Source organism: Sulfitobacter sp. S223, assembly GCF_025143825.1.
Classification (GTDB): Bacteria; Pseudomonadota; Alphaproteobacteria; order Rhodobacterales; family Rhodobacteraceae; genus Sulfitobacter.
The window spans coordinates 57,672-115,342 of sequence record NZ_CP083561.1 but is presented as its reverse complement, the minus strand read 5'-3'; the positions used below and the strand labels follow the sequence as shown (position 1 = coordinate 115,342).

Genomic DNA, 57,671 nt, shown 5'->3' with positions numbered 1-57,671 from the left:
TGAGCGCGGACAAACCATGTTTGCCATCGGCGGCGTCGCACAGCCGGTACGCGCAACCGGGGCGCCTGCCCAGCTGACATGGCCCGGCCCGCAACAAGATCTCGGAGTTGAGGTAAGCTTTAACGAAAGTGCCCAAAGCGCGCGTATCGTGCATGGGGGTCCTTGGGGCATGATGCGCCTTATGGATGGGCTGCGGCTGCGGCAACGCGACGGAGGCCAACGCGTTTTGTTGGATTTACGCACGAATTCAGGGCGGGTTTTCCTCGAAATGCGCTTTGAAACAACGCTCAATCCGGTTTCGGTACGTCCCGTGATGAAAGGCCTGAGCTGCCCGCCTTCGCTATAAAGGTTTTCCACCCGCTAAGAGATTTTCGCTGTATGGTAGTAACATATTATATTTAAATTTTTCCGACTCGCGCTCTGAACCGAGGAGCAGATTAATGCCATTGGACCGCATCGCTTATTTGACGACCCCTCTTTCTGACCAAGAAACCCTTTTGTTTTCCAGCCTTTCAGGGGCAGACCACATCAGCAAGTGTTTCGAGTTTACCGTTCTGGCCCATAGTTTTGATCCCAATATTGCAGGGACTGACCTATTGGGCCAAATGGCCAGTGTCGCTGCTGCGACCAACCCCGAAGAACCCGACGAACTGCGCTATTTTCACGGCATGGTCGATCAGTTCCGCTTTGAGGGCAATGACGACGCAGATATGTTCGTCTACCGGCTGGTCTTGCGCCCGAAACTCTGGCTGTTGTCCAAGACCACAGACAACCGGATTTTTCAGGAACAGTCGGTCGAAGACATCATCTCGTTTATTCTGTCAGAACACGGCATCGATGATTTCCGTCTGGAGCTGTCCGGTAGCGCGACCGATCTGCGCGACTACTGTGTCCAATTCGGTGAAACCGATCTTGATTTCATTCAACGCCTGATGGAACACGAAGGCGCGTTCTACTTCTTCGAGTTTGAGAAGGGCAAACATACGCTGGTGATCAGCGACGATTCCGACAACCTTGCCGCGGCACCAGATTTGGCTGAACTCCGGTTCGAACCGAACATTCTATCAAGCACCGACGGCGGAGGCGTTATCACCCGCCTAAGCCGAACAGACACCATCATGTCTGGCGAACATACCCTGACCGATTACAATTTCGAATCCCCCTCGGCCGACCTGATGACAAAGTCGAACCAGGCCAGAGACCATGAAAATGATATGATGGAGCGGTACAGCTACCCCGGTCATTTCATGGATGTTTCAAGCGGCGATGCTGTGGCAGAGCTTAGGCGCACGGAAGATCAGGCGCTTGCCAACATCGTCTTTGCGCATTCTACCGCCAGCATTCCGCGCTCAGGCAATATCTTTGATCTTTGGGACTATCCGCGCGACGCTGAAAACCAAAGCTATCTTATCCTTTCCGCAGAGTATGACATCTGGGACGGGCAATACAGCGCTAACGATAACCGCAAACAGCCGGAAGGTTTTTTTGCGACATACCGGATGGTGCCAAATATTGGCAAGTTCCGCCCGGCACGGACAACGCCCAAACCTGTGATGAAGGGTCCCCAGACAGCCCGTGTCGTTGGCCCCGCCGGAGAAGAAATCTACACAGACGAATACGCAAGGGTGAAGGTCCATTTCTTTTGGGACCGTGCGGATGAAGGTCAGGGTGACACAACATGCTGGATTCGCGTCAGCGCGGCGTGGGCGGGTGCAGGTTACGGATTTATCCAGATACCGCGTATCGGCCATGAGGTGATCGTCGACTTTCTGGATGGTGATCCGGACCGCCCGATCATAACCGGCCGTGTTTACAACGCCGAACAAATGCCCCCGTATGATTTGCCTGCCAATGCCACGCAGTCAGGCTGGAAATCCGAAAGCTCGCTGGGTGGGGGTGGTTGGAACGAACTAAGGTTCGAGGATCTCAAAGGATCTGAAGAGGTCTATTTCCAAGCTGAAAAAGACCACAACGAATTGGTAAAGAATAACGAGAGCCGCCATATCGGCAATGATTTTGCTGAAACTGTTGTGAACAATGCCACGCAAGACATAGGCGTCAATCGGGACGAAACGGTGGGCAACAACAAAACGACATCGGTAGGTGTCGACCGTTCTGTAGACATCGGCAACAATGATACGGAAACAGTGGGCGTGAACCGCAGCCTGACTGTCGGTGTCGATGAAACCATTGGTATCGGCGCAAATTCAACCGAGAAGATAGGCGTAAATCATACGCAATCGGTAGGTGTAAACCAGACAATTACAGTGGGTGCCGCCCGTGTTGACGCTGTCGGTGCGGTGGAAACCCGCACAGTTGGCGCGGCACAGATCAACACGATCGCCGCCACCCGACAAATGACAGTTGGTGCAGCACAAAGCCATGACATAGGTGCGACGGACAGCTGGAAGATCGGTGCAGCCCAATCAGTCAGCATCGGCGCGGATCAGGGCATCGAAATAGCAGCAAACCACAGCCTGAGTGTCGGGGCAGACAGCGCCACGGCGATAGGGGCAAACATGTCTACTGCCGTTACTGAAAGCAAGGCTGTCGATGTTGGCAAAGATCTTGTCATAAATGCAGGCGATAGCATCACCCTCACCTGCGGTGATGCCAGCTTTCAACTGAAAAAGGACGGGACGATTTTGCTGAAGGGCAAGGACATCACCATCAAAGGGTCCGGCAAGATCAACATCGATGCTGGCGGAGACGTCACCATCAAGGGCAGCAAGATCAACCAGAACTGATCTTCGCCAAAAGCGCCAGCTGTGGCGCAACGGGACCGGGCGGTGTGTTATCCCACCACATGACAGGCGGGATCAGCGGTTCCGCCCCCGCAGTCGGGAGGCAAACGCGCTGCAAGAGACCGGCAAGTGTATCAGCGTCGGCGTGTTCCTCGGTTGATTTCAAAATCGCGCTCCACGCTGCATCGGCCCACACATCAGCGCCAGACCGGTCGGCATGCCCCAAGGGGCAACACACCACCAGCGGGTATCGCCGATCCACTGCATCGACGCTCGGCTCGATCACCAAAAGCCATGGCGCATCGCTTAGCATCACAGCCGCGCGGACGCCCCCTTCGGGCCAGCCGCCGGCACTGTGCGCAAGCGGCGCAATCTCACGGGTCAGCCAATGATCCAGCGCAGCGCGCGCACCCGCCGGAATTCCGCGTGACACAAAATCACCAGCCGCAGGAAGCTTGCCGAAAAATCCTGTGTCCATCTGCGTTCAAAATCCGCGCGGACAAGAAAATCCCGAAAACATCTTCAGGTCGAACGGATTTTCAACAGAGTTGGCCCGCAGGTTGAAATTGGCGGAATAGCCAGAGGCAGCAAGCCGCAGGTTAAATGCTTCGGGCAGCGCCGTTGCTGACAGTTGACCCTTTCGGATGAGGCGTAAAATGGCCCAGCTTCCCGTCTCGGATGTCACCAATTCGGACGATCCGTTCACGGGTGCAAAACTAAGCGTGATCATATTGGTGCCATCAGGTCCGGGCCATGTCATTGGCGCCGGGCGCGCTGCCGCATTAAAGTAACTAAGGGTCTGGCCGTCTACGTTCAGTGTCACACGGCTGGCGTTTGGCGACAGATCGGTTGGCTCCAGTGAAAAAGCCAGCACCGGCCCGGCACCGCCGGGGAATAGCGCGTCTCGCATGGCACGCGCATTTTCAAACGGCTTGAGCAGCTCAGCCTCCAGACCGAAATCAGCCCGCCATTTCCATGGCCGCACCGAATTATCTATGTAGGGCTGAAGATGATCATTTATGAACGTATCGATCAGGCCGCCGCCACCAAAAATTCGGGCGAAATCCAGCGTATTGACGTCAATTGCGCTAGATTGATCGAACGGATAGCGGCCGGCAGTCGCCGAGGTACAAAAAGGCAGCACATCTGCCCGCCATCGCGCATTTAATTGTGCGATCACCGCTTCGCGTGTCACGGCGATGGTATCACCGGCAATACCCGCAATCCAGCTATCGATCGGATCCGGCAGGATCGCCGCTTCGTTGGCAATTGCCCCGGTAAGTTGCGGCAACCCACCACGCGCCAACAGTGCCGATTGTGGATCGGGGCTGGCCGCCACTGTCTGCAATTCGTTGGACAAGGCCGTGAGCGCGGCAATCGCGTCACCCAAAAGCGGCGGCTGACCGTCCACTTCCTCGACCGTTGCGCGGATCGGGGCAAAGTGATCTGAAATTGCCGTGCCGGGCGGCAAAGCGGGCGCGGCATCAGAGCCACCCGAGGAGCGCGCAATTTTGCTACCGGTTTTCACCAGTTTTCCCAGCTTACCCAATTTGCTTGCTACCTTGAGGGCCCCCTTTTTAGCAGCAGCGTTTCCCTCACCTTGTTCAATGGGTCGTGCCAGATGTGTCTCGTACACCACAGACTCTAACAGGCGCTTCAGCGCGGAATCGGCCGACGCCAAATCCTTTAAGTTCTGGCGTGCCTGCACCAAATCATCAATCGGTGTAAGCCGCACATCCCGCAAGAAACCATCCCACTGCGAGATGAAATCATCGTAATAGAGTTTGAGAATATCTGCTTCTAGCGTTTCTTCAGAGGCATCCGCGCTTTCCGAACAACCGCCGGCAAAAACGGCACGGTCCAGCGTTGCCTGGGCTGCAATTTCGGGAACCAGAGGCAACACGGCGTCATGAAATCCATCATAGGTGAAGGCACCCGGCAAACCAATGCGCAAGGTTTGCTCCGACAGGCGGGTCAGAACACGCGCACCATTGGGCCCTGTCTTTTCCGCAGGAATCCAGTCCTTCAAACCGGTTAAGCTCGGGTCAGAGCGCAGGTTGCGATACGCCCGCGCTGCAAGGGGAATGGTACAAATGCTCTCAAGTGCCACCGAAACCAATGCAGGATCAGGGGCGATCTTATCCTCTTCGCTGGCCATACGTACCAGTGCCGCCAATTGATGGTCGACAGCCTCGTCTGTCGGGAACGGGTCGATCGCGGCAAATTCGGGCAATGTCAGTTGCCACCACTGGCCCAGATATACCGCGTCGTAGGGGGCCTGTCCGGTCAGCATTTGATAGGATTTCAAGGCCCCAAGCAGGAATTCAGGATCGCGCGAATGGCGCCACATTGTTGCTTCGACAAGGGCCACCATGCGTGGTTCCAAAATGTTGCGTAGGCTGTGATCATACGAAATTTCATGAACCTGAGCCAACTCCGCCTCCGCCGTCGGACCGATCACGGTCAAAGCGCCGGAGGGAACATGGGTTTGCGCATTCGCCGTTTCATTCACCGCATCAAGTGCAAGGTTCAGATCAAGCGGATCGGTCGGCGCTTGGCGCGCCGCGACGTTGGCAAGGCGCGCTGACAAATTGGTAAGCTGGCGTTCCTGTTCACCCAACGCCCCGTTGTAACGCAGGAACGAAAACAGAAAAACAGTTGTCAATATGACCGTGACCAGCGTCGCACCGGCCAACGTACCGCGCCATATCCAACGACGGCGTTCTTCCGCGCGCGGATCAAAGCGGCCCAGACCGGCCTCCGGGAAGATCAAATCTGTCAGCATCCCACGCAGAAAAAAGCTGCGGGTGTTTCCATATTCCCGGCGCTGCGGCATGGGTGCAGCAAGGCCCAAGGAACCAGCAATGCCCGCGACCATCCGGTCAATGGGCGACCCTTCCTGTGTAGCAGAAGTGAAATACAGGCCCCGCATCCACGGGCTTTCCTCATACTTGCTTTCACCAAAAATTGCTTCGATCAGGGTTTTCAATGACCCTGTCAGCTGTTCAAGCTGGCTTGGAAAGCGGAATATCTCTGCCCTTGTTTCAAGAGGCAGATCATCCCCGATACGTGCGACAAGCCGTTCCTCTAGCGCCTCCTGCAAAACGCGCATTTCGCGCTCAACGGTCAGCGCATCAACACGGTCGCCGGTGCCCAATGTAGCGCCCCAGACCTGTTCGCGTTCCTTTGCATTGAGTTCACCAAAAAAGCTTTCAAACCCCGGCACAAGATCGGCCTTGGTGATCATCAGATAGACAGGCAGTTTCAGCCCCGTCTCTTCGCGCAATTCTGCCAGCCGCTTGCGTATCTCTCGACCATGTTCACGGATCGCAGTGTCATCACCGGCAAGCTCTTGTACCGAAAGGGTCAGGATCACTCCGTTCAGCGCACGCCGGCCACGGTGTTTCACAAGCAGATCAACAAAGCCTTTCCATTCCGCCGCATCAACATCCGGGTCACTTTGTTGCTGCACGTAGCGGCCTGCAGTGTCGATAAGGACCGCGTCTTCGGTAAAGAACCAGTCACAATTCCGCGTCCCGCCAATGCCTTTGAGATCGTCGCTTAGATCAATCGGGAAATGCAAACCGGATTGCCGTAGCGCCGTTGTTTTGCCAGTCCCGGGAGGGCCGATAATCACGTACCACGGCATGTCACGCAGGAATTTGCGCCCGCCGAGCTTTGATCGCTTCATTTGCTCCAGAATGCCTTGGAATTTGGCCTGCACCTCTGCAAGGTTCTCTTCGCCCGGTCCGGAAACCACCTCTGGCGCGGGTGCGGCCAGCTCTGCGACGAAGGCACGATTGGCGCGGGCCGCACGCATCTGGCGCAGCAACATAGAGATCAGCCACAGGATAATAATGACACCGATGACAACGATACGCGTCAGATCACCGCTAAGTGGTGCGGCGTCTCCCACGCGGATCAAAGCGCCGTAAAACCAGATCAGGATGCAAAGGATTGTTATCCCGATCAGAGTCCACAGGAACCGCGAAAAAAGAAATCCGAAAATTTTCTTCAATACACCCATGGTTCAGACTTTCTTTTGAAGAATGATTTCGACACGCCGGTTCCGCGCGCGTCCCTCACGGGTGGCGTTGTCGGCGATCGGATCGGTTGCCGCCTTACCATCGGATGTGACCAGTTCCGCGGGCACACCAGCGGCAACCAACATATCCGCGATGGTTCTTGCGCGCGCTTCCGACAGGCCCTGATTTGACCGGAAAGGGTTGGACTTGCGCACCTGAATACTATCAGTGTGGCCAACCACCCGAATGGAGCCTACGAATTCCACGTTCTCGGCAATCACACCCGCAATGCTTTTGATCAGCGGGGCATATTCCGGATTAAGGTCTGCTTTGGCGGACCGGAAAACCTCTGGTGCGGTTGCTTGGACGACCACGACAGCGATTGAGACATCCTCCCGTCCGGTTAGCGCATTCGCGGTCTGTTCCGGCGCGGCAGCGCCAAACAGCGGAAGCAGTTCGAACACCAGCGGATCCGCAGTTAACTGCGGCCCGCCAACCGTATCAATGACCGGCCGAAAAATGTCGGCCCGCTCTGGCGGCGGCAGAACCCCCGCCAAGGTAAACAATTGCTCCCCCCTATTCGAAAGCTGAACGCCAAGCCCCACATAAACAGCCGTTATCACGGCGAGTGCCATCAGACCGATCGACCACAAAGGAACGATGAAACGCTTGTCTTCATCCTCGGCCTGGACACCTTTCCAATGAGGCGCTAGCGGCGCATCCGCCGAGTCACGATCGCGTAACAGACGGCTCATCTGGCCGCGCGTGCGGGCGATTTCTGCTTCGCCCTGCCCGCCTTCGCGCCGGTATTTTCCCCGAAACCCCAATGATAGACACAGAAATACCAGTTCCATTAACTCAGGATCGCGTTCTGGAAACCGGATGAGATCCTCGGCCAGATCAAAGAACCGCTCGCCCGCATCAACATTCCCGTAAAGCGACACCACAAGCGGCATGCGAGGCCACCCGCTGTTGCCCCCCCAAGGTGTATTCAGCGCGATGTCATCCAAAAGCGCAGCAACGAACCATGCCCCCTGATCTGCCCGTGTCAGTGGCACACCCGCTGAAACCGCGCTGTCGCGCGACTGTGTCAGTGTATCAAGAAGACGGGATCGCAGCACATCGGGATTTTCCGGAACTGTCGCCCGCTCCAGCTCTGGTGCCAGCCCCAAAAGGGTGGCGTAAGCGTTTACCAGCGGATTATCATTTGATCGCGCGGTGCGCACAGGCCCGCCGCGCGGTGGAGCCGCTGTCGGATGGGCCCCTGCCCCATTACGGCGCACGGGCCGAATGCGGGTCCGGCCGGCGTCGTTTTCAAGGCCAAAGGGATCATCACCATTCATAGCATCACCGACTGACCGCGTAGCAGTCGATTTCAGGTGCCCGTTCGAATTTTCCGGCAACACCTACGACAAAACCGGGAGCATCCTGCAGCGCGGCCCAATGCTCGGACTGGCGATCAAGTTCAAGGCACAACCGATCGCCATCATAGGGGATTTCGCGTGGTTGGCTGTTCAACGGTTTTAGCGGTATTCCGGTAAGCCGCGATTTCCACAGCGTGTCGAATTGATCGGCAGCGCCGACGGTTGCCTGATCCACAAAGAATTTTCGCAGCATTTTTTCCGACATGTCGCCACCAATTCGCAGCACAATGCGGCTGTTCTTGACGATCTCCGGGTTGTCTATCCGGACGGTCCAAACGTTTTCAGAATGGTTTGAGACACGCAAAGACCGCGACTTCGGCTCCACATGCCGAAGAGACAGCACCAGCGAGCGCAAAGTGTCCGCCAACGCTTGAAAACTGGTCTGCGGATCAATGTGAGAATAGGCAGGCAGGTCCCCCAACCGCCGCGCAGACGCGCCGTAGGTTGCCATCCGTCCGGCAAGGCCCGCAAGCTCTTGATAAAGCTCAGCGGGATGAGTGTTGTTCTGATCGGCCAGATGCGCCAATCGGGGTCGGGTGCTATTGGCCAATTCAAGGATCAGCAGGTTCTCCATCGACGCACCTGTACCGCCCAGCACCATGGCACCATGGGCGTCGGCGATCCGGTCCATCCCGTTCACCAGCTCTTTGAGAAGCTGACCGTACCAATCAACTGCCTCCAAACGCAGTGCCGGTGCAAGAAACCCCGGATCAAGCGAGATAACGCCATCTGCAGTCAAACCTTGCAACCGCGCGATCGGCATCGTGACATAGCCTGCGGTCTCATCACCGGGCAGCAAAATCTTGGGCGCCAGACGGGCGACTTCGATCTGGGTGGCTTCGGCACCGCCGCGGATAATATCGCGCGCCTCGATGATAGCACCGCGATACCGCGTGCCCGAAGGTTCCTCGTGGGCTGGATCAATCAGCGCCGAACCTGCCGACTCCGACGGAATGGCAAGATGGACAAGGCCCGCTTCGGTTTTCGCGGTCACCGAAACGGGCGCTAGTTGGGTCGTGCTTTCAGGTACGCTGATAAATGTCCCGTCAGGCAAAAATCCCTTTGCTGTTTCCACAGCAATCTGGCCGGTATCCAGCGCCACAGGGTCCAGCTTGAGATTCATAAAGCCAAAGCTGGACTGGGGCTGTGCCGCGAGCGTCTGCCGCAGCAGCCAGTCAGTGTGTCGGTCTTGTTGCTGAAAATGCTGGGTACGCAAAAACAGCCCTTCGAACCAGACGACCTTGTTCCTATCCGTCATATCCATCCTTTACAGATCAGGCTGTTGAAAGCGCCAAACCATTTGAGCCAACATTGATGATAAGCCCCGAGTTGGCTGCGGGTGCGCCTATCTTTGACCGCACCGTGCGACCGTTCGGATCGCGGAAACCGCCAACCACGCCAATTACGCTGACGCCGGGCTGGATGGTGATTGCCTTGGTTGCAACTTCCCCCGGGGCCAGCACGATCTGGTCGGACCGGATCAGATCAGCCCCAATCGCGCTTGCCGGATCCTGAAGTGCAAAGTAGTCGGCTTTGTCAAAAGCAGCCGCACTGGATAATTGCAGCACCGTTAAGGTGACCGGACGATCACCGCCGCCGGGCCCCGGGTTCATACCCGCACGGCTTTGCGCGCTTACGGCCAGAACCGCAGGTGCCGCCTCCCCCATGCAGCCCGCCAACAGCGCGCCCCCTGCCAATGTCGTCGTGGTTAGAAAACTGCGTCGTGAAAAATAAGTCATGTCATTCCTTCCTTCTGTTTTCATAAGCGTCTCTGAAATCGGCCCCGACATCTCCTAGAAACTGCTTTTCAGCAGTCGCCGCGATATCGCGGTAGCGGTCTTCGTAGATTTGCCAAAGCTTGGCACTACGCCCACCTGCGACGAGGGATTCAAGCAATCCCACGTCGTCCATCTCCTTCGCGATTTCTTCAGGGTCGAACTTGTCTATCATCCGCCGCAAAGCGATTTGCAGCGCGCTCCATGTCCGGACTTGATGATCTGTGAGATCGCGAAACGCGCCCTGTACCGCATCGGTTGGCGCGAGGTAGCCGCGCCCGCGTGGACGGACCAGCGCGCTCAATGCATCCTCAGGCGTCGCAAGAAACTTCAACGGGTTTACGTTTTCGCTTGCGACAATGGTCTGTGCCACGCGCACCTTCTGCTTCTCCTGCGCTCGGGTGCGCAGCAACAGCATCAACCCCTTTACCATCTCGTGCATGCACGCGCCCAGATGTTCCATCTCTGCTAGCGGATCATCCGTTGGCATCTGCGCCGGATCGATCCCCATCCCCCGCAACAATGCATCCCGTAGATCTTCATCGGGGCGCGCCGCTGCGGGTTGGTCGCGGCGTGGTTCCGGATTCGGGTCAGAGGCTGGCCGTTCCGGCTCCCGCGTTTGCGGTCTGTCACCTTCCGGAAATGCCGGCGTGGCATCGCGTGGCTCACCGTGAAACTGGTCAGCACTGGCGGGCGACTGATCCCAATCTCCGAAAATATCCGGTTTGTGATCTGGCTTGCCAGAAGCTGCTGCGGTCTGACCCTCAGGCGCGATTGAATGCTCGTCAGGGTCATCCTCAAAAAACCCACCAGACGGTTTTGGCCCGTCATTTTGCGGCGCCTCTTCGACACTTTTCCGCAGGTCCAAGCCGAACGGATCGCCTTGGTTCAACGGTCGGGGTGAGCGTGGGACTTCTTTGTGGCGGGCTTGTTCGGTGTTGTCTTGCCGCAGGCCGAAAGGGTCAGGCAAGGCGGAAGGACGTTCGGGCGGCGCTACTGGTGCGGGCGGATCATCCTCGGGAAGAAAATAGCTCGATTTCTTCGGAGGCGTTTCCACAGGTTCTTGCACCCCTGTTGCCTTCTCGATCCGAAAGGTGAAATCCCCCAGATGCAGGCGCATACCCGGTTCAATCACTTCGACATTGCCCAACCCTACAGGATTTGCGGCGTTATCAATAAACAGCCCACCCGAGGACGCATCAGTGACCACAACTTTGCCATTCTCTTCGCTGATCACACAATGTCTGCGCGATATGAACATCTTGGGATCGTCGATCTGCCAATCGGCATCAGCGCTGCGCCCGATGGTCATTTGACCGCCAGAATAGACGCGCTCCATCTCCGACTGTTTTACAGGAGCCGTTTCAATGACAAGACGCAGTTTCATCCTGCCATCCTTTCCGGTCCGGTTATGTTTGAGAAAGAAAGGTCATCTGCACCCGATCTCTTTTTCGGAGCAAGCCACGACGTACGCCCCAATCGGCAGTTGCCCAATTTGGCGACAGGCACCTCATCGGGTGCCAGTATCATCCGCAAGCTGAAATTGATGTCCTTACCGGCAGCAAATACCAGCGCTTGTTTGAGCCTGCTCCATGCGTCCGGATCATCAAGAAAGGCGTTGAACTGTTGCACCGTCAACGGGCCTAGCTGCAGCTCTGCATGGCTTTGCCTGTCGAATATGCGCGCGCCAACAACACAGCCTGTTCCCAGACCCGCATGCTGTTGCCCCAAGCTGCTTTGCAAGTGATCGGGGATATCGATCCAGCGGCCTTGAAATTCGGCCAACCGCACGGAAACCCCCAACACCGTCTCCAGAAAAGCACAAAGCCGCTCGGGGCTGCGTGCCTCCATTACCAGTGATGTCGCATGGCGCAATTTCGCACCGTCCAGCCGGATATCGCCAGTGGTGGTTCCGGGCAGACCTTGACCTGCCAGCGCCCGCATCATCGCGGTGACGCGCCCACCGTTGCCATGCGCAATGTTGATCTGGGGTTGTGCATCAGCCCACGCGCGCCAGTAAAGCGCGATAAGCCGGTGCTGCAGCATATTGATGAAATCGAGAAATGACGTATCGGCAGTAGCACCGCTGCTGTCGCCGGCGAACCAACGGTTCGAAAGACGTGCCATAATCCAGCGCGTCATGTGCAAGGGCATCGGCCCTTCCGGGCCGATGAGGCCAAGCACATTCACACTGATCTGTGGTTTGCCGGTTTTCGGATCGGTGGATACATTCGCCACATCACTTGCGGCAAAAGACATGCGTGCAGACTGGCCCAAGCGCGCCGGTTCATTGCCCGCACTTCCGGCGCGGCCAAACCGCAGGTCGTCTGTCTCCAACTGGCGCAGCAGTTCAAAGAAATCCATTCTTGCCGCGTTTGTCAGATCAGGGCGCGTGTGCCCGTGGTCATCGGCCATGTTACCTCCGTCTGTTGTTGGGTCAGGCGCGTCTTTGTGCGCACGAAGGAATTGATCGCAGTGTGGCGCGCAAAAAGCTGCGCAAGTAAGACAGAAAGCAGCAGACTGCTGCCGCCCGTCAAAAGCGCATCATTGATATCAAGCGTGATTTCAGTCCCATGCCCGAAGCACAAAGGCCCCGCGACCGCCAGCCGCTCAACCAATGGGCGCGACTGTAGCCCAACGATTGCGGCGCCATGACGCCGCAGCGCAGGATCGCCCCGATCTGCATAAAGCTTGATCAAAGCGCGCAGCGGCTCCGCACCGGCGTCACCTTCGGCAAGCGAAATATGATTGAGGCTTAGCTGGGAAATCCAGCGCCACGTGAGGTCATCAATCTGCCGCTCGTCTGAGGCACCGGACGGCAAAGCGGCGCGCAAAGACGACCGCGGTCTGCGCATCGGAGACAGCAAGGCGACCGATTGAACCGGATCGCCGGAATCCAGCGTGAGCTTGGGCGTGTCATCCAGAATGGGGAGGTCGCGATTGGTGCACAATGCGCGCACATCCAGCCGCCGTAACGGGCGCGCAGGGCGGGCATGGCTTGGCCGCCCGACAGAAATATAGAAATCATCGCCGGTATAACTGGAACGGGTCTGGCCCCTTCGGACTTCCTCGGTATCAGGGCGGCGCGCACGTCGATCCGCCGAATAGACATGACCGCTGTCAGCTTCGGCCTCCACCGAAAATAACGGCGTTACCTGAGCCTGCGGACCATCCGTCTCTGCATCCTCGACCCGCAGCAACCGATATATCTCAAAGTCACGCGGCCGCGTGCGATCGGCCTGAACGATGTGATGTGCCGCATTACGGCGCAGCTCCACCAGATTACACTCGTGCTCAAAAAGATTGACCACCGGCGTTGTGAAGAGACTGAAATCCTTTGCGCTTATCCCAGCCAGATCAGTCCGCTCCTCGCTGAGCAGCACGACAATCTCAAGCTTGTTGCCACCCGTAGCACGCACCATCGGAGCGAGCCCTGAAAGCCGCATGTAGTAAAACCGCGGCGGCATTAAGAAATATTCGCGCAGCAGGCGGTAGCCTTCGAATGATGACCGCACCCGAGGAAGCAGAGCATCATCATCACTGACGCCGATCATACCGGGGCGGTCTATCCCCTCAAAAGGCGTGCTCTTGTGCGCCGGCCGTGCCACCGCGCCTGCGCCAAAGCCGAACACAGCGTCAAATATCACGCCTCCGCGTGATCCCGCCCCGAAATAGAGATCAAGTGCATCCAGCGACAATTCGTCAAGCTGCCCCGCCCCGTCACGCGCAATGGTAATCCGGATGCCCGCAGCGGCCCCGCGCGCCACAGTATTCCCGATCCCCGCCTGAGCCAGCGCACCTTTGTCCTGCAAATACTCAACGTCAGAGATCGTAATGGGCCAAAGGTGAACAGCTTGTGCCGTTGTATAGGTGCAGCGCGTCTGCTGCCCCTCGCGCAAGCCCGAAATCAGACGGGTGCCACGTTTCATCACATGCCCGTCCAGCATCCGCTGAACCTGTGGGCCAGCCCGCATAGCCGCCATTGTCATTGCAGGCGCCGGTCCACCCAGATCAGGGTAAAGAGTATCAATAAGCGCGCGCACATAGCGGCTCGACTCTCCGTCTACTTTCAGCCTTGTACGGGCTGCCAGATACGCAACGCCCTCAAGCAGCCTTTCTACATAAGGATCGGGACAGGGAATGGAATCAAGCGCAAGATTACGGGCAACATTTGGATGCAGCGCCGCGAATTCCTCGGCCATTGTGCGGATGTGACCCAGCTCTTCTTCATAATATTCCAGAAACGCCTGATCCATCACCGCGCCTCCAATGTGGTCAAGGCACGCCCATTGTCGAGATCGACACTGGTGGAAAGGCGCAAGCGTTCAGGGACAGGCGACAACAGCAATATGCCGTCAATGTCGATGCGCATACCGATCTTGTCTCCGGTACGGACACGCACCTTTACACTGTCCTTTTTCAACCGCGGCTCAAACGTATTGAGCACGGCCTTTATCTCACGGGCCAGATCATCCTTGTCGAAGTCCGAACCGGAACGCCCCGAGAATGACGGCACCCCGTAGTTGAGAACACTGGCACGCACATGCGGGAATTCTGCCAGCTGGCTGGCAGGGCTGTCATGCGCAAGTGTTTCGCGATCGGTCAGCAAGAACTGGGCCTCCAGTCGTTCAATGTTGAAAAGCATTTCGATGTCGCGGCGCACGGCCTCACGCAACACATCAGAGGTGACAACTACGCCGCCCTCTTCGAGCCTGCGCTTGCGCGTCAACAACAGAACCAGCCGATGCGCCAGCTGCTTGGTATCCTCATCCAGATCGGTGCGACGCTCTATGCCGCGGGCACCACCACTGACCAGCGCTGCCACCTGCTCCGCATCTCCAAGAGCCTTGGTCAGGTCGCGCTGCAACGCATCACGTTCAGCGGAAATGCCCGGCAATTCATCCACCAGCCTGTCCCAAAGGGACGGCTGAACCGCTTCTTGCCGGGCTACTGCAGTGCTTTCATCGCGATCCGCCATCAGACGCTGCCAGACCTCCGGTCAGACGCCTGCCGCGATGTCATAAGTCACCTCATGCTCACCACCGGCAGAGTGGTCATCTTCCTGAACCGTGTACTTGTAGGTGACGTTTTCGAAGACGAGACCAAGTTCTTCCTCAATCATCTGGCCATCCTCTTCGTCACCAACGCCCACCATCTCGTATTTCGAGATGGTCACATTTTCCATGGTGATGATCAGATAATCGAGATGCGCCTCACCGGAGTCCTTTCGCACAGACAGGACCATATCCGGAAAGGATTTACCCTGCATACAGGCCAGCGCGAGATAAACCGAAGCTGCATCAACAAACTTCTTGAGGTTCAGCGCAGATACCTGCGCACGGGCCCGCGCACGGCCCTTGCCAACCTGTGCCGCAGACCCCTGTTCGATGTTCCACATGATGTCATGGATATCAATTTCTTCCTCATGATCCACGCGTTGTGATTCACCTGCGATATCGCCGATCTTTAAATACGCTGTAAGTGGCATTTCAATTCTCCAATGTGTTCAAATTTAAAATCAGGATTTGACGGAAGGCAGTTCAGAAACCAGACGCAGCGAAGCGTTGATGCCTTCCAGTTGGTAATGAGGCCGCAGAAAAAAGCGCGCATTGTAATAGCCGGGACGGCCCTCAACGCTGTCCACTTGCACTTCGGCCGCTGCAAGAGGACGTTTTGCTTTGGCCTTATCGTCAGCCATCGCTGGGTTGGCCAAAACATAGCGGTTAATCCACTCGCTCAGCCAAATTTGCATATCGGCGCGTTCCTTGAACGTACCGACCTTGTCCCGCGCAATTGCCTTGAGATAATGCGCAAAGCGACTGACGGGGAACAGATAGGGCAGATTTGCCGATAGCCGCTCGTTTGCCTGCGCGTCAGGGTCCACCAAACGACCCGCACGGGTTTCGTCATCCTGCAAGCTATGTGCGCCAATAAATGCGGCGACATCGGTGTTCTTCCGGTGCAGGATCGGCATCATGCCAAGCTTCGCCAGCTCGGCCTCTCGGCGGTCGTCGATAGCGATTTCGGTGGGGCATTTCATCGCCGTCGATCCATCGTCCGTCGGGAAAGTATGCACGGGCAAGTTCATCACAGTGCCACCGGATTCAACACCGCGGATCTGCGTGCCCCAGCCCGAGATTTTGTGGCTGCGGTTGATGTTCACGCCCATCGCATAGGCCGCATTCATCCACACATAGTGGTCATGCTGCCCGTCGATTTCCTCTTCGAAGTCAAACCCTTTGACCGGAACGGTTTCAGCCCCGTAAGGCAAACGGCCAAGTACGCGCGGCATCGCAAGTCCGATGTAACGCGCATCCTCGCTTTCGCGAAGACTTTGCCAGCTTGCATAATCAGGGCTTGAGACGATCTGTTCCAAATCCTGCGGGTTCGGCAGCTCCTGCCAGCTTTCCATACGAAAAAGCTGCGGAGCAGCCGCCGCGACAAACGGCGCATGCGCAGAGGCGCAGATCCCCGACAGGTTACGCAAAAGGCTTACGTCCTTGGGCTTGTGGCTGAATTCGTAGTCCCCGACGATAGCCCCGAACGGCTCTCCACCGAACATGGAATACTCATCGCTGTATATCTTTTTGAAGATCGGCGATTGGTCCCACATCTGGCCTTCGTAATCTTCCAGATGATCGCCCAGATCGTCCTTTGCGATGTTCAGCACGCGGATTTTTAGCTTTTGATCCGTCTCGGTGTTGTTCACCAGATAGTGCAGGCCGCGCCAGCTACCCTCCATCTTGCGGACTTCCGGAGAATGCAGGATTTCATTCATTTGGGTCGACAACATCCCGTCGATGCCCGCGATCAACGATTTGATCGACTTGACCGCGTTTCCTGAAATCGCGGCGGTCCCTGCACGTTCTTTCGCGGCAAGAGCCAGATTTGACACCAGCGCCTGAAGCTTTTCGCCCTCGCTGTCTTTGACACGGAAATCCTTCTCCAGAAGATCGCTGAATTCGCCCAGATCAAGCGCTTCGGCTTCGGCGGCACCTGCGTCTGCTTGTTTCTCTTCGGCCATGCTCAGCTCTCCTTGTCAGATGTTGCAGCCATCGCCTGCTCGGCGGCTTGCGCCAGCAGCGGCTCATTCGTCAAAAGCTGGGCAATGCGTTTTTCAGCATCCACCTTGCCATCCATATAGCTCAGCAGCTCTTCGAGCTGTTTGCGCATTTTCAGAAGCTCGTTCAGTTGCGGCACCTGTTCGGCCACCTTATCCGGGGCGAAATCGCTCATGCTTTTGAACGACAGATCAACGAATAACTCTTCGTCGACATCGGCCCCCTCTTCACCCGGCAGGGTATTTTTGACCCGCGCTTTTACACGTGGGCTGAGGGCTTCCATGAATTTGTTGAAACGACCCGCGTCCGTCTCGACAAAGGTCCGGTCGTTGATGGGCTTTTTAGCTTCGCGCGTTTCCGAAGCACCGGCCAGATCTGCCATCACACCCATCACAAAGGGCAGCTCTATCGTCGTTGGACTGCCGTAGTGTTCCACGTCATAGGCAATCTGCACCCTTGGCGCGCGATTGCGTTCGATTACCTTCTGCTTACTGTCAGCCACTAATAATTCCTCCAATGCAAAAATAAAAAATGTTCAATTGGTCTGCTAAATTCGCCACCGATATGGTGCAGCGTCACTTTTTCTTCGTGTCTTCCACTCCCGCCACGCTTCGAAACTCCTTCAGCCCCGAGGGCGCGATTTCCTCCATAATTTCGAGGAAATCCATCGCCACCATGCGCCGCATCCGCCGTGCAAGATGCGGCATAGGGCTACCCGGTTCGGTCCGTTCATAAAACGCAATGATCCGGTCGAGACTTTGTTCAACATCAGCACGCGACGCGATCACGCCTGGCGTGGAGGCCGCCGAACCGCCTCCTTTAGCTGCGCTTGCTTCTTTCACTACGGAAGCCGCCGGATTATCCTCTGTCACGGGGGCATCCTCCTGCGTAGCGCGCACGGCTTCTTCCAGTGTTTTCCGACACAGCGCCAAAAACTCCTCCATCTCGGGCATCGCAAGACCGCTCTGGTCGGTAACCTGCATCGCTTCGGCAATGGCTTTGCTCAATGCAGTCAGCCCTGCCTCACAGGCAATGATGTCAGCAATCAGGCTGGCCATCTCGTCTGCTTGCTCTGCGGCCAACATGCGGGTGGCTGCTTTTACCCGATTTGTCAGCTGACTATGCGCGGCGGACAGCGCATCCTTCTCTGACTGGCTCAATCCAGATGCGGCCTTTGCCAGCATTTCAAAATCACTGAGCGCCGCATTGGCCAGATCATCACCGGAAATTGGTCCGATCCCACGGGGGTTAAGCAGCACACCAAACCGCATATCGCCCAGCAATCCGCTGTCGTCATTTTCCAACTGCCGCAACGCATTCAATCTGGGCAGGGCCGCTGCCTTCTGGTCATCACGGTCTCGTAAAGCCGGGTGCAGGTTGTCCCAGTATTGGGTCACCGTCTGCGCCAGAAAATCCAGCGCCGAAGCAAATGCCCCAAACCCTTCTACGTTGAAATGCGCCCTTGTGAGCAGCACCAGCAGACGTAAATCACGTCCTTCGTCGGCCAAATCCTGACCATCATGAATAATTTTGTCCCAATCAACATTCGGAGCTGAATCGTTTAAAGTACCATCTTCGTTGACCCGTGCGATCTTTGCTGCAGGATCTGTCAGCCGCTCCAAATCGTGAAACCGCAGATCGTGACGCAATTCTATACCGGAGGAAAACTCCCCCTTGATCGGCACAAGGAGGCGGTCAAAATCCATCCCTCTCGGCCTTCTAATATCTAAAATACAACTCAGAGTGTTGCACGGGATTTTGATTCTGGCAACAATTCGGAACGTATGGAATTCCTCCATACCCAGACCAAGCCAAGTCACCTAGACTATGTCGGATTTTGCGACAGCTTTGGGAAAGCGCCCTAACCGGTTCCTTAAGACGCCTTATAACAAGGCCGATTAGCCCCTGATCAAATTGATCCATCAAAGTTTCAGCGCCTGTAAACCACGTGTCAAATTTTGCCACGCCAACCCGTCAGGCAATGAGCAACGATACAAAAAGACCTCAAAAAGTATTGGGAAAACTACAGCGAAGCTCCTATCCTCAACCTCAACGGGAGTCGCTGTTTAACGAACGCGAAGGGCGTGGAAGGAAGGTTCTTGTGAAGGTAGATCAGTCACTTGGCGGTGTGATCATCGGGATGCTAATGGGATTCAAGGAAGGCAAACCGCAGGTCGTCTTTCCCGAAAACCCTGCTGCGCATGCAATAGATGCGCGCGCCCTTGCCCGGCTTGGACCTGATGATGTTGGCTCACAGGTTGCACTATTGTTCGAGGACGGCAGGCGCGACCGCCCCCTGATCATCGGCCGTATTCTGCACCCCGAGCCCACATCAAAATCCGTCGTTCGGGACGGCGAACTGGTGTCCATCGTGGCCAACGAACGCATTGAACTGCGCGTCGGAAAGGCTGCGATCATCATGGAAAAGGACGGTCATATCACCATTCGAGGCAGCGAACTTGTCACCCACGCGAGCGGATCAAACCGGATACGCGGCGCCTCCATTGACCTGAACTAGCGCAATGTTGGACAAGCAGGCAGTCATACCCGATATCCTGCGTCAGCACGTTGAAGGTGCGTCCTTTTTCTGGATGCAGCGCGGACGGCTGTTCCATGATCCCGAAATGGGAACAGCGCAGTTGGGTCGTAATGATCTGCGCCTGTCAGCGCATTTGGCGGCGGCTATGGCGTCCGGCCCCGACACCCTTGCCGAGGCTGAACGCCGCTTTGAGGATTTTCCGGAGGACGGAGAAATCTTTGCGTGGCTCGCGCCTGCTCTGCTCGCGGAAGACCCGAGTATCCCCCACATTCTTGAAAGGGTCGCAGTGGCAGATCCTAAGGCCTGGCGTGGCGCCTCTGGTGCCGTCGCTTGGGTTAGCATCGACGCGTTAAAGCCCTTTGTCAGCGCGTGGTCCAAATCGCACAAACCGCTTCAAAGGTATTTGGCACTTTCCGCTTTCACCCATTACCGCGTCGATCCGGGCGACGAGCTTACCCGCTATCTGCGCGACACGGACCATCACGTGCGTGCCCGCGCGCTGCGGTTGGCGGGTGAACTGGGCAATCTAGACCGGCTCCCAAAGATTTTGGCTGCGATGACAACAGCCAATGATCCAACGGAGCAATTTTGGGCGGCACGCAGCGCAATGCTGCTGGGGGATCGGTCCGCAAGCAGCCGCTCAATGCGGAAAATCGCCGAAGGCAACACGCTCCATGCGGACGCAGCTTTGGAGCTGGTTGTGTTGTCAGAGACAGGCGATGAGTTGCGGCGGTGGTTAGGGACGTTGATCCAGACGCCAGATCGGCGCGCAGCCGCGATCGAAATTTCGGGACTGGTTGATGACCCCGCAGTTATACATTGGCTGCTCTCGAAATGCACTGATCCTAGCGATGCAACGGCGGTTACTCGGGCCCTTCGGATTGCCCTACCCTTTGATCTGGAGGACGCCAACGTGCTGATTTCCGATCCCGATCTGTTACCTTCCGGTTTTGCAGGCCTTGATGGCGGCCCTTGGGCTGTGGCCGACCGTGTGCGCACCGTTTTGGACGCCGAAAAACAACCAGAGCCATTTACAAACTTGCCAAGCCTACGCCAGAAGGCACTTGCCGCAGCGTTGAATACCCCCGGTCATATCTTGAGTGAATGGCGTGCTTTCGCCCCGTACCCTGCTTGGTCCTAAGGGCACGTCTTTAGACGTATCGTATCTGCCGGATTGTTTTTGAGACCATATGTTCTGCGCCCAGATCGGCATTAAGTTTGGCACCGTTTCAGGGTTTCGCGGCGGCACCCCATGAACATATCACGCTGGCCTTCCTGCACTAGCGCACCCATCAAAAATTCATTTGGAACAGGGCGCGTCCCGCTGTCCAAAGATTGCAAGATGCTGTGGCTAAGTGAGTTTGACTGGCGTAGCCTCTCCAAGAATCCGGTGTATCCTGCGGTTCCCAATGGAGAAGTTGCGATGACAAACAAGCGATTGGTCGGAAAACGCGTATTGGTCACGGCTGCGGGTCAGGGTATTGGACGGGCCAGCGCGCTGGCCATGGCAGCCGAGGGCGCACAGGTGTTTGCCACCGATGTAAATGTCGATGCTTTGGCCACCCTTGAAGGCGTCGAAGCATTTGTTCTGGATGCCCGCGACAACCACAGCGTTGAAGAAGGGGTCGCACGCGCAAAGCCCGAGGTTCTGTTCAACTGCGCAGGCTTTGTACATCACGGTACTATCCTTGATGCGACAGACGACGAACTAGATTTTGCATTTGATCTCAATCTGCGATCCATGGTGCGCACGATCCGCGCAGCCTTGCCCAGAATGCTGAAACGAGGAAAAGGGTCCATCATCAACATGTCATCCGCGTGTTCCTCGGTGATCGGCGCGCCCGACCGTTTTATCTACGGCACGACCAAGGCCGCCGTCATCGGCCTGACAAAATCCGTCGCGGTAGACTATGTTGCGCAGGGCATCAGATGTAACTGTATTTGCCCCGGCACCGTCGAAAGCCCCAGCTGGCATGACCGCGTTGACGTGCTTGGAAAAATTCTGGGCAGCAAGGAAGAGGCCATGCAACAGTTTGTATCCCGCCAACCCATGGGGCGCGTAGCAACCGCAGAGGAAATCGCAGCACTGGTGGTATATCTGGCCAGCGACGATTCCGCCTTTACCACGGGACACCCCCATATCATCGACGGAGGATGGTCAGGACAGTGACCTCAACCACCCTCCCCTCCAACATTCAAAAGACAAAGGATAATACATGAAACTGGTAAGATACGGCGCGACCGGGACCGAAAAACCCGGCCTGATGGATGGCGACACTTTGCGCGATCTGTCTGCCCATGTGGCCGACATTACAGGTGACATGCTGGATGACGCCAGCCTTGCGAAATTGCGGGCGATTGACCCCGCCACCCTACCCGAAGTCACAGGCGCGCCCCGCATTGGCCCATGCGTCGGGAACATCGGAAAATTCCTGTGCATCGGTCTTAACTATTCGGACCATGCCGCAGAAACAGGCGCCGCAATCCCCGAACATCCGATCCTGTTCTTCAAAGCCAACTCCGCGATTGTCGGGCCCAACGATGATGTTGTGATGCCGCGCGGCTCAACCCACACCGACTGGGAGGTTGAGCTGGGCGTGGTGATCGGCAAAAAGGCAAAATATGTCTCGAAGGAAGACGCGCTGGATTATGTCGCAGGATACTGCGTCATCAATGACGTCTCTGAACGCCACTTCCAGACCCAGTTGACCGGACAATGGACCAAGGGAAAAAGCTGTGACACCTTCGGCCCAACCGGCCCATGGCTCGTCACACGCGACGAAGTACCCGACCCGCAGGCACTTTCCATGTCACTAGACGTGAATGGCAAGCGGATGCAGAACGGCAATACCGCGACGATGATCTTTTCTGTGGCCGAGATCATCGAACATCTGAGCGGGCTGATGACCCTTCATCCCGGTGATGTGATCACCACAGGCACGCCCCCCGGCGTCGGTATGGGCATGAAGCCAACGCCGGTTTACCTGAAAAAGGGCGATGTGATGGAACTGACCATCGAAGGCTTGGGCGTACAGCGTCAGAAGGTGGATGAAGATGCCTGAAGTTTTGCTGATAGGGGGCGCATCAGACGCGATGCTAACCCGGATGGAAGCGGCATGCACCCTTCACCAATGGGCGGATCATGACATGGCTTGGCTGCAAAGTAACGGTGCAGCGATCACCCATGTTGTCACAAACGGGGGGGCCGGTGTTCAACCCGCCATCATGGACGCCCTGCCCAACCTCAAGATGATCTCCTGCTACGGCGTGGGGTATGATTCCATCGACGCGGCAGAAGCCGTGCGGCGCGGCATCATGGTGACTCACACACCGGATGTTCTGAATGCCGAGGTCGCGACAACCGCAGTGTTGCTGATGCTGGCCTGCTACCGTGAAATGCGGCGTGACGATGCCTATGTCCGTTCCGGAGCGTGGGAAACCCACGGCGCTGCGCCACTGACACGGTCGGCGGAAAACCAGACTATTGGCATCCTTGGTCTGGGACGGATCGGTCAGGCCATTGCAGATAAGCTCGCGCCCTGGAACCCCACGATCGTCTACCATAGCCGGAGCAAGAAGGATGTGGCGTACACTTACTACGCTGATCTGACCGACATGGCCGCTGCCTGCGATGTCCTGATCTGCATCACGCCAGGCGGACCAAGCACCAATAAACTGGTCAACGCGGATGTCTTGGCAGCACTTGGTCCCGACGGCACGCTGATCAACGTCTCACGCGGTTCGGTGGTGGACGAAGCAGCCCTCATAGACGCGCTGCAATCGGGCGCACTGGGCTGGGCCGGTCTGGATGTATTCGAGCATGAACCACATGTGCCCAAAGCGTTGCGAGATCTGCCGAACACGGTTCTGCTGCCCCATGCCGGCAGTGCCACCGTCGAAACACGCGCAGCCATGGGCGCGCTGACCGTCGATAATCTGCTGCAACATATTGAAAAAGGCACCGTCATCAGCGCAATACCTGAATGCGCCGATCTCTAGGTGGTAAAGGGCGGGCGCATTTTGCCCGCCCGGTTAGAACTTGGCGATGAAGTTGATGAACACGCCTTCGTCGTCATAGGTCAGGTCCGTCAGATCATCCGAGAAGCGGCCCGTGTTATAGCCGACACCAAGCTTCACGTTGTTCCCGATATGACGGTACGCCGCGCCAAGAATGCCGACTTCTGACAGGCCTGCATCCGTCGCATCCAGATATCGCGCTTCAAGCAGAAGATCCCACTTGTGGGTCAGGTGATAGCGCGCGTTGACCACAGCCAGATAGGCATCGTTGTCAGCCAACGGGATCGTCTCATCCGGAGAAGACTGCCCCCAACGGCCACCGATTTTACCGCCCACCGTCCATTGCTGGTTCAGGTCATAATCGGCATCCAGTGACAGAACATGGCTGGTCTGACGTGGTCCACGCTCGGTTGAACTGTCGATCTCCTGCCCGATCGTGTCCTTTAGGAAGCGGTATTTGAACAATATGTTCAGACGGTCGTTGTCGACCGGACGGAAGGCATAGCCCACCTGCGCGTCAATGTATTTGCCCGACAGGATGGATGTATCATCCGTATCCGTATCCGCATAATCCAAAGAGAAAACCATGCGCTGGTTTTCGTTGATTTTATAACGGGCCGAACTGACGAACAGGAAGGCATCGCTGTCACGGTCAGACCCGAAGGTTTCACCACGGTCGCGGCGGAACTCGGCGCGGGCGCGCCATGACAGCCCCTTATCATTCTCGAAACGTGCGCCCAGCGACAGGGCCTTGCGATCCAGATCGCCGTTCACGTCATCACGGACCTGACCAAATTCATAGCTACCCGTGAAGGTCAGCTGTTCGGTGCTGCGATATTCCACACCATAGGTGCTGGTCAACGAACGGTGGCGACCGAATAGATCATAAGTGTTCTCTCCGTAGACATCGACATCCTCATGCACTGCGCGGCGGCCACCGGCTACATATTGCCCGCCATCACGGCCCACCAGATCAGTACCGGAAAATTCACGCCCGGGATCAAGACGGTAGCCAAGATAGACATTGTCGGTGTCGTTGCGCTGATAGGTCAACAGTGCCGCACCAGCTGCCCCTTGTGAACCGTCCGAAAGTTCGCCCTCGAACGTCCACTTCTCTGCGAAACGGTAGCGGATACCGACACCCAGACGATCATTCTTTTCCAACCCGCCAGAGCGGTCCACAGTCGTTTGACCAAAAACGTACCAAGTGAAATCTTCGCTTTGCTCAACGGTGGCGCGCACACCCACATCCGTGCGGCGCCCGTTTTCGTCAGCATCACCAGACGGGGTATTCTGCTCAAGGTGCTCAATACCGAATTCAAGCTTCACACGCTCGGTCAACAGGTAAGCAATCTCGGCCCCGCCTTCATTCTTTGTCCGGCCGTCATCATCCTCAAAACTGTCGTAGTAAAAGCGGTACGCGGTACGCTCGTTCGCCTCAAGATCAAGGGCCACGCCCCACAGTTCCTCGTCAACGCGGGTTTCATAATCCAGCGTCGAGAATCCTGCATCGCGGGTTTCATAGTAGGCTGACACCATGCCGGGCATCTTCAACCCAACGTCTTGAAGATCCAATTGAACGCGCGCGGCGAAAGCATCTCCCGTGCCATCTGTTATCCCTGCCGTAGGGTCATTCTGAATAATCAAACCCCCGTCGGTGGACAGGCTCGAGCCAAAACCCGGTCCTTCGGTTTGGGCGAACTCAAGCGCCAGAAAGCTTCGCTCGGTCAGCTCCCACAGCAGGTCAGCGGATTGCGCTGTCTGGTCAGCAATGTCGGTCTGCTCAACGATGCCGGTATAGCCAAGGCGTACGTTGTCGCCGACCCAGCCTTCAACGCGGCCACCGTAGCTGTAGCCGTCCACATCACCTGCGACGGGTGTATATTCATAATTCGCCACCAGCAGCACATCATAGTCACCACCCGCCTGCCCGATAACCGAGCCAGTGCTGGCCGATCCGCTAAGCGGTTCGGAAAGGATGATTGTGCCTTGTAGATAGTTGATGCGGTAATCCCGTCCGGCTGAAAGGGTACGGGTTTCGACAACGCGGCCGGTATCACGGTCCCGCAGTTCAACCCGCAACGTCTCTGAATCCACAGAGATATCCTGCCGCTGCAAGAAGTAGACCGAACCACCCGTTCCAAGGAAGCTCTCACGGCCCGGCAAGTTGTCGGGGCTTGCTGCATAGGCTTCAACCGAAACGCGCGACTGGCCGCGACTGGTGGTTTGCGGGCTGCGGTAGACACCTTGCGCGCCGTAAAGCGTGCGTTCGTTGCGCAGATAATATCCGCCCTGCACCGATGCTTTGTAGTTGCCCCACATGATGTGGCTGCCGTTGCGTTCCGCCCGCAGATAGAATTTGCCGTCCGTCGGGGCGCCTTCTTCATAAGTGCTATCATCACCGTAAGTCGGGTAGGCATTCTCGCGTTGCAGGCGCAGCAGCACATTCAGCGGGTCTTTTTCATCCAGATTGCGGAAGATGTCGGACAGGTCTTCTTCACCCGTATCAACAGATCCTGTCAGCACCCAACCATTCTGCGTCTTGCCCTTGGCGTAGCCCGCAATGCGGCCATAGCTGAACGTCTTGTCATATTCTTCGCCAGCGGCATCAACGCCACCTTCCAGACGGCGGCCATAGGTCAGGTCAACAATACCCGTATAGAACCACTCGGCGCGCGGGATCAGAATATCACGCTCTATATAGGTGTTCTCTCCTGCCCCGCTGACACGCACGGCAACAGCCTGATCGCCCGCAGGCAGGATACGCTGCAACACAAAGGCACCGGATGCATCGGGGCGAATTTGCTCGCCCAGAGTGCTGACGACAGCGCCTTGACGCACGTCTGTGCCGCTGATCGTGACCGCGCCGCCATAGACGGGAATGCGGCGGATACCGCCAGCGTCTTCCCCCAGTTCAGGAGGAGGTGCAGTAATGTCGGTTTCTTCGTCCACATCGACAGGACGCAAAGGCAATGGGCGTGTTTCATCAAAGCGGCCGTTGGCGTCATAGACGCGGTAGGTCATCAGCAGGTTGTCGCCCTCTGGCAGGCGCAAGCTGGCACTGCCATTGGCCGCGATGGGCGTGCTTGCCACTACCCGCGCACCACCGCGGGCGTCAGGATCAATCACGCGGATTTCCCCCCGCGTGACATAGGCCGGATAGTTCATCTGGCTTTGTACCTGAAGGGTCTCACCCGCGCGCGGAGATCGCTCATTCGTCACAAGGGCCGTCAGGCGCGGCTTTACTTCCAGCCCGTCGAACTGCACGCGCAGCTTCGCACGCTCCAACGCACGGTCTTCGCGTGCTTTGGTTGTGGAAAGACGCGGATCGCCGGACACCGTCTGTCCGTCGATAGAGATGCTAAATCCCGAACCTTCCTGCGCCATGGTGGCCGCAGAAAGAGCCAGAAACGATACGCCGGTCAAAACGACAAGGCGCGGGGATACCATTTTCTTAATCATTACCCGTTCCTCATTTCGTTTTCGTCACAGTTTTTTCGATCACAAGCTTGTACCTACCCTTACCGCGCCATTTCTTGCGGATAAGTTTTTCCATCTCGCGCAGACGCGCGCGGCCCATTTCCGGCGGCTCGTTCCGGCCCAGCACATAGGTCATCTGAAGCATCGAAGGTTTCTTGGCAATTTGCCCGATCAACCCGTCAATCGCCCCGGACAGACCCGCCTTGGGCGCGCTGCCTCCGCTTTCGAATGCAGCCGCTGTCAGGTCAATGTCGACAACATTACCCAGACGCGCACCAAAGTTCAGCTTGGCGAATTTACCGGCTGTCAGGCGCACCACGCGGGGGTTTTCCGTCGTGACAGTATAGCCTGTCGGCAAAGTGCGCGTATCAAGCTTGAGCATGAAGTTGCTACCAATGTCACGCGGCAGGGCCGCACAAGGCAATGAATAGCGACCATGTTCGTCTGTCGTAATCTTGATCCCGTCCGGCGTCACCAAACGAACCCCCGGCAGGCCCGGTTCTGACTGGTCGCGGCGCGCGGGCGTGCGATCCAGTTTGCCGAATTTGCCGTTACCGACATAGCTGTCATCAATGATCGGTTCGGGCAATGTGCCCGGCCCGTCCTGATAGCCGTTGCCGTTGCGGTCATCAAACACGCGCCCGATCACATCAGAACAGTCGAAGACGTGTTCAGGATCAATGCGCACCGCTGCTTCAGCAATGTTGGACAAAGTCCGGCCAAAGCGGTCTTCAAGGTATGTACGGTTTACCCGTTCGCCGAACTCACCCGTGCGGGCCACGCGAACCGCAAAGGTCACAACCGTCGTGGCACTTGTTGCCAGATCATTGCGCCATTCCAGACGGCGACCGGTTGAGACAGGCTCAACCTGCGTGCCGTTCACCCGCGCCGAACCGGGCGTGTACAGCAGACCCGAAGGCAGCTGATCGACGATCCGCGCATTCGGAATGTCCCGTCCCGAGTTATTGGCGAAGCTCAGCGTATAGTTGATCGTCTCCCCGAAGACAGCCGTGCGGCGGTCTGCGGTTTTGGTTGCAACAACTTCTGTCACCGCGCCACATGCCGTCAGCGGGATGTTATTCCCGATCAGCATCGGATCGCCCGCCTCAATGGTGAAGCTGGTGTAGAACGGATTCGCCTCCGCGCTGGCATCGGTCAGCAGATTGGTTTCACCCGCAGGAAGCGATCCGATAACACCCGGATTGGCAGGCGCATAGCGGCCCGCATCCACATTGCCACTGGTGGTCCGTGCTGTCGAAGGCTGGGTTTGCGTCGGATAATCAAGGCCAAGCGTATAGGTGCCGGCAGCCGTCACGAAGAATTGGAAATTCCCGTCCGCGCCGTCCCTTACGATTGTGATCGGGCCCGTGGTCCCTACCCCTGTTTGCGTCACACCGCCGCCCGAGACCGAGATCTGGCCGCCAGAGAAAATGCGCCCGTCGTCCTCACAATAGAATGTGCCGGTGGGGTCATAGTCAAAGCGGTCCGGAATACCGTCACCGTCACGGTCGGCTGTCGGGGATTCCAGATAGTCGGGAATGCCGTCACCATCCTGGTCGGTGGTCTGGACAACAACTTCGCCCTCTGTCGGTTCACCCAACTGGGTAGAGACAACAGACGCCGTATTTGGTGAACCGGGTTGACCAGTGGACGTGCCATAGACTGCAACCAGTGTGATGGTGCCCGTTGCACCGGGTTCCAGCGTGGCATCACCGGCGATCAGCGCAGTATCGGCGCTGCCATCGTAGCCCGCGTTGGCGCTGCCGCCATCAAAGCCCGCAATGGTTACCTGTGGCGGATAGGTATCGCCCAGCAATATGGCCGGTGACAAGAAGGATACCAGATCATCGCGCACCTGAACGCCCGATTGGGTGATGTTGCCTGTGTTGGTCACGGTGATCGTAAAGGTCGCACGCTCAACAGTCGGGAACAGGAGCTCGTTCGTGCCAACCGTTTTCAAGATATCGAACGAAGGCAGTCCCTCGATCCGCACAACCGTCGGATCATCCAGCCCTTCACCATCATCATCCGAGATATCCAGAAGGCTTGCGCCTGTCGGCGTCAAAGCTGTAGCGGCCACCGTGTTGGTCAGCCCCCCTGCATCAAGATCGGACTGGATCAGTTCGACGCTGGCCGTGTAGGTGGCAGTCTCACCCGGTGCGATTGTCCCGGCAGGCGACGCGGGATCGCCATCGTTGCCAGCAAAGACCAGCGGCAGGCTCCGCGGATTTTCTCCGTCCAGATCCGTCAGACTATCAGTAAGGCTCAGTCCGCTTAGGGTGACGTTGCCGTTGTTGAAGGCCGTGACAATGTAATCCACCGCCTCCCCTGCTTGCGTCCCAACATTTTCGCCTGCGACTTTGATCACTTCGAATGACGGCACCAGATCGATTGGCATCACTGTCGGGTCGTCGGTTAGGTTGCCGTCCGTGTCGATCCCGTCGTTCGACAAGGCCGACAACGGATCACCAAGCACATCCAGCCCGCTTACCAGTGCGCTGTTGGACAGACCGCCCGCGTCAATGTCGGCTTGCGTCAGCACATGGGTTACACGCCAAACGGCGGTTTGACCCGGTGACAACACCGTTGGTACCGACTGCGGAATGATCTCTGCGGGCACAGGGCTACCGTCAACGCGGGTCATGGTATCGGATGCCGTGAGGTCGCTGATATCCTGATTGCCGGTGTTTTCGGCGACCACTTCGAATATCACCATCTCACCCACTTGCGTCGCAGGCGTGATGACGGTTTTTACCACATAAAGTTCGGCTGTGGTCGCCGCGCGGAATTCTGTCACGTCTTCCGTCGTCTCACCATCGCCATCGATGCCATCGTCAGACACATCACTGACCGCCGTATTCACCGGATCGCGCGCGTCGACTCGTACCTGGTTCAGCAAACCACCGCTGTTCAGATCGCTTTGGCGCAAAGTGCGGGTGGCAGTATAAATCCACGCCTCATCCACATCCAGAACACCATCACCGTTGGTATCGCTGACAGATTGCAGCGCAAACGGCGCATCCAGCGCGATAGCTGACCCGTCAAGATTGGTCATCGTGTCGATCACAACGACATTGCGCAGGCTTACGTTACCGGTGTTTTCTACTGTCAGAGTATACCGGACAGGTGCACCCAGCACGCTCGCCGCCGGTGCCACAGTCTTGGTTGCTTCAAGGCTACCAAGGCGCTCTGGTCCGGGTGTTGTGACGATCACATCATCAGATACTGTCAGGCCAGCCGGGCCATCGCCTGTCAGGCTCGCGGTATTCTCGATTTCGCCGGCATCAACGTCCGCCTGCGTGACCACATAAGGCATGGCACAGGTAAGGTTGCTGGTCCCCGGCGCAATGCGCGGGATTTCACAGCTATAGGTATCGTCCAGCACATCGCTGATAACCAAATTGGTCAGCGTCACGTTACCTGTGTTCTGCACTTCGAACAGATAGGTCAACGTGCTGCCAACCTCACCGAATGGCGTCGGGGTCGCTGTTTTGATCAGGTTCACAGCAGGGGTCGCTGCAATGTCGATTACCACAGTGGTTTCTGCGTCTACCGCGTCACCCAGCGGGCTGATGCCGCGCACGGTTGCGGTGTTACTCAGGCTGCCGGCATCCACGTCTGCTTGGGTCACGGTGTAAATGCCGGAACATTCAAGCGTCGCGCCGCGCAACAGCTCGTCCTGCGTACAGGTGAAACCGGTCAACAGCGGGTCACGCACGGTAACACCGCGCAGCGTCTGGTTACCCGTGTTCTCGGCAACAAGCGTATATGTCACCTGCTGCCCGGCTTCTGTCAGCTCGGTTGTCGAGGGTGTTTTTGTCAGCGTCACGTCGGGCGCGATATCAGCGCCGACCGTCACGCTGGAAGGTGGCGACGTCACTGGCGTGTCATCAGTACCGAAAAGGGTTTGTGCATAGGCTTCGTTAAAGACCTGCCCGCGATCCAGATCGGATTGCGTCACGTTGTAGATACCGCCACATGTCACTGTCTCACCTGCGCGCAGATCGGGATCAGCCGTCGATGGCGTGTAACAGGTCACGTCACCAAACAGCACATCGGTGACAACGACAGGAGAAGCGAAGGCCCGCGTACCAGAGTTGGTCACAGCAAAGTTGTATTCCAGCGGATCGCCCACTTCAGAGAACTCGGCGCTTTCGGTGGCGGATTTCACAATGCTCAGCGCAGGAACGCCCTGCTCCGGGATCGTCTCGGAGGCAAGCGGCGATGTGGTCGTACCATCGCTGGCGCTGGCAAGGTTGGTCACACTTCCCAAATCAACATCCGTCGCCGTCACGATGTATTCACCTTGGCAGACATAGGTCCCGCCGGGGGCAAGCCCGTCTTCGGGGAAGGCCGCACAGGTAATCGCGGAAGCCGGAATAAGGTTATCGGTTACCGTTATCGGCGCGGTGATGGTCGTGTTGCCCGTGTTGGTCGTCGTATAGGTATAGACCGCGACAGCACCCGTGACGAAATCAATAGCGTCGATCGGATCAGCTGTCTTGTCCAACGTCAGCGCAGGTGTCTGCTGCGCCAGAATGGTTGCGATCGCCTCTTCGGACACCGTGTCATTCGAACTTGCAGTTGCGGCGTTGTCGATCTGGCCCGCATCAATGTCGGACTGTGTGACGGCATAGGTTCCGGTACAGATCAGCGAGGCAAGCGGCGCAAGACCGCCCTCTGGCACTGCGGCACAGGTGATTTCACCGCCCGCGTCTGTGATCAACGGATCAGAAATGCTTACTGGTCCTGCAAAGGTAATGTTACCGCTGTTGGTGACTTCGAAGGTGTAAGGCAGCAGTTGGCCCACGCTATCATAGCTGGCAGGCGCGTCTTCTCCCAATTGCTTGACCAGCGTCAGCGCAGGTTCTGCCGGCACGTTCAGGACGGTCGGGTCATCCACAGTATTACCGTCTGCATCGTCGGCATCGGCAGTAATATCGCTCAATGGCGACCCGACAGGCGGCGTGCCTGCCACGCGGGCAGTGTTTTCAATGCCGCCTGCATCAATGTCGGCCTGCACCAGCGTATAGAACGCGCGATAAGTCGCAGTTTCACCCGGTTTCAGGACTCCGACACCAGAACCAGCCGATGCGCCCGTAAAGAGCGGTTGCGCGTCCAGTGCCAAGGCTTCGCCATCGGCGCGGGTCAGCGTATCGCTCACCACACCCACATTGCTCAGGGTTACGTTGCCGGTGTTCAGGATCGTAATCTCGAACCCGATTGCACTGCCGACTTCCGGCGTACCTGAAACAATCGATTTACGACCTTCGATACCGGGGCGCGCCGGAATAAGCGTCGGTGTCGGGTTATCGTCACCATTCGCAGGCACCCCGTCATCAGAGGCATCCAGCACAAGGGATGCGTCAGGTGACACGCCGCGTGCGGTGACCTGATTGTTCACCCCGCCTGCATCAATGTCTTCCTGCGACAGCGTGTATTCGGCCGTGTAGGTCCAGACTTCGCCGACTTCCATCAGACCGATCTGGCCAACGTCACCGCCCACAAATTGTGGCTGCGGTGCAGGGCTGACCGTTGTGCCGTCCACACGACGCAAGGCATCAATCAAGCTGATGTTGCGCAGTGTCTGGTTGCCGCTGTTGGTCACGCTGATCGAATAGATCAGCACGTCGCCGGACATTGGTGGATCGGACAATCCGCTTTCGTCCACGGTTTTCAGGGCCGTGAGTGCCGGCGCATTGACCTCTGGCGTGATCTCAACCGTGTCGCTGAAGGAAGGTGAATTCCCGTCGGGGCTGGTGGCTGTGACCGTTGCGGTGTTGCGCAGCAAGGTCTGGTTATCCACATCAGCCTGCGTGACGGTATAACGCGCGCTGAAGGTGGCGACATCGCCGGGGGCAAGAACGCTCCAGACACCGTTATCGTCAACGCTGTCGCTGCTGTCATTCGCAGGGGTGGCATCCGTACGCAGGCTGTCTTCGCCCACTGGCAACGCATTGGTGCCGGAAGCGGACGTATGTGCATCCGCGACCGTGACATCGCTCAGCGTGAGGTTGCCGGTGTTGGTGACGGTGTAAGTATAAGTGATCTCCTGGTCTACCGCGACATTGGTTGTCAGGTCGGCGGTTTTCTCCAGCAAGATCTGCGGATTGGCAATCGCGGGCACTGTCAGTGTCGCAGTCTCCGGACCCGGCGTTGCGGGCAGCGGAACCTCGGCAGAGAAAGCGCGCGCGATGTTGGTGATCGACCCTGCGTTCATGTCTTCTTGCGTCACCGTATAGGGTGCCTGACACAGCAGGCTTCCGCCGGGGGCAAGACCACCGGAGGGAACAGGCGCACAAGAAACATTTGCAATCCGGTCATCCGTTACCATCGGCTGTGCCGTCAACGTGATGTTACCGCTGTTTGTCACCGTATAGGTATAAGTGATGATCTGATCAGCCGCTGTCACCTGCTCCACATCAGAGGTTTTCACGATGCTGAAGGCAGGCGCGTGGTCAGGTCCGCGCACGAACAATTCGTCTTCGGTGATGACTTCGGGCGCGTCCGGCGTGGCTGCAACAGCCGTACCATTCGCCACGTTCAGGAAACCGCCAAACGGCACCTGCCCTGCGTTCACCGCGTCCACATCTTCCTGCGTGGTCAAATAGGATACCACACAGCTGCCGTTAGCCTGATCAGGCGCAAGCGTACCAAGATCACAACTGGACGGAGACGTTGTACGCACGTCAGACACTTCGACGTTGTTCAGCGTGACGTTGCCAGTGTTGCGCGCACTCAGGCGGAACTGGATCAACTGCCCGGCAGCGGTAAAGGCAGGCTGGCCTTCGACAGGTTGCGGCACAAGTGTCTTTTCGACTTCTAGCAGCGGATCCGCGTCCGCAAGTGGCGCTGCCACCTGAGCCTCGGCACCTTCGGTGGCACCCTGCGGGGTCTGGCCGGTCGCTCGGGCCGTGTTCACCAATGAGCGGCTGTCAAAATCGCTTTGCTGCACGCGGTACGTGCCTTCGCACACCAGGGATGCATTTGGCAGCAGCACCACATTCGACGGAGCGGCCGCGCCGTCCACCGTACAGGTAAGCACTGGCAGCATCGCATCGGCAATGGCCACACCGGACAGCGTTTGGTTGCCGGTGTTCGTGGCTGTCATGCGGTAGGTAACGTCTGCTCCGACGGCGATGTCACCCAGTGGGGCAACAATCACTTTTCCAAGGCTGAGTTCCGGCATCGCATCCGCATCAACGGTTTTGGTAACCGCTACGGAATTCACCGGCAGCTCGTTATCTGTTCCGGGGGCGAAAACAGTCTGCGCAATCGCCTCGTTGGTGACAAAACCCGCGTTCAGATCATCCTGTGTGATCAGATAGATCGCAGTACAGGTGGCACTTTGACCGACACTGAAGACACCTTGCGTGGACGCATCATGACAAAGGATTGGATCTTCGATCCGGTTATCGATGACCAGAATGTCTTCATTCAGGCCAACTTTTGAATCGTTGAGCACCGTATAGGTATAAGTGATCGGATCGTTCACAGCGGCAAAAGTGATATCGCTTGGAACACTTTCCTTGGTGATCCCAAGCGCCGGGATCGCATCGACAGGATAGATCGCGCTGTCACTGGGCGAAGTGACGGGCGCGCCATCAAAGGTGCCCGAAACAGAGGCGGTGTTGTTGGTCGCACCCAGCTCCAAATCCTCTACCGTCAGGGTATAACTACCAGAGCAGGTGACGCTTGCGGCGGGCAGAAGCACGCCGCCTTGCAACGCAGGGCAGCTGGCGTCAACGGCGAGTGAATCGTTCACCACCAACGGACCATCTATGGTGACATTGCCGGTATTGGTCACCACAAATTCATACGACAGCAATGTGCCGACATCAAAGAGGTCGGGCGATGCGCTGAGCAGGTTCTTCTCCATCGACAACTCGATGGTTTGGACCGCAGGGGCAGTCGCCGTGACAGGATCAGACGTTACGGGGGCGCCATCAAAGATCGCTTCGGATGTCGCTTCGTTTGTGACGAAACCACGGTTCAGGTCTTCCTGCTCTGCTGTCCAGACATGGCTACAGCTGACTGTTTGTTGCGGCGCAAGCGGACCTGCAGCACAGGCAAGACCGGCACCGATCTGGTCATCATCAATGGTCACAGGACCTGCCAGAGTCACGTTACCAGAGTTGGTAACCGTGAAGATATACGTGATCTGGTCACCGACTTCGCTGAAAGAACCCGCCGACGTGCTTGCGATTGCCTTGGTTGTGATCAGCTCTGGCTCTTGCGCGGCAGTAATCTCAACCGAGGATGGATCAGAGCTGGCGACAACAGATGTCGGATCACCGGGTACGACCGGCAACAGCGGTTGGTTGACGTTGGCTGTCGCGATGTTTTCGAACGTGCCGAAATCCAGATCATCCTGCGTGATCGTATAGTTACCCGTGCAGGTCAGGCTTGCCTGTGGCGCAAGCGGTGGCGCGGGGCAGTCAATACCGCCAAGTCCCTGCGCATCAATCAACGGATCGCTCACGGTGATCGGCGCAGTGATGGTCATGTTGCCTGTGTTGGTGACAACGAATTCAAACGGCACAACCTGATTGAGCGTGGTGAACGGCAAAACAGCACCCGCCCCGACCTGCTTGAGCAGATCGATCTCTGGCACACCCTGAAGGTTGACCTCGGTCGGGTCGTCTTCGGTATTGCCGTCGGCGTCATTTCCATCGTCCGAGGTGTCATTCACCGGCAATCCATCAGGATCGGTCGTCTCTACCACCGCCGTGTTGCGCACACCGCCCGCGTCAATATCCTCTTGCGTCAGGCTATGCGTGCCGCGGAACTCCCACGTTTCACCAACCTCAAGCGCACCCGCAGTGCCACCGTCACCACCGGTAAGCGACGTGCTTAGCGTCAGCGGCGTGCCGTCGCGGCGCGTGAAAGTATCGGTCAGACCCACGTTATCCAGTGTCACGTTACCCGTGTTTGCAACCGTGATCACAAAGGCGATCTGATCGCCCACCTGAACCGGCGTTTGCAGCGCGGACAGATCGGCCTGTTTCACAACGTCCAGGCCGGGAGCAGCCGGAATAGAGGTCAGCGTCGGATCATTGTCATCCTCACCGGGTGTCGCTTCATCAGATGCATCGGAAACTGTCCCGCCGCCGGGCAGATCGCCTGTGGCCAAAGCTTCGTTGCTGATCTCACCTGCGTCGATGTCCTGCTGGGTCAGCGCATATGTCGCCGTATAAACCATCGGCACAGTACCGACCGCCAAATCCGGTGCGGTGGTGCCACCGATGACAGAGCCACCACTTTGCAACGTTGGAACAGGGGCCGTGCCCGTACCGCTAAAGGTCGTCTCGGACAGGACAGGGTCCAGAACGCTTACGTTACCCAGATTGGTCAAGGTATAGGTGTAGGTTATGATATCGCCGACCGTGGCCACACCGTCTGTACCCAAATCAAGAACAGAGGCTTTAACCAGACCAATGGCTGGCGCACCCGCAAGCGGCGTCTCCGTCGGATCGCTGTCCGCAGGATTATCGTTTGTATCATCCGAGATATCGCTGACGCTGTTGTTCTCCGGATCAGTCGCGCTGCCGACAGCTGTGTTAGCCACACCGCCTGCATCAATCGCGACCTGATCAATCACGAACTGTGCAATATAGATCCAAGTTTCGCCGACATCGAGGCGTCCGTCATTGTCCAAATCGCCGTCGTCATAGGTCGGACCGCTGGTAAGATCCAATGCCACGTTATTGGCGCCGGTCAGTGTATCGGTCATCGTCGGCGATGTCAGCGTCACGTTGCCTGTGTTCGCAAGCGTGATTGTATAGTTGATCACATCGCCAACCTGCACCGGCGTGCTGAGCAGCGGGAAGGCGCGCTTCACGGTTTGCAGCGCCGGTTCACGTTCGATCAAGGTGGTTGTCGGCTCATCCCCTGCGGTATCCGCAGGATCGGATTCATCGCTGACACTGTTGCCCGCAGGATCATTGGCGGAAGCTGTCGCTTGGTTGACAACTTCGCCCGCATCAATGTCATCTTGCGTCAGAATATAAGTCGCAGTGAAGACAACCGTGCCGGTCCCAACAGGCAGGTCCATCACGGCCGCATCGCCGCCTATGGCCACGCCACCGCTGGCATAGGTCGGCACAGGCGGCATCCCTGTTCCGGCAAAGCCGGTTTCGGTCACGGCAACATCATAAAGCGTCTGATTGCCCTCGTTGCTGATGGTATAGGTGTAGGTGATCGTGTCGGACACATCCGCCCGTCCGTCTGCACCTGTGTTCACCACGGACGTTTTCAGAACAGCCAGATCAGGATCGGTGCCGAAAACAGTGGCTGTCGGGTCATTGCCCGGATCGTTATCGCCATTCGCATCGGTTGCACCGGCATCATCATCCGACACGTCGAACAGATCGTTCCCGAACGGGTCTTTCGCCTCAACCAGAACCGAGTTTGCCACCCCGCCGGCATCAATCGCCTGCTGGTTCAGCTCAAAGCTGGCTGTGTATTCCCAGATTTCATCGGTATCCAGCGCGCCGTCACCGTTGGCATCGCTGGCCGCAACCAGATCGGGGCCAGAGGTCAGCGCCAAAGCATCCCCGTTTGAATCAACCAGCGTATCCGTAAGCACAACTGTGTTCAGCGTCTGGTTGCCCGTGTTGTCCACAAGGATTGAGAACGTCACGACTTCGCCCACAACCGCAGGGTTACTGACCGCAGACACGTCCAGACGTTTCTCAACCACCAGAGCAGGTGCACCGGTAAGCGCAACAAGCGTTGGGTCGTTCGCAGGATCGTTGTCCCCGTCGGCATCGGTTGCACCAGCATCATCGTCAGACACATCCGTAACGGGATTTCCGTCAGGATCGGTTGCCGTGGCAGTTACGCTGTTGGACAAACTGCCAGCGTCCAAAGCGGGTGTCGTCAACGCATAGGTAGCAAGATAGGTCCATGTTTCACCGACATCCAACAGGCCGTCATTATTGTCATCGCCCGCATCAAAGGTCGGTACTGTCGACAGCGCCAGAGGATCGCCGTTGGCATCAAGGATCGTATCAGCCAGCACAGGGGCACCCAGCGTCTGGTTGCCTGAGTTGATGACCTCGATGGTAAAGCTCACCACCTCATCCAGAAGCGGAGGATCGCTAAGCGCTGAAACATCAGCGCGCTTTTCGACCACCAGTGCAGGCGCTTCTTCAATGGTCAAAAGGGTTGGATCATTCGCAAGATCGTTGTCGCCGTCTGCATCCGTGGCACCGGCATCATCGTCAGACACATCCGCGACAGGATTGCCGTCCGTATCAGCAGCCGTGGCTGTAACAGAGTTTGAAATACCACCGGCGTCCAGTGCAGGCTGGGTCAGGTCATAGCTTGCCAGATAGGTCCAGGTCTCACCCACATCGAGGGTGTTGTTGCCATTGGCATCCCCGGCATCGAATTGCGGCACCACTGTCAACGCAAGCGGGCCACCGTCGGCATCGGTCAATGTGTCCGACAAAACTGGCGCCGTCAGCGATTGGTTACCGGTGTTGGTAACTTCGATCACAAAGTTGATCGTGTCACCCAGCGCGGGAGGATCGGACAATACTGTCACGCCCACACGTTTCTCGACCGTCAGTTCCCCTGCGCGGTCCAGCGGCGTGACCGTCGGATCATTTGCATCATCTGCAGCACTGTCATCGTCAGACACATCGCTGGTAGGAACCCCCGCCGGGCTTGCGCCTGTGGCGGTCGCCTGGTTGGAAACTTCGCCTGCATCAAGGTCTTCTTGGGTCAGCGCATAAGTAGCAGTAAACGTGATCACCCCTGCCCCGACAGGCAGATCAAGAACAGCCGGATCACCACCCAGATCGGTACCACCTGTGCTATAGGCCGGAACCGGTGTGACACCTGCGCCACCAAAGTCGGTTTCCGTCACAGCAACGTCAAGCACATCCAAAAGGCCCGTGTTGCTGATCGTGTAGGTGTAGGTAATCGTGTCATCCACATCCAGAACACCATCACCACCGTCGTCAGTCACGGCGGTTTTGACCACTGCTATTTTCGGAATGCCGTTCAGAATGACATCACCCGTCACCGCATCACCGATGGTATCAACGCCCTGCGGGTCTTCGGCAGTCACATCCACCGCGTTGCGGATTCCCCCCGCATCAATCGACTCCTGCGTGACATCGAAGCGGCCGATGTAGTTCCACGTCTCTCCGATATCGAGCAGACCGTTGGTGTTGGTATCGCCGCTATTCGCGGGATCAAGCGCCATCGGCACGGTCAGTGCCAGCGGGTTGCCACTGATGTCAGTCAACGTGTCGGTCAGCTCTGGCGCCAAAAGCGTCTGGTTGCCGGTGTTGGCCACCGTCACAGTGAACGGCACTTGCTGCCCTACCACAGCCGGAGTGGTGATGTTCGTTTCATCTGCCGTTTTCGTAACAACGATCGCAGGCTCTTTCGCCGCAGTGGTTACGGCGGCGTCATCCTGCTGTGTGGCAATCCCACTGTCATCAGGGCCTGTGCCTGTTACCGTTGCGATGTTGGTCAGGGTAAACTGCTGGTCGATATCCGCCTGCGTGACGGTATAGGTCGCGGTGAATGTCACCGCATCACCGGGGGCAAGCGTGCTCCAGACCCCCGCAGCCGCGCTATCGGTCGAGGTACCTGTTTCATTCACATCTGCCGTCAGCGTTTCACCATCCATAGGAAGCGTCACAGTGCCCGCAGCAGAGGTGTGCTGGTCATCGACAGTCACATCCGCAAGGGTGACGTTACCGGTGTTGGTGACAAGATATTCATAGGTGACGTCTTCGCCTACGGCGATGGCTGCGGCTGGTGATGCAGTCTTGGCAACGGTCAGCAAGGGTGTGCGTGTTGCGTCGATGGTCAAGGTAGCAGTGTGATCCGGTGACGGTTCAACCTGACTGCTGCTGACGGTGGCAACGTTGGTCACAGCACCGCTATCAAGATCTTCCTGCGTGACGTTATAGGTCTGCGTGCAGCTGTATTCATCCAGCGGCGCAATCCCGCCAACGGGGAAAGGCTCACAAGAGAATGTGCCGATCTTGTCGTCAACGATCTGCGGTGTTTCCGTCAGGGTCACGTTACCGACGTTGGCCACCGTGTAGGTGTAGGTGACCACTTCGTCATAGGTGTCGATGAGGGACTTGTCGGCCAGTTTCGACAGGATCATCCCCGGCTCGCGGTCGGGACCACGCACAAAGACGTCATCTTCGCGGGTGATCGGATCAAGTGCTGCGTTGTTCGGCGTCGCGGTGACAGAGGCCACGTTGGTGAAGCCGCCGAAAGTCTCACCGCTATCTGTATTGATCGCGTCAATGTCTGCCTGAGTGACCGTATATTCGAACGTACAGGTCGCATCGGTCGCCAGCGGCGCAATCGGGCCGATTGTACAGCTGGTTGGCACCACAAGACGGCTGTCTGTAACGGTCGCGGTTTGCAACGTGATGTTGCCCGTGTTCTCGACCGCTACGGTAAAGGTAACCTTCTGGCCAACGGCGCTAAAGTCTGTCTCTGGTCCGACGGGGCGATCTGTGGTCTTGGTAACGACCATCTCAACGATTGGCGGGACCAGCGTCAGCGCGTGATCATCGGTGCCATCAATGGTGATACCCTGCGGATCGGTCCCGGTCGCCGTCGCTGTGTTCACCAGAGATTGCGCATCTACGTTGGCCTGCGTGACTTCATAAAATCCGCTACATTGCAGCGCCTCGGTCGGCAAAAGCACAACGTTGCTTGGCGCGGCTGTATTCGCAGGCAGCACGACGCAGGTCAGATCAGGCACCAGCGGATCGCTTAGCGATACACCGGACAGCGTCTGGTTGCCGTCGTTGGTCGCCGTCAGGCGGTATTCCAGAGACTGGCCCAAAATCGCACCCGTACCGACAGGTGTGATCATTTCTTTGAGAACGGTGAGCGATGGATCCTCTGCAACCGTCACCGTCTCATCAGCGTTCGGAGAAACCACGTTCGTGCTGCCGAATATCGTTTGGGCGGTTGCGTTGTTGGTTACAAAACCGCGATCAAGATCAGCTTGCGTCAGGGTATAGTCGAACTCACAAATGATGGTTTCAGTCGTGCTTAATGCTTCCGCTGGCACGGTTGCGGCTGTCTTACAGACCAGCGGGCCAGCGATCGTATCGTCGACAATAGTGATTTCTTCCACCAGTCCGACGTTGCCTGTGTTGGTCACGGAATAGCGATAGCTCACGACATCTGTGAGGCTGTCCAATGCAACCGTCCCGTCAACAGGTGTGCCTGTCGCGGCCAGCGCTTCTTTGACAAGCGACAGTGCTGGATCCGCATCTTCGGGATAGATTGCATCGTCGCTGGGCGAGGTAACGGGGTTGCCGTTGAATTGGCCGGTCGCCGTCACCACGTTTGTCGCCGCGCCTAGCGCCAGATCATCCACTGTCACATTATGCGTTGTGGTGCAGCTATACGTCTGCTGTGGCAGCAGTTCATTGTTCGGCAACACAGGACAGCTAAAGCCGGACGGGAAGTCCACGAGGCTGTCATCAAATACAATCGGACCATCAATCGTCACGTTGCCTGTGTTGGTCAAAACAACAGAATAATACAGCTCTTGAGGCACATCGAAGACGCCGACACGATCCGTGCCGGTATATGTTTTCTCTACCTCAAGCGCGATCGTCTGAACCGCGTTGATCGTGACGCTATCGCTTGGTGAAGCAACAGGTATGGTGAGACCGTCATCATCCACAAACGTCGTATCGGCGGTAGCTGTATTTGTGACAAAGCCATCGTCCAGCGCTACTTGATCCGCCAGATAGTCCTGCTCACAGATCACGACACCGCCCGGCACCAACGGCGGTGTCCCACAGTTCACAGTCGTGATTTTGTCATCGGTGACCGTGATCTGGTTCAACAACGTGACGTTGCCAATGTTGGTCACGACATATTCGAAAGTAACCACATCATTCACGGCCGAATAGCTGGCGCTTGACCCCGATTTCACGCGTTTGTCGATGCGCAGTTCTGGCTCTTGTACGGCAAAGATGGTCACGCTGTCGGATGGAGAAGTTGCCGTCACGCTTGTCGGATCATTCAACGCCTGCGGAATCACCGGTTGAGTGATGGACGCGGTCGCGACGTTGGTGATCAAGCCGGCATTCAGCATCGGTTGGGTCACTGTCGCGGTTGCCGTACAATCAATGAAATCATCAATCGCCAGACCAGCCGGTGGCAAAGCGGGACAGCTGACCGACGTAATCTGGTCATCGGACACGGTGATCGGGGCGGTCAGCGTGATGTTGCCACGGTTATAGACGCGGTAGGAATAAGACAGCGTCTGTCCCAGCGCGTCAAAATTCGCAGTGGTTGTTGTCTTTTCGATTTCCAGTGCGGGCAATTGTTCGGGGCCTGCAACGGTCACGGTGGCCGCGTCAGAAACAGGTGTCCCCTGCACAGAAGACTGGCCCGTGACTTCGACGGTGTTGGTGTAGCTGCCCAGATCAACGTTATTCTGGTCAAACGTTTTGGTCGCTGTCAGCGCCCCGCCGCCATCGGCAACGGAACATGTTGAGGTCGATGTATTCGGCTCCAAATCGTCAAGCGAGCAGGTGAAACCCAGATCCGGGTCGTTCAGCACCAGATTGGTCAACGTCACGTTGCCAGTGTTGGTCACGCTAAAGGTATAAACTTCGCTATCCGAAACAGCGGTATATACGCCATCATCAAATGCCTTGGTCACGACAACAGACGCCTGCTCGGCCGGAGCTTGCACAACTGCGGTTGAGGTTTGATCAGCTGGATCGCCTACACCAGCAGGTGCATCCACCGTGATCCCGGCAGTATTGGTGATCTGGCCTGTGTTCACATCCTCTTGCATGGTCACATAGGTCGCCGTGCAGGTACGATCTATCGCGCCCGGTGCAAGTTCGGGGATGGAGCAGTTCACCGGCGTCCCGAAGAACGGGTCGGTTATTGTTATATTGGTCAGCGTCACGGTACCCGTGTTCTCAACCGTAAAAAGGAAGTCGACGCTCTGACCAGCAGCGGTGAACGCGCTGGGGGCGGATTTCAGGAAGGTATAGCTGGCGATGCGATCAGGGCCGACGACCCGTGCATTGTCAGTCTCGTCTGCGAAATCAGCCGAAGACAAAGTGGCTGTGTTCAGCACTTCGCCCGCATCGATATCATCCTGCGTGACCGTATGCACATAGCTACAGGTGCGGTCGATCCCGGTCGGAGCAAGGCTGGCGATGGAACAGGTGTAGGCCCCATCAAGGCTGTCTGTCACAGTCAGATTGGTCAGGGTCTGGGTGCCTGTGTTCTCAACCTCGAACGTGTAGGTGATCTGTTCGCCCACCGTTGTAAATTCGGTACGGTCGGCCTGTTTGTCGATGGTGGCCGTCTTGGTGCCTGCACCTGCAAGCAGGGTCGCGGTGCTGGTATCGCTAAAGCTTTGCTGTGCGCCTTGGGCAGGCTGCGCGGAAACTGTTGCGGTGTTCGGGATGGTTTCAAGGTCCACATCCAGCTGCTGGACAGCATAAGTCGCGGTACAGCTATCGCTGTCGCCCGGCGCGATATCGGTGAGCGTACATGACAGGCTTGGAATAAGCGGGTCGGTGACGGTCGCGGTGCGCAAAGTCACGTTACCGGGGTTGGAGACCACAAAGGTATAGCTCAGCTCTTGTGTGACCGCGTTGAATACTGCCGGTCCCTGCTTGTCCAATTCAACCAACGGATTGGCCACAACCGGCACTGTGGCCGTTGCCGCGTCAGAGGTGATGATCGTCGTGACGCCGTTATTCTCATACGGGAACGAAGCAGTGGCCGTGTTAACGACCTGCCCTGCGTCAAGCTCCGCTTGAGTGACACCATTTCGCGTGCCGGTACACTGGAACGTACCACCCACGGGCAGCACGGGCGGTTGGACACAGGTCGCGGGGCTGCTTAGCAGCGCGTCATCAATCGTTACCAGTTCTTCGGGATTGCGCAGCACACGGTCACCGGTGTTGGTCACGGTGAAGGTATAGGAGATGGTATTGTTCAGCGCGTTGACGCTGGCGGTGTCGGCGACCTTGGTCAGGGACACTTCGGGATTGAAATCAGGAGAGACCTGCGCGCTGACCTGATTGGAGGCGATTGGACCGGCAAAGGCCGTGGCGGTATTGACCACCACACCAGCAGCCGCATCGGTAGGTGTTATGATATAGTCCGCAGTACATGACTGCGTCTGGCCCGGTTGGAACGGCGTAGCAAAGCACGAGAACGTCCCGATCTTGTCATCCGTTATGGTTATTTCGGACACACCGGTATTGTTGGCGAGGCGAACATTACCTGTATTGGTCACCTCGAAGGTGTAGGTGATTATATCACCCACTTCGAATTCCGCCGCTGTGACAGTCGGCGCTGTTTTTGTCAGGCTGATCGCTGGCAACTGTACGGCAGGTACGAAAACGCTGTCAGTATTAGAGGTGGTTGTACCGCCGTCCGGTCCGGCAATGGTCGCGGTTGCGGTGGCTGTATTGGTGACGCCGCCGGTGCTCAGTTCGTTCTGCTTTGTTGAATAGACTGCCGACTGACACGTAATCGAAGTCTGCGGCGAAATCACCGTTTCGGTACAGGTGACCGCCACAAGGTCATCAGTGACTTCGGGCGCCAGCAAATCAACGTTGCCGGTGTTGGTCAGGATATAGTCATATTCAAGCGCGGTACCGGTGGTGGTGAACTGGCTTGGGGACGCTGGGTCCAGCTGCTTGTCCAAGGTCAAACCAATTGTGCGGACGGCTGGAACAGTCGCGGTATCGGAATCAGTATCCGTTGATCCACCAACTGTAATGGTCGCACTAGCCGTGTTGACGAATTCGCCCTGGTTGATGTCCTCCTGAACAACTACATGGGTTGCCGTACAGGTCACGCTATTGCCGGGCGGCACCGGCCCTGCCGGACAGCTAAGCGTGTCGGCATCGGGGTCTGTCACTGTCGGGGCAGCAGGGAATGACACGTTACTGTTATTGACGATCACAAGCTGGTAGCTCAGCACCTCGCCCACCGCGTCATAATCAGCAGTCAATGCCGTTTTGGTCAGTTCCAGCGACACGTTTGCGACAGGACCGGGAAGATCAAGAGTGTCAGTTTCGGTCACACGGCCATCGCGCGGCGTGTCGGCTGATACGGTCACCGTATTGCTCAGTAAGTTGGCAGGATTCGCCGCGTAGTCATCTACGTCCGATTGCAGCACAGTATAGCTACCTGCGCAGATGAAGCTTTCGGTCGGAGCAAGATCAGGAACGTTACATACCAAAGATGGAATAAGGCTATCGGTGACGGTGAAGTTACTCAACGTTACGTTGCTGTCGTTGCGAATGTTGAAACTATAAGGAACGGTCGTTCCAGCATTACCAAAGCTGGAAAGCGTCGAGGTCTTTTCCACGACAAGGTCCGGCATTGCAGCCGGGCCAGTTATCGTAACGCTGTCGGACAACGTCCCAAGTCTACCAAAGTCGGGCACACCGGTTGCACTGGCCACGTTGGTCACGCTTTGAGTATCAATGTCTTCCTGTGTGACAGTATAGGTTCCGGTACACACAGCAAAATCAGGGTTCGGGGCATTCCTTTCAACATCGAGAATGACTCTGTCCAGACATTCAACCGAGCTGATTTTGTCATCAACCACGGCAAGCTGCCTGATCGGGACAGAGCCGATGTTCGTGACTTTGTAGGAGAATTCAATTTCCTGACCAACGAAACTATAGCTGGTCGGGTCCGCTGTTTTCTCAAGCGTATAACCGGGCGCAACCGTAACGATGTTAGGATTTGTCAGCGTCCCACCAAGGGTGAAATCCCAATAGTTATCATTGGGGTCGCGGTCAAAGACCTGGGTAGTGGTCTGGTTCGTTGTCAGAATGTTGGATAGCAGCGCAGAGTTTGTCGTGCTGAACCAGCCGGTGTTAAAGGTGTTGTTGCCAAAGCCCTGAACCTGCCCATAGCTGATCGTACCGTCCGCGTTGGTGATGTCTGTGGTGACGTTGCTCCAGTTGCCAACCGTAAAACCGTTCAGCCGCAACGTGATGTCATTTTGGTCGAAACCGTTGACTTGCGTATCACCGTCATAGGCTGAAAACCTGATATAGACATTGGCAAGGGCGCCGCCAAAATAGTCGGTACAGGCCGAGAACCCACAATCAAGCTGGATCGGATTGTTGATTGTAAAAGGGTTGCCACGAAACGCCGCTGGTTCGCCGGTTGATTGAAAGCCAACGAACGCGCCTGTGGGGTTTGAGAACTGGTAGTAGACGTTGCCATTCACACCAACCAGAACAAAGGCGACACCGCCTGCCTCAGGGTACTCAGCCGGCAGCGTCAGCGAAGTTCCTGGAACAGCCGTAGTGAAAGGCGTCGCTTCCGCGCGCAATACCATACCAAAAGAAAGCATTATCCCCAGAAATACGCTTAGCAATCTGGTAAGAATCTGATTTCGCAACATTAACCGCCCGTCTTTTCTCAACAAAAACGCAGGGACGAACGCCAAACACCAAGATTCCCGCTGCGCAACACCCGCTATTACACAATGGTATGGGCAACGATGGTATTTATAAGCAAGGGGAAACACTGGACTATCCGCTGCATTCCATAAATTTTATGGCCTTGTTGCGCGAATTCCCCAAAAACGGGCATTTTGACCGGATTGCTGACTCCCACGTACAGAAAAATACCTAACATCATGTTTTATAACGTTATTTATAGTTGTCAGCTGACAATTGGCAGATGATTGCCCTTAGTCGTCTTGTTTAGAAGGAAAAACAAGTCCAACTGTCCGGCCACATCCTGTTGGACAAGTCGCCGCAGATACCCACCGGGGTTACCGATGGTTTTCAAACTTTCAAGAATACAGAGAATCGAGATGATCGCCCGCTTTGGCCCCATTCTGTGCAAGGCTTGGGCATAGACGTTTGCTTCTATTCCCATCATTGGTGCCAAGGCGTGTGCCACACGAGATAGATCCTGCCAGCTGTGCACAGGTTCTGGAAAGAAGCTCTGGTATTCTGAGCATTGCGTGACAACATCTTCGAAAGATGGCGTATCGTTTTCTGCGTTGGTTTCTCTTTCAGATAATATTTTAGATTCTGTCTGTATGTGCCGCTCAATTTGGCTGTCAGAGCTGCTCGTTTTGAATGTTTCATGGATGATTGTCAGCCGATCAATTGCGGCTTGTAACGCTGGGCCATCTGGTTTGCGGCGGAGTAATCTGAACGCTTCTTCAGTTTGTTCGCAGGGGCCCTGCCCCTCAATGATGTGCTGTCGGAGCGCCGCGAGTTCCGCGCGGAGGCTTTGTAGTGCCGCGCGGACATCTTGGGCCGCTTGTGCGCGTGCGGTGATTTGCGCAGACATCCGTGCGATAGGTGATAGATCAAACCCAAAGGCCAAACGGCCCTGCCCCGCCCGACCACGCGCAAAGCGTTTGCGGTTGGCGCTGTCATGACGGCTGACAAGTCCGCTTGCCACCAGCGCCGCCAAATGACGCCGCAGCGTGCTTTCTGGCATGCCACCCAACCTTTCTGACAAAGTCTGGTTGGCGGGAAAGACGATGCTGCTCAGTGGTGTGGGTGCGATCATCCGGTCGGGGTGAAAGCTCATCAAGGCGCGCAGCACAGATAGGCTGCGGTGGTTCAGCCCGAAATCAGCAGCAGCGTCTGTCAATGCAGTCAGCAATTGCCACTTGTCGTGCAAGCCTGTGTCATCCTTGCGGGGTCTTTGTGTCGCGGGCACAGCAGTATTGTGCCGCCCAAACGATGTCCGGTGGTCCTGTTTCATCACAATTTCACGAAAGACAAAGGTATCCCGGCCCTGCACCGCGATGCAGAGTTGACAGAGTTTCCGGTGGGGGCTATCTCAGATGTGCAAAGATCGAGAACGGCCTTCCGGAAGAAATTCTGGGGGGCTTTTCTTTTTTGTCCTTAGGGTTCGTGCCTTCCTTATTATTGTTGCTACTTCCTCAGTCTTCTGACCGCTCTATTTGCCAGCGGTCATGAAGGTCTTGCAGCAGCGCCTCGGCGTTACTGTCGAACCAGGCGTCAAACCCGTCTGCCGTCTTCGCGGCGATCGTAAGCGTGACACCTTTGCTCGTTGTCTTGATATCCCCCAGCGCGCTGCCGTCTGCCTTGCGCAGAGTGCGCGGGCGCGGCGCGGTTTTGGGGGCTTTTGTGGCGGCACGGCTGGCGCGCTTGAATACTGCGTCAAACCGTTCGTCAGAGCCAAGCTGCGTGAAATCAGGCGTGTTCATCAGTGCGGTTGCATGGCCGGTGCTATTGTTTTGCTCCAACGCTTGCGCCAACGCCATCCAGCGATCACGCCCGATGCCGGGTGCGCTACCGATCTGGCGCAGGAAGGGCAGGGGGAATGCCGTCCCGACCTTGAGCATCCGCGACACCATCGGCAAATCAATCGACAGCGCTGCGGCGATTGTCTGCCGGTCATATTCCTGCGCTGCCAACTGCGCCGCAAAGGATGCTTTTTCGATAAAGCTCAGATCCTGACGGGCGGTGTTTTCCTGCCCCTGCGCCATGACCAAGGCATGATCGTCCAACTGCCGGATCATCGCCTTTACCGGCTGACCCAGATCGCGCAGCGCCATCAGGCGGCGGCGACCATAGACAATCTCGTACCGGCCAGCCTTGGTCGGGTGGGGGCGCAGCAGAACGGGGACTTGCTGGCCGTAGGTTGCAAGGCTTTCGCGCAATTGGGTTTGTGCCGCGCTATCTACGCCCAAACGGTCTTCGACGCCTGCCTCATCAATCAGGGCAACGTCAATTTCCTGGACCGCGTTTTCTTGCAATTTGGTCAGGGAAGATTGCAACGCGCCGACAGCACCACGAGGCGCCTGTGATGTCGCGGCATTGGGCGCGGGACGCCGTTGTGATTTGGCGGGAATATCGCCTCCCAAGATGCCTTTACGTGCCATTTAACGCCCCCATGCCTGTTGCAAGAGTGATTCAATCTCGTCGTTCACAAGATTGAGTGAATCCAGCGCGCGGTCGTAGGTGTTTCGGTGAAACGCGCTCCGCTCGACCTCATAGACCGTTTGTTGGGTTAGGCCCGCGTCGCTGATCGCGGTGGATTTCAGCATCGGCGCGACCATAACTTCGTCTCCGAACAGCTGGCGCAAGAAGGCCACGACCTGCTGCTGCGGCCCGTCGTTCGGTTCATACCGGTTGATTAGGAAGCGCATAAAATCAAAGGTCATGTCTGCACCTGCACCGGACACAACATCCAGCAGGTCCGCGCTCATTTGCAGGAACTGCGACATGGACGCGACATCCAGCATGTTGGGCACGATGGTGATCACCACGCCGGTAGAGGCACACAGCGCGGACATCGTCAGATAGCCAAGTTGCGGTGGGCAATCGAAGATAATCACATCGTATTGGTCTTCGACCTCTTGCAAGGCAGCGGCCATGCGCGCGTAAAATGCGGGCTGGATATTGGCGCGCAACGCTTGTGGTGTTTCGTGTTCGAATTCCTGCAGCAGCAATCCGCCCGGTGCCAGATCAATCCCGGTGAAAAATGTCTTTTGCACAATGTGGGAAAAGGGCAGGGGATCATCATAGCGGATCGCGTCATAGATCGTGCCGGAGTTCAGGAAATCCACCTCGGGACGATAGCCAAACAGTGTTGTTAGAGACGCTTGAGGGTCGATATCCACGGCAAGCACACGCAGACCCTTTAGCGCCAGACGCTGGGCCGTGTGGATCGAGCTGGTGGTTTTGCCGGAGCCACCTTTGAAGTTCAGAAATGAAAGTACCTGAACTTTATCGCCTTCGCGGCGGCCGCGCATATAGGTTCCGGGCGTCTTCGCGGTGGTCTCAAGAATTTTGCGAATATCCAGCAAGGTCTCTGCATCGTATTGCCGTCTGCCGCCAGAAGTAGACTCTACATCGGGGATTTTTTCGTCAAAATGCAGTTTGCGCAGGAAGCTGGTGGAGATGCCAAGCAGCTCTGCCGCCTCTCCGGCCGAAAAGCGGCGCAGCTCTTTGCGCGCGTCTGGCGCAAAGACCTTCAGCATGTGGCTATCAAGCGCTGCCGCAAGGTCTTCCGCATTCTCCCGAATGCGGGTATTGATATCAAACTGCACCATAGGGGTGCTGTCGGGCCGATTTCCCATTGTCCTGTACCGCCTTTAACGAAGGCTCTGCGGCCTTCTTTGAGTAACGCTTTATTCCGATAGCGCCTTTAATTTCGTTTCTTAGCGGATAATCACTCTGTTTGGCAACTGATTCCTCACCCGCGCGGCGGCGGGGCGGCATTCTTGGGCCGCTGAAGGGCGGGAGCTGGACAGATTTTAAGAATTTCAAAACGCATGTGGGAGCATAGCGGCAGCCAATGGCAGCGCAGATTCTGTAGACATGTTCAGCATTGGCGGTAGAGCGAACGGTTGTGTAACAGCGCGTGATGTTTGGGGTGGGGGCGTGAAGTTTCCGACGCGCGCACAGGAGGTCTCAGTCGCCTGGTCGCGGATTTAGGCACGACCGATCCCGCGCTTTTGGGGGCGGCATGGCGCGCCGGTTGTTCGCCCACAAGTGACCGATGCTACCGCATCGGGTGGCGCATGGCTGGCGGGACAGCCCGCAGGGTTGTATCCGGATATGGCTCGTTGCACTGAAAGCTGGGCGCTGGAGCGCACGTTCACCCCCGAAATGGCAGAGTAAGGTCGCGCAAAACGCTATGCAGGATCGGGCAGGGCGGTTCAGGCCAAACTTAGTGTCTGATCCTTATGGTAAAGGCGTGCAAACCTTGCCATGATACTGCACCAATAACGTAAACCATAGGCTGACCGATGAGCTCTACCACCGCGCCGCTGCCCGACCACGAAGTGACCTACCGCAAGGCCCGCGACCTGATCCTGTTCGGAGAGCTGTTGCCGGGGGAAGCGGTGACGATTCAAGGCATCGTTGACCGTCTTGGCACGGGGATCACGCCCGCGCGTGAGGCTATTCGCCGCCTGACCGCCGAAGGCGCTTTGCGGGCCAGCGACAACCGTCGCCTGATGGTTCCCGAACTGACGATAGAACAGCTGCAAGAGCTGACATATGCCCGCACCGGTATCGAGCCACAAATCGCGCGTTTGGCCGCCGTCGGGATGGAACCTGCGGATATAGACACGCTTGAACAGATCGACGAGGAGGTCAACACAGCGCTGGCCGCTGGCGACATCCGCGCCTATCTGCGCCACAACCACCGTTTCCACTGGACGCTCTACGCCCATTCCGAGGCCGAGATTCTGATGGCCACGGCGGCGTCACACTGGCTGCGGGTTGGTCCGTCCTTGCGGGTGATGGTGAAGCAGGCCCGGACAGATCCGCTGCCGGACATGCATGAGGTCGCGATTCAGGCCCTGCGCGACGGTGACTATGAAACCGTCGGCGAGGCCATCCATAACGATATCCTGCAAGGCCATGCGCACATTGCGCAAGGTCTCGAAGAAGCGGATTAGGCTCTACTTTCGGTGATATTCCTCGATCACGGCCACTTCATCGCGTGAGCCAAGAATGACCGGCACGCGCTGGTGGTGTCCTGTGGGTGCCACCTCCATGATCCGGCCACGACCGGTTGAAGACGCGCCGCCCGCCTGCTCCACCAGCATGCCCATCGGGTTTGCCTCATACATCAGGCGCAGCTTGCCGCCTTGTGCGGCATTACCTGCGTCTTGCGGATACAGGAACACGCCGCCGCGCGTCAGGATGCGGTGGACATCGGCCACCATAGAGGCACACCAGCGCATGTTGAATTTCTTGCCGCGCGGGCCGTTCGCTCCGCGCAGGCAATCGTCAATATAGCTGCGTACAGGCTTTTCCCACAGATCATAGCGCGAGGCATTGATCGCGAACTCCTGTGTCTGTGGCGGGATTGTCATCTCGGGCTGGGTCAGCAGAAACTCACCTGAACCCGGGTGGTGTGTGAAGCCGTCCACGCCCTGTCCGGTGGTGATCACCAGACCCGTGGAAGGCCCGTAAATCGCGTAGCCCGCAGCAACCTGTTCGGTGCCTTTGATCTGTACGGCATCGGCCTGCGGCGTGATCGCCGCGTCCAGCCGCACGATCGAAAAGATCGTACCGACCGACAGGTTCACGTCCAGATTGGATGAACCATCAAGCGGATCGTAGTAGACCACGAAATCACCCGCCTTTGGTGCTTCCTTGCGCCAGTTCACCTCGTCCACTTCTTCGGACACGAGCGCGGCCAGCGACGGGTTTCCGCCAACAATCTGCTGGAACACCTCGTCCGAGATCACGTCGAGTTCTTTTTGCGTCTCGCCCTGCACATTTTCGGTCTCGGCGGCCCCCAACACACCGGCAAATGCGCCGTGACGCACGCGGTCTGCGATCATCCGGCAGGCGGTGGCGATGTCCTCCATCAGGATCATCAGATCTGTGTCGGTGCTTTGTGCCTGTAGGTGCTGGCGCAGGGTGGTCTGTGTCATGGCGGGGCCCTTCTGAGTTCGCGCCGACTTTGAAGCCAATCGCGCCAGAGGGCAAGGACCGCCCCGGTGTGTTTCGGGCCTGCCGCGCAGAAATTTGCCATGGGCTTGGTCGGGCGCAACAGCTAGGCTGGCCATCGGAGCGGGCAGGATGTGTCCGATGGGAGATTTTCTATGAGCGTTTTTGACCCGACCATTTGCACCCTTGGGGAAGGACCGCTGTGGCACCCGGAACGGCAATCGCTGTTCTGGTTCGATATTGTGAACATGCGTCTTTATGGCGAAGGTCGGGTGCATCAGTTCGAGGAATGTGTTTCCGCGGCAGGTTGGCTGGATCATGACAGCCTGTTCATCGCTTCAGAGACACAATTGTTTACCTATCACCTTGAGACTGGTGCGCAGAAACATGTCGCCCCGCTGGAGGCAGATAACGCGGTCACGCGCTCGAACGACGGGCGCGCGGACCCGTTCGGCGGCTTCTGGATCGGCTCTATGGGCAAGGATATGGAAAAAGGGGCAGGGGCCATTCACCGCTATTATCGCGGGACGGTGGAAACACTGTATCGCGACATTACCGTGTCCAACGCGATCTGCTTTTCACCGGATAGACGCTTTGCCCATTTCACGGACACCCATACACGGCAAGTAATGCGCGTGGCGTTGGACGCCGAAGGCTGGCCCAAGGCGGCGCCAGAGGTGTTCATCGACACGCAAACCGACGGGTTCTTTCCCGACGGGGCCGTGATTGATGCGCAAGGGTGTTTGTGGGTTGCCCATTGGGGGCGTTCACGGGTTGCGCGCTATGATACAGAGGGCGGATTTATGGGTGCGGTCAGCATACCAGCGCGGCAGGCAAGCTGCCCTGCCTTTGGTGGCACGGATTTGGACCAGCTATATGTCACCTCTGCCACTATGGGCATGGGGGATCGCGCAGGGCCGGATGACGGTAAGACTTTTGTCATTCAGACGCAGGCCAAAGGCCAGCGCGAACATCGGGTCATCCTGTAACGCCCATACGAACCTGAAGCCGCGAGAGGGTTTCGGTGGGGATGTCGATATGGTCAAAATACCCCATAACAGAGCCGTATTTGGTATCGAGATGCCCCAGCAATCCGGCCATAGCACTGGCGGGACTTTCAAGCAGAGTGGCATAGGCCTCGACATCGCCACCGCGCGCCCGTGACCGGCTGAGGAATTCGGCGACCAGTTCGGGGATCAGGGTTTCGGTCATCGCATAATCAGCGATGATGTCTGTATGCGACACGCCTGCCAGTCCTAACAACAGCGCGGCAATGATGCCTGTACGGTCCTTGCCGGCGGTGCAGTTGAACAGAACCGCGCCTTCGCGCACTTTGGCGATCCGATCCAGAATACCGGCAATCGCTTCGCCGCGGGTTTCGATCGCGGTGACATACATGGCCAGCAGCGGATGGCCCTCCGGCACGTCGACCTCTGCCAGTGCGGAGGGCGAAAGCGCATCGAACAACGGCAGGTTGACCCATTCAACGCCACGCATCCGGTCCAGACGGCTGGGCGCTTCCTGGACTTCGCGGGCGGTACGCAGATCGACGACCATGCGCAGCCCTTCGAAATGCAGGCGCTCCGGTTCTCCTTCGTCCAGACGGTGCAGGCAATCACCGCGCAAGAACCGGCGCCATGGCACGGTGCCGCCTTGCGCCGTCACATAACCGCCAAGATCACGGACATTATGGGCGCCGCGCAGGATGATTTGTCGGGAGGGGAGGTGTTTTATCATCGCTAACATCTAATGTGCGTGCGACAGGGGTTCAAGAACATGCGCGCAAGCTTTAGGCTTGGCCCAAACGGAGCGCGCAATGACTGACCCTGCCTATTTTCTCTATCACTCTATTGGCCAATATCCTGGAAAGGCCGAACAAATGGCCGCCGCACTTGGGCATTTCACCGATGTCTGGGGCGCATATGATGATGCGCAATGGCCCAAGATGCTGACCGCAAGGGCAGAGTTTTTGCAGCTGTGGGCAGACCTCATCGGGGCAGACGCGGGCACGCTGACATCGGCGGATAACGTGACGACCGCGCTTTATTCAGTGATGGGCGGATTGGGTGAGCGGCTGCGCGGCAAGCGGGTGCTGATCGCGGCGGATTGCTTTCCCTCGTTGCACTTTCTGCTGGCGGGGCTGGCTCCGCGCATGGGGTTCACATTGGATACCGTGCCGCTTCGCGACGGGGCGTTCTGGGTTGAAGATGACGATATGCTGGCGGCTTGGGGGCCGGATGTGGGGCTGGCTCTTTTGACGTTTGTCACCTCGACCGCATCGCACCGGCCTGATCTGGCGCGGTTGCTGGCACACGGGCAGGCGATGGGATCGTTTGTCGGGGTGGACCTGACGCAGGGCGTCGGGATTATCCCGTTTTCGCTGCAGGAAACTTCGGTAGATTTTGTGGTGTCCACCACGCTGAAATGGCTCTGCGGAACGCCGGGTGCGGGGATTGTACAAATGCGTGCAGACCTGATCGCAGAGGTTACGCCGGAGCTGCGCGGCTGGTTCTCTCAGGACAACTCGTTTTCATGGGATCTGGACGCTTTCGCCTACGCACCTGATGCGCGGCGGTTCGAGCATGGAACGCCGTCGGTCATGGCGTGCGTCGGATCAGTACCGGCGTTGCGCTGGCACGCGGGGCAAACGGGTTTGCTTGCCCACAACCGCGCACTAACCGGCGCGATCATTGATCTGGCCGATGCCGCTGGCATCCGGATAACCACGCCTCGGAACGAAGGTCAGCGCGGTGGTTCTGTCATGTTGCAGCTTGAAGATGCCCCAGCGCGGGTGGACGAATTGCGCGGACAGGGCATTTATGCAGATGCGCGCGGGACGATCCTGCGCCTTTCGCCCGGTGCGATTACAACGACGGAACATGTGGGCCGTCTGTTCGATGCGCTACGCAAATAAGAAGGACAAGAATATGCAAAAGGTTGCAGTAGTCACCGGTGCGGCAGGTGGCATGGGCCGCGCGATTGTCGCGCAGTTGATCGCGGATGGCTTGGCGGTGGTGGGCCTTGATGTGGACGCCGCAGGGCTAAAGGAGATGTCGGACGATCCATCGTTTACAGGCATTGTTACCGATCTGATGCGCAAGCCCGCGATCTCGGAAGCGTTTGAGCAGATCGCAGCAGATTTCGGCGGCGTCGATGTGCTTGTGAACAACGCGGGCACTTGTTTTATGTCCGAATTCCCTGACATCCCCGAAGACGAATTCGAACGGCAAATGGCGCTTAATTTCTCTGGCGCTTTCCACTGCTGTCAGGCGGCGATCAAGCTGATGGAAGGGCGCGAAGGCGTGCGCAAGATAGTCAATATCTCATCCAACGGTGCGTATAATTTTGATGCTTTCGATCCGCCGCATTACCGCGCTTCAAAGGCTGCGCTTGATACGTTGACCAAGGACCTTGCTAGGCGCTATGCGCGCGAAAAGATTGCCGTGAACTCTATCGCGCCGGCCATGACCGAAACGCCGCTGTTCGGTGTGGTCAGCGAAGAGGTGCTGGCCAATGCCATCGCGAAAATGCCCCATGGCCGTGCCATGCAGCCGTCAGAGATTGCAGCTTGGGTAGGCTTTCTGGTCTCGCCTGCGGGCGATATCTCAAGCGGGAATGTGATCATTCTCAATCAGGGACGGGACGTGCGCTAAGCGATCACTCAAACCAATCGGGCGCTTTCCTTAAGCTGGGCCATTGTTCGGGTGAATGTCCAAAGATCACCATGGCATCCAGATCCGCCGCCAGTTTCATCAGGCGGTCACCGTGATGGATCGCCAGCGGCACGTCCCAAGAACCGGCAAAGCCTTCGTCAATTTCTGACGCGCGGCTGATTGCGTCAGAGGTCAGCAGCACCACGCCCGTTTGCGGCAGCGTGACCAAGAACGCCAACTGACCGGGCGCATGACCGGGACACAGCAGCACGTCGAACCCTTCGCCCAAGGTGAAATCCCGTTCTACCAGCAGGTATTCCGCTTTCGGCCAGTCCATCGCCTGTTTGCCCGACCAATAAAGCGGGCGGGGCAGGGCGCGTTCGGCAGCGGAAATCAGGATTGGTGCGTGGGGGCACATGCCCATGTGACCCACGTGGTCGATGTGGGTGTGGCTTTGGATCATCAACGTGATATCGGACGGGGCTATCCCCAGCTTTGCCAGCTGAGCGGCGGGCATGTTGTCGGGCGTGACAGACAGGACACGGCCAAAGCTGCCCAGATCATCCTCTGCCGTGGCCGCCTCTGCATCCAGCGCATATTTTTCGGGAAATCCGGTGTCGATCAGTACGGTTTCATCCGCGTCGGTCTGGATGACAAAACCGCAAATGCCGATGATGCGATCATTTGCGTGGACCTGAAACAGCCCGTAATCCAGCACTGCCAGACGAATGGGTTTGCCCTTTAGCTGCACATGGTTTTTCATGGCCCAAGCAAACGGGGGCACGGCATGAAAGTCAAGATACACACGTTATTTCAATATCTTCTTGAAACGACAGAAGCCGCGCCCGAAGCCATAGTTGGCTTTTCTCTCGCGCAATCGCCCAGTTTGGGTGATTTTCTGGATGATCTTGATCCGGACATGCCGCTGGATTGGAACAACCGTGATTTCAGCGGCTTGCCAGAACTGAAAGACCACGTGTTGCGTCAGGCGGGTTTGGCGGGTGTCTGCGCGCCTGCCGATGTGCTGATCACCGCCGGTGCCGCCGAGGCAAATTATCTGGCGATCATGCAACTGCTGCAACCGGGTGACGAGATCGTGATCGAAACCCCCGGTTGGCCGCAAGCAGAGGTATTGGCAAAGGCCATCGGTGCAACGGTGGTCAAGGTAACGCGGCACGAAGCGGATGGCTGGCGTCTGCCGATTGATGAGCTGGCGGATGCTGTCACGGCCCGTACGCGGATGATATTCCTGACCAACCCCAACAACCCGACTGGCGATATGCTGGATGCGGCTGAACTGGTTGAGATCGTGCAGATTGCCGACCGCGTGGGCGCGTGGCTGCTGGTGGATGAGGTCTACGCCGGCCTTGAATGGAAGGGGCCGCGCGCGCCCAGTATTGCTGGCATGTATGCGCGCGGGATCACCACAGGGTCGGTCAGCAAGGCGCTTGGTCTGCAAGGGCTGCGCACGGGTTGGATCATTTGCCCCGATGCGGGGTTGATCCGCGATGCAGTTATCCTGCGCG

Annotated in this window: 32 protein-coding genes and 1 pseudogene (2 of these 33 cut by a window edge); 12 read left to right on the top strand and 21 right to left on the bottom strand. The window is 57.3% G+C overall.

Annotated features, from left to right (window positions below):
- A protein-coding gene (locus K3757_RS18600) for an ImcF-related family protein (protein WP_260001383.1) crosses the window boundary here: on the top strand, positions 1 to 346 show its 3' end. The gene continues 2,093 nt to the left of window position 1, outside the view; the window shows 346 of its 2,439 coding nt (coding positions 2,094-2,439); its start codon lies beyond the left edge, outside the window; the stop codon is at positions 344 to 346.
- A gap of 94 nt (positions 347 to 440) precedes the next feature.
- Complete coding sequence (locus K3757_RS18595) at positions 441 to 2,747, top strand: type VI secretion system Vgr family protein (protein WP_260001381.1); 2,307 nt, start codon at positions 441 to 443, stop codon at positions 2,745 to 2,747.
- Here K3757_RS18595 and tagF read toward each other — a convergent pair.
- The 13 genes from tagF to K3757_RS18530 all read right to left on the bottom strand — a co-directional run bounded on the left by tagF (position 2,734) and on the right by K3757_RS18530 (position 18,735).
- A complete protein-coding gene (gene tagF, locus K3757_RS18590) occupies positions 2,734 to 3,222 on the bottom strand; it encodes a type VI secretion system-associated protein TagF (protein WP_260001380.1) in 489 nt (162 codons plus the stop codon). The two genes, K3757_RS18595 and tagF, sit on opposite strands and share 14 nt — an antisense overlap.
- A 6-nt stretch (positions 3,223 to 3,228) precedes the next feature.
- Positions 3,229 to 6,771, bottom strand: coding sequence for a type VI secretion system membrane subunit TssM (tssM, locus tag K3757_RS18585; RefSeq protein ID WP_260001379.1), 3,543 nt, complete (start codon positions 6,769 to 6,771; stop codon positions 3,229 to 3,231).
- Positions 6,772 to 6,774: 3 nt separating this feature from the next.
- A complete protein-coding gene (icmH, locus tag K3757_RS18580) occupies positions 6,775 to 8,112 on the bottom strand; it encodes a type IVB secretion system protein IcmH/DotU (RefSeq protein ID WP_260001377.1) in 1,338 nt (445 codons plus the stop codon).
- Between the two features lie 4 nt (positions 8,113 to 8,116).
- A complete protein-coding gene (tssK, locus tag K3757_RS18575; protein ID WP_260001376.1) occupies positions 8,117 to 9,451 on the bottom strand; it encodes a type VI secretion system baseplate subunit TssK in 1,335 nt (444 codons plus the stop codon).
- A gap of 16 nt (positions 9,452 to 9,467) precedes the next feature.
- Positions 9,468 to 9,932: a type VI secretion system lipoprotein TssJ gene (tssJ, locus tag K3757_RS18570; protein ID WP_260001375.1), complete on the bottom strand. Its 465-nt coding sequence runs from the start codon at positions 9,930 to 9,932 to the stop codon at positions 9,468 to 9,470.
- Position 9,933: 1 nt separating this feature from the next.
- Positions 9,934 to 11,355: a type VI secretion system-associated FHA domain protein TagH gene (gene tagH, locus K3757_RS18565; RefSeq protein WP_260001374.1), complete on the bottom strand. Its 1,422-nt coding sequence runs from the start codon at positions 11,353 to 11,355 to the stop codon at positions 9,934 to 9,936.
- Entirely contained in the window at positions 11,352 to 12,383 is a 1,032-nt protein-coding gene (gene tssG / locus K3757_RS18560; protein WP_260001373.1) for a type VI secretion system baseplate subunit TssG, read from the bottom strand. The genes tagH and tssG overlap by 4 nt, the downstream gene beginning before the upstream one ends.
- Positions 12,347 to 14,224, bottom strand: a complete 1,878-nt coding sequence (gene tssF / locus K3757_RS18555) for a type VI secretion system baseplate subunit TssF (protein WP_260001372.1) — start codon at positions 14,222 to 14,224, stop codon at positions 12,347 to 12,349. Before tssF ends, tssG begins: the two co-directional genes overlap by 37 nt.
- The gene (gene tssE, locus K3757_RS18550) at positions 14,224 to 14,946 is read right to left on the bottom strand and encodes a type VI secretion system baseplate subunit TssE (RefSeq protein ID WP_260001370.1); all 723 of its coding nucleotides are present in this window, start codon (positions 14,944 to 14,946) and stop codon (positions 14,224 to 14,226) included. The genes tssF and tssE overlap by 1 nt, the downstream gene beginning before the upstream one ends.
- Before the next feature lie 21 nt (positions 14,947 to 14,967).
- The gene (locus K3757_RS18545) at positions 14,968 to 15,456 is read right to left on the bottom strand and encodes a type VI secretion system tube protein Hcp (RefSeq protein ID WP_260001366.1); all 489 of its coding nucleotides are present in this window, start codon (positions 15,454 to 15,456) and stop codon (positions 14,968 to 14,970) included.
- A 30-nt stretch (positions 15,457 to 15,486) separates the two neighbouring features.
- A complete protein-coding gene (gene tssC / locus K3757_RS18540) occupies positions 15,487 to 16,992 on the bottom strand; it encodes a type VI secretion system contractile sheath large subunit (protein WP_260001364.1) in 1,506 nt (501 codons plus the stop codon).
- Between the two features lie 2 nt (positions 16,993 to 16,994).
- Positions 16,995 to 17,531, bottom strand: coding sequence for a type VI secretion system contractile sheath small subunit (gene tssB, locus K3757_RS18535; protein WP_260001362.1), 537 nt, complete (start codon positions 17,529 to 17,531; stop codon positions 16,995 to 16,997).
- Between the two features lie 73 nt (positions 17,532 to 17,604).
- A complete protein-coding gene (locus K3757_RS18530; RefSeq protein WP_260001360.1) occupies positions 17,605 to 18,735 on the bottom strand; it encodes an ImpA family type VI secretion system protein in 1,131 nt (376 codons plus the stop codon).
- A 395-nt stretch (positions 18,736 to 19,130) separates the two neighbouring features.
- On the opposite strand from K3757_RS18530, the gene K3757_RS18525 reads away from it, so the two are divergent.
- The 5 genes from K3757_RS18525 to K3757_RS18505 all read left to right on the top strand — a co-directional run bounded on the left by K3757_RS18525 (position 19,131) and on the right by K3757_RS18505 (position 23,567).
- Positions 19,131 to 19,547, top strand: coding sequence for a DUF6484 domain-containing protein (locus K3757_RS18525; protein ID WP_260001359.1), 417 nt, complete (start codon positions 19,131 to 19,133; stop codon positions 19,545 to 19,547).
- A gap of 4 nt (positions 19,548 to 19,551) precedes the next feature.
- Positions 19,552 to 20,709 (top strand): hypothetical protein, encoded by a 1,158-nt coding sequence (locus K3757_RS18520; protein WP_260001358.1) that lies wholly within the window; start codon positions 19,552 to 19,554, stop codon positions 20,707 to 20,709.
- 282 nt (positions 20,710 to 20,991) lie between these two features.
- Complete coding sequence (locus K3757_RS18515; RefSeq protein WP_260001356.1) at positions 20,992 to 21,738, top strand: SDR family oxidoreductase; 747 nt, start codon at positions 20,992 to 20,994, stop codon at positions 21,736 to 21,738.
- 46 nt (positions 21,739 to 21,784) lie between these two features.
- A complete protein-coding gene (locus K3757_RS18510) occupies positions 21,785 to 22,630 on the top strand; it encodes a fumarylacetoacetate hydrolase family protein (RefSeq protein ID WP_260001355.1) in 846 nt (281 codons plus the stop codon).
- Complete coding sequence (locus K3757_RS18505) at positions 22,623 to 23,567, top strand: 2-hydroxyacid dehydrogenase (protein WP_260001354.1); 945 nt, start codon at positions 22,623 to 22,625, stop codon at positions 23,565 to 23,567. Before K3757_RS18510 ends, K3757_RS18505 begins: the two co-directional genes overlap by 8 nt.
- A gap of 33 nt (positions 23,568 to 23,600) precedes the next feature.
- Here the strand turns inward: K3757_RS18505 and K3757_RS18500 are convergent, their stop codons facing one another.
- The 5 genes from K3757_RS18500 to repA all read right to left on the bottom strand — a co-directional run bounded on the left by K3757_RS18500 (position 23,601) and on the right by repA (position 50,160).
- Entirely contained in the window at positions 23,601 to 27,047 is a 3,447-nt protein-coding gene (locus K3757_RS18500; protein ID WP_260001353.1) for a hypothetical protein, read from the bottom strand.
- A 10-nt stretch (positions 27,048 to 27,057) separates the two neighbouring features.
- Positions 27,058 to 46,434: a hypothetical protein gene (locus tag K3757_RS18495; RefSeq protein WP_260001352.1), complete on the bottom strand. Its 19,377-nt coding sequence runs from the start codon at positions 46,432 to 46,434 to the stop codon at positions 27,058 to 27,060.
- 314 nt (positions 46,435 to 46,748) lie between these two features.
- A complete protein-coding gene (gene repC / locus K3757_RS18490; RefSeq protein ID WP_260001350.1) occupies positions 46,749 to 47,813 on the bottom strand; it encodes a plasmid replication protein RepC in 1,065 nt (354 codons plus the stop codon).
- Between the two features lie 181 nt (positions 47,814 to 47,994).
- On the bottom strand, positions 47,995 to 48,960 hold the full coding sequence (gene repB / locus K3757_RS18485; RefSeq protein WP_260001347.1) for a plasmid partitioning protein RepB: 966 nt from the start codon (positions 48,958 to 48,960) through the stop codon (positions 47,995 to 47,997).
- Complete coding sequence (gene repA / locus K3757_RS18480; protein WP_260001345.1) at positions 48,961 to 50,160, bottom strand: plasmid partitioning protein RepA; 1,200 nt, start codon at positions 50,158 to 50,160, stop codon at positions 48,961 to 48,963.
- Between the two features lie 672 nt (positions 50,161 to 50,832).
- Between repA and K3757_RS18475 the strand changes: the two genes are divergently transcribed.
- Complete coding sequence (locus K3757_RS18475) at positions 50,833 to 51,489, top strand: GntR family transcriptional regulator (protein ID WP_260001343.1); 657 nt, start codon at positions 50,833 to 50,835, stop codon at positions 51,487 to 51,489.
- A 3-nt stretch (positions 51,490 to 51,492) separates the two neighbouring features.
- On the opposite strand, the gene K3757_RS18470 is transcribed toward K3757_RS18475, so the two are convergent.
- Positions 51,493 to 52,476, bottom strand: a complete 984-nt coding sequence (locus tag K3757_RS18470) for a class 1 fructose-bisphosphatase (protein ID WP_260001341.1) — start codon at positions 52,474 to 52,476, stop codon at positions 51,493 to 51,495.
- Between the two features lie 171 nt (positions 52,477 to 52,647).
- Here K3757_RS18470 and K3757_RS18465 point away from each other — a divergent pair, with 171 nt between their 5' ends.
- The gene (locus tag K3757_RS18465; RefSeq protein WP_260001339.1) at positions 52,648 to 53,481 is read left to right on the top strand and encodes an SMP-30/gluconolactonase/LRE family protein; all 834 of its coding nucleotides are present in this window, start codon (positions 52,648 to 52,650) and stop codon (positions 53,479 to 53,481) included.
- Here the strand turns inward: K3757_RS18465 and K3757_RS18460 are convergent.
- Positions 53,471 to 54,229: a tyrosine-protein phosphatase gene (locus K3757_RS18460; RefSeq protein ID WP_260001459.1), complete on the bottom strand. Its 759-nt coding sequence runs from the start codon at positions 54,227 to 54,229 to the stop codon at positions 53,471 to 53,473. The two genes, K3757_RS18465 and K3757_RS18460, sit on opposite strands and share 11 nt — an antisense overlap.
- Before the next feature lie 79 nt (positions 54,230 to 54,308).
- Between K3757_RS18460 and K3757_RS18455 the strand changes: the two genes are divergently transcribed.
- Together K3757_RS18455 and K3757_RS18450 are read left to right on the top strand one after the other, a co-directional pair.
- Complete coding sequence (locus tag K3757_RS18455) at positions 54,309 to 55,406, top strand: aminotransferase class V-fold PLP-dependent enzyme (RefSeq protein WP_260001458.1); 1,098 nt, start codon at positions 54,309 to 54,311, stop codon at positions 55,404 to 55,406.
- Between the two features lie 13 nt (positions 55,407 to 55,419).
- The gene (locus tag K3757_RS18450; protein ID WP_260001457.1) at positions 55,420 to 56,145 is read left to right on the top strand and encodes an SDR family NAD(P)-dependent oxidoreductase; all 726 of its coding nucleotides are present in this window, start codon (positions 55,420 to 55,422) and stop codon (positions 56,143 to 56,145) included.
- 4 nt (positions 56,146 to 56,149) lie between these two features.
- Here the strand turns inward: K3757_RS18450 and K3757_RS18445 are convergent, their stop codons facing one another.
- A complete protein-coding gene (locus K3757_RS18445; protein ID WP_260001456.1) occupies positions 56,150 to 56,908 on the bottom strand; it encodes an N-acyl homoserine lactonase family protein in 759 nt (252 codons plus the stop codon).
- Positions 56,909 to 56,932: 24 nt separating this feature from the next.
- Here K3757_RS18445 and K3757_RS18440 point away from each other — a divergent pair.
- A pseudogene (locus K3757_RS18440) lies at positions 56,933 to 57,671 on the top strand (aminotransferase class I/II-fold pyridoxal phosphate-dependent enzyme) (it continues 392 nt past the right edge of the window).

What these genes read in the sequence shown, in the direction of transcription:
- K3757_RS18595 (WP_260001381.1), top strand. Translation starts at nt 441, where the DNA reads ATGCCATTGGACCGCATCGCTTATTTGACGACCCCTCTTTCTGACCAA.
- tagF (WP_260001380.1), bottom strand. Translation starts at nt 3,222, where the DNA reads ATGGACACAGGATTTTTCGGCAAGCTTCCTGCGGCTGGTGATTTTGTG.
- tssM (WP_260001379.1), bottom strand. Translation starts at nt 6,771, where the DNA reads ATGGGTGTATTGAAGAAAATTTTCGGATTTCTTTTTTCGCGGTTCCTG.
- icmH (WP_260001377.1), bottom strand. Translation starts at nt 8,112, where the DNA reads ATGAATGGTGATGATCCCTTTGGCCTTGAAAACGACGCCGGCCGGACC.
- tssK (WP_260001376.1), bottom strand. Translation starts at nt 9,451, where the DNA reads ATGACGGATAGGAACAAGGTCGTCTGGTTCGAAGGGCTGTTTTTGCGT.
- tssJ (WP_260001375.1), bottom strand. Translation starts at nt 9,932, where the DNA reads ATGACTTATTTTTCACGACGCAGTTTTCTAACCACGACGACATTGGCA.
- tagH (WP_260001374.1), bottom strand. Translation starts at nt 11,355, where the DNA reads ATGAAACTGCGTCTTGTCATTGAAACGGCTCCTGTAAAACAGTCGGAG.
- tssG (WP_260001373.1), bottom strand. Translation starts at nt 12,383, where the DNA reads ATGGCCGATGACCACGGGCACACGCGCCCTGATCTGACAAACGCGGCA.
- tssF (WP_260001372.1), bottom strand. Translation starts at nt 14,224, where the DNA reads ATGGATCAGGCGTTTCTGGAATATTATGAAGAAGAGCTGGGTCACATC.
- tssE (WP_260001370.1), bottom strand. Translation starts at nt 14,946, where the DNA reads ATGGCGGATCGCGATGAAAGCACTGCAGTAGCCCGGCAAGAAGCGGTT.
- K3757_RS18545 (WP_260001366.1), bottom strand. Translation starts at nt 15,456, where the DNA reads ATGCCACTTACAGCGTATTTAAAGATCGGCGATATCGCAGGTGAATCA.
- tssC (WP_260001364.1), bottom strand. Translation starts at nt 16,992, where the DNA reads ATGGCCGAAGAGAAACAAGCAGACGCAGGTGCCGCCGAAGCCGAAGCG.
- K3757_RS18530 (WP_260001360.1), bottom strand. Translation starts at nt 18,735, where the DNA reads ATGGATTTTGACCGCCTCCTTGTGCCGATCAAGGGGGAGTTTTCCTCC.
- K3757_RS18520 (WP_260001358.1), top strand. Translation starts at nt 19,552, where the DNA reads ATGTTGGACAAGCAGGCAGTCATACCCGATATCCTGCGTCAGCACGTT.
- K3757_RS18515 (WP_260001356.1), top strand. Translation starts at nt 20,992, where the DNA reads ATGACAAACAAGCGATTGGTCGGAAAACGCGTATTGGTCACGGCTGCG.
- K3757_RS18510 (WP_260001355.1), top strand. Translation starts at nt 21,785, where the DNA reads ATGAAACTGGTAAGATACGGCGCGACCGGGACCGAAAAACCCGGCCTG.
- K3757_RS18505 (WP_260001354.1), top strand. Translation starts at nt 22,623, where the DNA reads ATGCCTGAAGTTTTGCTGATAGGGGGCGCATCAGACGCGATGCTAACC.
- K3757_RS18500 (WP_260001353.1), bottom strand. Translation starts at nt 27,047, where the DNA reads ATGATTAAGAAAATGGTATCCCCGCGCCTTGTCGTTTTGACCGGCGTA.
- K3757_RS18495 (WP_260001352.1), bottom strand. Translation starts at nt 46,434, where the DNA reads ATGCTTTCTTTTGGTATGGTATTGCGCGCGGAAGCGACGCCTTTCACT.
- repC (WP_260001350.1), bottom strand. Translation starts at nt 47,813, where the DNA reads ATGAAACAGGACCACCGGACATCGTTTGGGCGGCACAATACTGCTGTG.
- repB (WP_260001347.1), bottom strand. Translation starts at nt 48,960, where the DNA reads ATGGCACGTAAAGGCATCTTGGGAGGCGATATTCCCGCCAAATCACAA.
- repA (WP_260001345.1), bottom strand. Translation starts at nt 50,160, where the DNA reads ATGGGAAATCGGCCCGACAGCACCCCTATGGTGCAGTTTGATATCAAT.
- K3757_RS18475 (WP_260001343.1), top strand. Translation starts at nt 50,833, where the DNA reads ATGAGCTCTACCACCGCGCCGCTGCCCGACCACGAAGTGACCTACCGC.
- K3757_RS18470 (WP_260001341.1), bottom strand. Translation starts at nt 52,476, where the DNA reads ATGACACAGACCACCCTGCGCCAGCACCTACAGGCACAAAGCACCGAC.
- K3757_RS18465 (WP_260001339.1), top strand. Translation starts at nt 52,648, where the DNA reads ATGAGCGTTTTTGACCCGACCATTTGCACCCTTGGGGAAGGACCGCTG.
- K3757_RS18460 (WP_260001459.1), bottom strand. Translation starts at nt 54,229, where the DNA reads ATGATAAAACACCTCCCCTCCCGACAAATCATCCTGCGCGGCGCCCAT.
- K3757_RS18455 (WP_260001458.1), top strand. Translation starts at nt 54,309, where the DNA reads ATGACTGACCCTGCCTATTTTCTCTATCACTCTATTGGCCAATATCCT.
- K3757_RS18450 (WP_260001457.1), top strand. Translation starts at nt 55,420, where the DNA reads ATGCAAAAGGTTGCAGTAGTCACCGGTGCGGCAGGTGGCATGGGCCGC.
- K3757_RS18445 (WP_260001456.1), bottom strand. Translation starts at nt 56,908, where the DNA reads ATGAAAAACCATGTGCAGCTAAAGGGCAAACCCATTCGTCTGGCAGTG.